45 protein-coding genes and 8 tRNA genes are annotated in these 54,598 nt (G+C 66.1%); 41 read left to right on the forward strand and 12 right to left on the reverse strand.

Going from position 1 to position 54,598, the window contains the following annotated elements; translation table 11 throughout:
- The first annotated feature begins 42 nt into the window (after positions 1–42).
- From argC to Q322_RS0103150, 8 genes are all read left to right on the forward strand, one after another.
- Entirely contained in the window at positions 43–1,098 is a 1,056-nt protein-coding gene (gene argC, locus Q322_RS0103115) for an N-acetyl-gamma-glutamyl-phosphate reductase (protein WP_029475842.1), read from the forward strand.
- A 336-nt stretch (positions 1,099–1,434) separates the two neighbouring features.
- Positions 1,435–2,622 carry a homocitrate synthase gene (gene lysS, locus Q322_RS0103120; RefSeq protein ID WP_051668072.1) on the forward strand — a complete coding sequence of 396 codons (1,188 nt, stop codon included), beginning with the start codon at positions 1,435–1,437 and terminating at the stop codon, positions 2,620–2,622.
- A 19-nt stretch (positions 2,623–2,641) separates the two neighbouring features.
- Positions 2,642–3,427, forward strand: coding sequence for a PhzF family phenazine biosynthesis protein (locus tag Q322_RS0103125; protein WP_029475846.1), 786 nt, complete (start codon positions 2,642–2,644; stop codon positions 3,425–3,427).
- Between the two features lie 49 nt (positions 3,428–3,476).
- Positions 3,477–4,532: a dual-specificity RNA methyltransferase RlmN gene (rlmN, locus tag Q322_RS0103130; protein ID WP_029475848.1), complete on the forward strand. Its 1,056-nt coding sequence runs from the start codon at positions 3,477–3,479 to the stop codon at positions 4,530–4,532.
- 251 nt (positions 4,533–4,783) lie between these two features.
- The gene (locus tag Q322_RS0103135; protein ID WP_034417424.1) at positions 4,784–6,436 is read left to right on the forward strand and encodes a tetratricopeptide repeat protein; all 1,653 of its coding nucleotides are present in this window, start codon (positions 4,784–4,786) and stop codon (positions 6,434–6,436) included.
- 347 nt (positions 6,437–6,783) lie between these two features.
- A complete protein-coding gene (locus Q322_RS0103140) occupies positions 6,784–7,989 on the forward strand; it encodes an SPOR domain-containing protein (protein ID WP_029475850.1) in 1,206 nt (401 codons plus the stop codon).
- Positions 7,989–8,717, forward strand: a complete 729-nt coding sequence (locus Q322_RS0103145; RefSeq protein WP_029475852.1) for a redox-sensing transcriptional repressor Rex — start codon at positions 7,989–7,991, stop codon at positions 8,715–8,717. Before Q322_RS0103140 ends, Q322_RS0103145 begins: the two co-directional genes overlap by 1 nt.
- On the forward strand, positions 8,714–9,355 hold the full coding sequence (locus Q322_RS0103150) for a hypothetical protein (protein WP_029475854.1): 642 nt from the start codon (positions 8,714–8,716) through the stop codon (positions 9,353–9,355). The genes Q322_RS0103145 and Q322_RS0103150 overlap by 4 nt, the downstream gene beginning before the upstream one ends.
- A gap of 72 nt (positions 9,356–9,427) precedes the next feature.
- Here the strand turns inward: Q322_RS0103150 and cpdB are convergent, their stop codons facing one another.
- The 6 genes from cpdB to Q322_RS0103180 all read right to left on the reverse strand — a co-directional run bounded on the left by cpdB (position 9,428) and on the right by Q322_RS0103180 (position 17,257).
- The gene (gene cpdB, locus Q322_RS0103155) at positions 9,428–11,323 is read right to left on the reverse strand and encodes a 2',3'-cyclic-nucleotide 2'-phosphodiesterase (protein WP_051668081.1); all 1,896 of its coding nucleotides are present in this window, start codon (positions 11,321–11,323) and stop codon (positions 9,428–9,430) included.
- A 142-nt stretch (positions 11,324–11,465) separates the two neighbouring features.
- Positions 11,466–12,728 (reverse strand): alpha-hydroxy-acid oxidizing protein, encoded by a 1,263-nt coding sequence (locus Q322_RS0103160; protein ID WP_029475858.1) that lies wholly within the window; start codon positions 12,726–12,728, stop codon positions 11,466–11,468.
- Positions 12,729–12,844: 116 nt separating this feature from the next.
- Positions 12,845–13,498, reverse strand: a complete 654-nt coding sequence (locus Q322_RS0103165; RefSeq protein ID WP_029475861.1) for a DUF5639 domain-containing protein — start codon at positions 13,496–13,498, stop codon at positions 12,845–12,847.
- Positions 13,491–14,921 carry an FAD-binding oxidoreductase gene (locus Q322_RS0103170; RefSeq protein ID WP_029475863.1) on the reverse strand — a complete coding sequence of 477 codons (1,431 nt, stop codon included), beginning with the start codon at positions 14,919–14,921 and terminating at the stop codon, positions 13,491–13,493. Before Q322_RS0103170 ends, Q322_RS0103165 begins: the two co-directional genes overlap by 8 nt.
- Before the next feature lie 206 nt (positions 14,922–15,127).
- Positions 15,128–16,405, reverse strand: coding sequence for a glycolate oxidase subunit GlcF (gene glcF, locus Q322_RS0103175; RefSeq protein ID WP_029475865.1), 1,278 nt, complete (start codon positions 16,403–16,405; stop codon positions 15,128–15,130).
- A 96-nt stretch (positions 16,406–16,501) separates the two neighbouring features.
- Positions 16,502–17,257, reverse strand: a complete 756-nt coding sequence (locus Q322_RS0103180) for an SDR family oxidoreductase (RefSeq protein WP_029475867.1) — start codon at positions 17,255–17,257, stop codon at positions 16,502–16,504.
- A gap of 322 nt (positions 17,258–17,579) precedes the next feature.
- Here Q322_RS0103180 and Q322_RS0103185 point away from each other — a divergent pair, with 322 nt between their 5' ends.
- The 13 genes from Q322_RS0103185 (at position 17,580) to Q322_RS0103230 (ending at position 23,284) form a co-directional block, all read left to right on the forward strand.
- Positions 17,580–17,918, forward strand: a complete 339-nt coding sequence (locus Q322_RS0103185) for an Asp23/Gls24 family envelope stress response protein (RefSeq protein WP_029475869.1) — start codon at positions 17,580–17,582, stop codon at positions 17,916–17,918.
- A gap of 37 nt (positions 17,919–17,955) precedes the next feature.
- Positions 17,956–19,515 (forward strand): DAK2 domain-containing protein, encoded by a 1,560-nt coding sequence (locus Q322_RS0103190; RefSeq protein WP_034417443.1) that lies wholly within the window; start codon positions 17,956–17,958, stop codon positions 19,513–19,515.
- A gap of 37 nt (positions 19,516–19,552) precedes the next feature.
- Entirely contained in the window at positions 19,553–19,777 is a 225-nt protein-coding gene (locus Q322_RS0103195; protein WP_029475873.1) for a hypothetical protein, read from the forward strand.
- 220 nt (positions 19,778–19,997) lie between these two features.
- A tRNA-Asp gene (locus Q322_RS0103200) sits at positions 19,998–20,074 on the forward strand.
- A 272-nt stretch (positions 20,075–20,346) separates the two neighbouring features.
- A tRNA-Gly gene (locus Q322_RS0103205) sits at positions 20,347–20,422 on the forward strand.
- Positions 20,423–20,449: 27 nt separating this feature from the next.
- Positions 20,450–20,527 (forward strand) — tRNA-Leu (locus Q322_RS0103210).
- 208 nt (positions 20,528–20,735) lie between these two features.
- Positions 20,736–20,870 (forward strand) — tRNA-OTHER (locus Q322_RS23020).
- Between the two features lie 20 nt (positions 20,871–20,890).
- Positions 20,891–20,966 (forward strand) — tRNA-Pro (locus Q322_RS23025).
- Between the two features lie 59 nt (positions 20,967–21,025).
- Positions 21,026–21,101, forward strand: a tRNA-His gene (locus Q322_RS0103215).
- Between the two features lie 6 nt (positions 21,102–21,107).
- Positions 21,108–21,183 (forward strand) — tRNA-Arg (locus Q322_RS0103220).
- 72 nt (positions 21,184–21,255) lie between these two features.
- A tRNA-OTHER gene (locus Q322_RS23030) sits at positions 21,256–21,403 on the forward strand.
- Positions 21,404–21,484: 81 nt separating this feature from the next.
- Positions 21,485–21,700 (forward strand): TROVE domain-containing protein, encoded by a 216-nt coding sequence (locus Q322_RS0103225; RefSeq protein WP_029475875.1) that lies wholly within the window; start codon positions 21,485–21,487, stop codon positions 21,698–21,700.
- A 261-nt stretch (positions 21,701–21,961) separates the two neighbouring features.
- Entirely contained in the window at positions 21,962–23,284 is a 1,323-nt protein-coding gene (locus tag Q322_RS0103230) for a TROVE domain-containing protein (protein WP_084147755.1), read from the forward strand.
- Here the strand turns inward: Q322_RS0103230 and Q322_RS23035 are convergent.
- Positions 23,179–24,324 (reverse strand): DUF6624 domain-containing protein, encoded by a 1,146-nt coding sequence (locus tag Q322_RS23035; RefSeq protein ID WP_162176574.1) that lies wholly within the window; start codon positions 24,322–24,324, stop codon positions 23,179–23,181. The genes Q322_RS0103230 and Q322_RS23035 overlap by 106 nt on opposite strands.
- 75 nt (positions 24,325–24,399) lie before the next feature.
- Positions 24,400–25,380: an acetamidase/formamidase family protein gene (locus Q322_RS0103240; protein WP_029475881.1), complete on the reverse strand. Its 981-nt coding sequence runs from the start codon at positions 25,378–25,380 to the stop codon at positions 24,400–24,402.
- A 31-nt stretch (positions 25,381–25,411) separates the two neighbouring features.
- On the opposite strand from Q322_RS0103240, the gene murF reads away from it, so the two are divergent.
- Positions 25,412–26,725 carry a UDP-N-acetylmuramoyl-tripeptide--D-alanyl-D-alanine ligase gene (gene murF / locus Q322_RS0103245; protein ID WP_029475883.1) on the forward strand — a complete coding sequence of 438 codons (1,314 nt, stop codon included), beginning with the start codon at positions 25,412–25,414 and terminating at the stop codon, positions 26,723–26,725.
- On the opposite strand, the gene Q322_RS21500 is transcribed toward murF, so the two are convergent.
- Complete coding sequence (locus tag Q322_RS21500) at positions 26,683–27,138, reverse strand: hypothetical protein (RefSeq protein WP_156952856.1); 456 nt, start codon at positions 27,136–27,138, stop codon at positions 26,683–26,685. The genes murF and Q322_RS21500 overlap by 43 nt on opposite strands.
- 34 nt (positions 27,139–27,172) lie before the next feature.
- On the opposite strand from Q322_RS21500, the gene Q322_RS0103255 reads away from it, so the two are divergent.
- From Q322_RS0103255 to rimO, 18 genes are all read left to right on the forward strand, one after another.
- Complete coding sequence (locus Q322_RS0103255) at positions 27,173–27,931, forward strand: hypothetical protein (RefSeq protein ID WP_034417429.1); 759 nt, start codon at positions 27,173–27,175, stop codon at positions 27,929–27,931.
- A gap of 431 nt (positions 27,932–28,362) precedes the next feature.
- Positions 28,363–29,541: a type IV pilus assembly protein PilM gene (pilM, locus tag Q322_RS0103260; RefSeq protein ID WP_029475889.1), complete on the forward strand. Its 1,179-nt coding sequence runs from the start codon at positions 28,363–28,365 to the stop codon at positions 29,539–29,541.
- Entirely contained in the window at positions 29,534–30,262 is a 729-nt protein-coding gene (locus Q322_RS0103265; protein WP_029475890.1) for a hypothetical protein, read from the forward strand. The genes pilM and Q322_RS0103265 overlap by 8 nt, the downstream gene beginning before the upstream one ends.
- Positions 30,252–30,890 carry a type 4a pilus biogenesis protein PilO gene (gene pilO, locus Q322_RS0103270; protein WP_029475892.1) on the forward strand — a complete coding sequence of 213 codons (639 nt, stop codon included), beginning with the start codon at positions 30,252–30,254 and terminating at the stop codon, positions 30,888–30,890. Before Q322_RS0103265 ends, pilO begins: the two co-directional genes overlap by 11 nt.
- Positions 30,887–32,674 carry a hypothetical protein gene (locus Q322_RS0103275; RefSeq protein WP_029475893.1) on the forward strand — a complete coding sequence of 596 codons (1,788 nt, stop codon included), beginning with the start codon at positions 30,887–30,889 and terminating at the stop codon, positions 32,672–32,674. Before pilO ends, Q322_RS0103275 begins: the two co-directional genes overlap by 4 nt.
- Positions 32,675–32,820: 146 nt before the next feature.
- Positions 32,821–35,196: a secretin N-terminal domain-containing protein gene (locus Q322_RS21505; protein ID WP_245593118.1), complete on the forward strand. Its 2,376-nt coding sequence runs from the start codon at positions 32,821–32,823 to the stop codon at positions 35,194–35,196.
- A gap of 316 nt (positions 35,197–35,512) precedes the next feature.
- On the forward strand, positions 35,513–36,661 hold the full coding sequence (aroC, locus tag Q322_RS0103290) for a chorismate synthase (RefSeq protein ID WP_029475895.1): 1,149 nt from the start codon (positions 35,513–35,515) through the stop codon (positions 36,659–36,661).
- Between the two features lie 89 nt (positions 36,662–36,750).
- On the forward strand, positions 36,751–37,410 hold the full coding sequence (locus tag Q322_RS0103295; protein WP_162176576.1) for a shikimate kinase: 660 nt from the start codon (positions 36,751–36,753) through the stop codon (positions 37,408–37,410).
- A gap of 3 nt (positions 37,411–37,413) precedes the next feature.
- The gene (gene aroB / locus Q322_RS0103300) at positions 37,414–38,460 is read left to right on the forward strand and encodes a 3-dehydroquinate synthase (protein ID WP_029475897.1); all 1,047 of its coding nucleotides are present in this window, start codon (positions 37,414–37,416) and stop codon (positions 38,458–38,460) included.
- A 43-nt stretch (positions 38,461–38,503) separates the two neighbouring features.
- Positions 38,504–38,947 (forward strand): type II 3-dehydroquinate dehydratase, encoded by a 444-nt coding sequence (aroQ, locus tag Q322_RS0103305; RefSeq protein WP_029475900.1) that lies wholly within the window; start codon positions 38,504–38,506, stop codon positions 38,945–38,947.
- The gene (locus Q322_RS0103310) at positions 38,944–39,768 is read left to right on the forward strand and encodes an alpha/beta hydrolase (protein WP_029475901.1); all 825 of its coding nucleotides are present in this window, start codon (positions 38,944–38,946) and stop codon (positions 39,766–39,768) included. The genes aroQ and Q322_RS0103310 overlap by 4 nt, the downstream gene beginning before the upstream one ends.
- A gap of 1 nt (position 39,769) precedes the next feature.
- Positions 39,770–40,318: a hypothetical protein gene (locus tag Q322_RS0103315; RefSeq protein ID WP_029475904.1), complete on the forward strand. Its 549-nt coding sequence runs from the start codon at positions 39,770–39,772 to the stop codon at positions 40,316–40,318.
- Between the two features lie 109 nt (positions 40,319–40,427).
- Positions 40,428–41,168 carry a ribonuclease HI gene (locus Q322_RS0103320; protein ID WP_029475906.1) on the forward strand — a complete coding sequence of 247 codons (741 nt, stop codon included), beginning with the start codon at positions 40,428–40,430 and terminating at the stop codon, positions 41,166–41,168.
- Positions 41,169–41,247: 79 nt separating this feature from the next.
- On the forward strand, positions 41,248–42,036 hold the full coding sequence (locus Q322_RS0103325; RefSeq protein ID WP_029475908.1) for a hypothetical protein: 789 nt from the start codon (positions 41,248–41,250) through the stop codon (positions 42,034–42,036).
- Positions 42,037–42,240: 204 nt separating this feature from the next.
- Positions 42,241–44,379, forward strand: coding sequence for a glycogen debranching protein GlgX (glgX, locus tag Q322_RS0103330; protein ID WP_029475911.1), 2,139 nt, complete (start codon positions 42,241–42,243; stop codon positions 44,377–44,379).
- A gap of 149 nt (positions 44,380–44,528) precedes the next feature.
- Positions 44,529–46,400, forward strand: a complete 1,872-nt coding sequence (treZ, locus tag Q322_RS0103335; protein ID WP_084147756.1) for a malto-oligosyltrehalose trehalohydrolase — start codon at positions 44,529–44,531, stop codon at positions 46,398–46,400.
- On the forward strand, positions 46,397–49,255 hold the full coding sequence (gene treY, locus Q322_RS0103340; RefSeq protein WP_029475914.1) for a malto-oligosyltrehalose synthase: 2,859 nt from the start codon (positions 46,397–46,399) through the stop codon (positions 49,253–49,255). The genes treZ and treY overlap by 4 nt, the downstream gene beginning before the upstream one ends.
- A 138-nt stretch (positions 49,256–49,393) precedes the next feature.
- Positions 49,394–50,890, forward strand: coding sequence for a 30S ribosomal protein S12 methylthiotransferase RimO (gene rimO, locus Q322_RS0103345; protein WP_051668085.1), 1,497 nt, complete (start codon positions 49,394–49,396; stop codon positions 50,888–50,890).
- On the opposite strand, the gene Q322_RS0103350 is transcribed toward rimO, so the two are convergent.
- Both Q322_RS0103350 and Q322_RS0103355 read right to left on the reverse strand, forming a co-directional pair.
- Positions 50,867–51,280, reverse strand: a complete 414-nt coding sequence (locus Q322_RS0103350) for a hypothetical protein (protein WP_029475918.1) — start codon at positions 51,278–51,280, stop codon at positions 50,867–50,869. The genes rimO and Q322_RS0103350 overlap by 24 nt on opposite strands.
- A 3-nt stretch (positions 51,281–51,283) precedes the next feature.
- Positions 51,284–52,747, reverse strand: coding sequence for a beta/alpha barrel domain-containing protein (locus Q322_RS0103355; protein ID WP_245593119.1), 1,464 nt, complete (start codon positions 52,745–52,747; stop codon positions 51,284–51,286).
- A gap of 339 nt (positions 52,748–53,086) precedes the next feature.
- Between Q322_RS0103355 and Q322_RS0103360 the strand changes: the two genes are divergently transcribed.
- The gene (locus Q322_RS0103360; RefSeq protein ID WP_029475922.1) at positions 53,087–54,244 is read left to right on the forward strand and encodes a prepilin peptidase; all 1,158 of its coding nucleotides are present in this window, start codon (positions 53,087–53,089) and stop codon (positions 54,242–54,244) included.
- A gap of 12 nt (positions 54,245–54,256) precedes the next feature.
- On the opposite strand, the gene Q322_RS0103365 is transcribed toward Q322_RS0103360, so the two are convergent.
- Positions 54,257–54,598, reverse strand: a 342-nt coding sequence (locus Q322_RS0103365) for a transposase (RefSeq protein WP_029475923.1), incomplete at its 5' end; no start/stop codon positions are given.

Here is a 54,598-nt window from a genome sequence, read left to right on the forward strand (position 1 = left end):
TTTCCAATTCACCTCCCCGTTTTCCGGCAGAGTGGGCGGCATATGAGCGCCCAAACTTCGGAACAACTATCAGTCGCCATCGTGGGCGGAAGCGGGTACGCGGGCGGCGAATTCCTGCGGCTGGCGCTGGGGCATTCCCATTTGAAGGTCACGCAGGTGACCAGCGAGCGCAGCGCCGGAACGCCCGTCAGCCTGGTGCATCCCAACCTGCGCGGGCGCTGTGGCCTGAAATTCCGCAAGCTGGCCGAGCTGGAGGAAGCCGACGTGATCGTGCTGGCCCTGCCGCACAACTCGGCGGCCAAACGGCTGGCCGAGTTCGAGGGCAAGGCGAAAATCCTGATCGATCTGTCCGCCGATTTCCGCCTCAAGGACCCGGAGGTGTACCAGAAGGTCTACGGCGAACCCCACCCTGCGCCTGAAAAGCTGGGGGAATGGGTGTACGGCAATCCCGAGATTCACCGCGAAGAGCTGCGCGGCGCGACCCGCATCGCCTGCGCGGGCTGCTTTGCCACCTCGGTGATTCTGGCGCTGTACCCGCTGCTCAAATTAGGCGTGTTGCTGCCCAGGGACATCATCGCCACCGGACTGGTGGGCAGCAGCGCGGCGGGGGCCAGCCCGTCGGAATCCTCACACCACCCGGAGCGGGCGGGCAGCCTGCGGGTGTACAAGCCCGTCGGCCACCGCCACACCGCCGAGGCGCAGCAGGAACTCCCCGGCCACTTTCCGCTGCACCTGACCGCCATCAGCACCCCCCGCGTGCGGGGCATCCTGACCACCGCGCAGGCGTGGATTCCCGACGGCTACAGTGACCGCGACGTGTGGAGCGCCTACCGCGAGGTCTACGCCGCAGAGCCGTTCATCCGCATCGTCAAGGTAGCCAAAGGCATTCACCGCTACCCCGATCCCATGCTGCTGGACGGCACCAACTACTGTGACATCGGCTTCGAGATGGACCAGGACACCGGGCGCGTGGTCCTCATGAGCGCCATCGACAATCTGGTCAAGGGCACGGCGGGCCACGCCATCCAGTCGCTGAACATCGCGCAGGGCTGGGAAGAGACGACGGGGCTGGAATTCGCGGGCCTGCATCCGGCCTGAGCGGATCAGGGTCCGGGGAAGGCCCGGCAACAGTGCCTGCTGCGAACACCTCTTCCGTGCTGTTCTGCACGCCTCACCTGGGAGACTTCAATCCAGGATTGATCGGCTGTGGCGGCGCAGCCCGCTGTCCCTCTGAGGTCTGCGGCAGAGGTTTCAGGCAATGAGGCAACAGTCTCAGGCTGATTTGCCTCCCAGACTCCCCGCTCTGCCCGGCACCCTCCAGCAAACAAGGCATCCGCCCCTGATCACTCCAGATGTTTACGTTTGAAAAGTATTAGACAGATATTCTTGACATTCATCAGGAGGATGAGCAGAATGGCTGCACGAGAGGCTCCCATGACCCAATCCAGCCCCACACCCGCCCAGTCTCCTGTTCCGCCCATCCCCGCCCGCTCGTGGGCGATTATCGATTCCACCCTGCGGGAGGGTGAGCAGTTTGCGCGCGGCAACTTTAAAAGTGACGACAAGATCGAGGTGGCCCGCGCGCTGGACGCCTTCGGGGCCGAGTACATCGAACTGACCACGCCGATGGTCAGCGCCCGGACGGCCAGCGACATCCGCAAGCTGGCCGATCTGAACCTGAACGCCAAACTGCTGACGCATGTGCGCTGCCACATGGAGGACGTGCAACGGGCAGTGGAGACCGGCGTGGACGGTCTGGACCTACTGTTCGGCACCTCCAGCTTTCTGCGTGAATTCAGTCACGGCAAGAACATCGGCCAGATCATCGAATCGGCGCAGAAGGTGATCGGCTGGATCAAGCACAACCACCCGGAGCTGGAGCTGCGCTTCTCCGCCGAGGACACCTTCCGCAGCGAGGAGGCGGACCTGATGGCGGTGTATAAGGCCGTCTCGGATCTGGGCGTTCACCGCGTCGGGCTGGCGGATACGGTGGGCGTGGCGACACCCCGGCAGGTTTACGCCCTGGTGCGGGAAGTGCGGAACGTTATCCACGAGGGCTGCGGCATCGAGTTCCACGGCCACAACGACACCGGATGCGCCGTGAGCAACGCCTACGAGGCCATCGAGGCGGGGGCCACCCACATCGACACCACCATCCTGGGCATCGGCGAGCGCAACGGCATCACGCCGCTGGGGGGCTTTCTGGCCAGGATGTTCACCTTCGATCCGCAGGGGCTGGTGGACAAGTACAACCTGGAACTGCTGCCCGAACTGGACAACATGATCGCCCGCATGGTGGGCCTGCCGATTCCCTGGAACAACTACCTGACCGGCGAATTCGCCTACAACCACAAGGCCGGGATGCACCTCAAGGCCATCTACCTGAACCCCGGCGCATACGAGGCCATTCCCCCTGGAGCCTTTGGCGTGGGCCGCCGCATTCAGGCCGCCAGCAAGGTGACCGGCAAGCACGCGATTGCCTACAAGGCCCGTGAACTGGGCCTGCACTACGGCGAGGACGCCCTGCGGAGGGTGACGGACCACATCAAGGCGCTGGCCGAGAACGACGATCTGGACGACGCGCACCTGGAGGATTTGCTGAGGAAGTGGGTGAGTGCTTGAGCAGCGGCAGAATGAGGCAATGACCGTTTCTATCTACCGCGTCCTCTCCGATAAAGGCGAGGGTGGCAAGCTCGTCACCGTCTTTCCCGATGTGGAGGGCAATTTGCAGGCCAGGGCAGCCGGAGCAGGCGCACCTCTGAGCGTATTCGTGGAGTTCTCCAGCCTGTCCGAAGTGGCTTTACGGGTCTTCACGCCGGTCAAGGAGAAGGGCAGTTCGGACAGCGCGGCGCTGGCGGCCCTCACACACCTGCGCCCCAACTTGCTGGACGTGGCCGAGGTCCAGATGGGCGATGAAACCCTGCCCGCCCAACTGTGCGGCGGCGAGTGGCTGCTGCGTCAGGGCGTGCCGGAGGTGAAGGAGATTGCGGCCAACCTCTCCTCCATCGGTCTGGGCGCTGAGCCGTGCTGGAGTTCCAGTCTGGGACGGCCCAATCTGGTGGTAGAGGTTTCTGATCTGAACACGTTGGACGCCTTTACACCCCACGCAGAGGCGATTTCAGCCGTCAACCGGGCGACGGGAACCACGGGGCTGATTCTCCTGACGGCGGGGGGGCCGGGCCGGGCCGATCTGAGTTTCCGGGCGTTCGGGCCTCTCAAGGGCTTTCTGGAAGACGCCGCCAGCAGCAACATGCTGGCCTGCGCGGTGGGTGTACTGGGCGCTTGGGGCCGCCTGCCCGCCGACACCAACCTGCTGCGCGCCTCCCAACGCATGCCGGGGCAACCCGCGCGGCTGAGCGTGCAGTTTGGGCAAGTGGAGGGCGGCGAAGAGGTCTGGGTGGGCGGGGCCGCCGTACCTCTGGCCTGAACAGCCCAGCGTCACGTTGCCCCGCGCATCAACCCTCTAGACTGCGGGGATGCAGCTCCTTCTCGACCTTCACCCCGACGCCTACCCCCTGGACAACTGGCGGCGCACCCAACTGCTGGAGTGGGTTTACGTGCAGGGAGTGGGAACCTTTGACGGCATGAGCAACCTGCCGTCCGAGGTGCGGGCGGAACTGGCCGGGAAGTACCACCTCAACCCCTTCCGCGAGATCGAGACGGTTCGCAGCAATGATGGCAGCGTCAAATACCTATTCACCCTGCAAGACGGGCGGCAGATGGAGGCGGTGTACATGCCGTATCTGGACCGCAAGACGGTCTGCGTCTCCACGATGGTGGGCTGCCCGGCCCGGTGTTCGTTTTGCGCGACGGGGGCGATGGGCTTCGGGCGCAACCTGACCCCCGGCGAGATCGTGGGGCAGGTGCTGGCGGTGGCCGGGGGCGAGGGCCTGGCCCCCCGCGAGCTGCGAAATCTGGTGTTCATGGGCATGGGCGAGGCGATGCTCAATTACGGCCACACCATGGCGGCGGCGCGCATCCTGCTGCACCCGCAGGCGCTGGGCATGAGCAAGCGCCGCATCACGCTGTCCACCGTGGGCATCGCCAAAGGGATTACGCGGCTGGCCGCCGAGGACGATCTGGGCCTCAAGCTGGCGATCAGCCTGCACGCGCCCGATGAGGAAACCCGCCAGCGCATCATTCCCACCGGGGCGGCTAACTCGATCAGCGAGATCATCGCGGCGGCGCGCGAATATCAGGGCGTGACCGGGCGGCGCATCACGTTTGAATACACCATGCTGCGCGGCGTCAACGACGCGGTGTGGCAGGCCGAGTTACTGGCCGAGCTGCTGCGCGGGCTGGTCAGCCATGTGAATCTGATTCCCATGAACCCCTGGGACGGCAGCAGCTTTCAGAGCACCTCTGAGGCGGGTATCCAGGCGTTTTACGACACGCTGGAGGCGCGCGGGATGGATGTCAGCGTGCGCCGTTCGCGTGGCAAGGATGCAGGGGCGGCCTGCGGGCAACTGGCCCTCAAGCGGCCCGGCGCAGTCAGTGGCCATGCGCTGGGAAGCGCGGGCGCGGCGCTGTAGCACGCTGCGGGGACCAGGGCATCCGACGGCCCCCGGCCAGCTCCACTCCAGTAAGGGTTCTGAAAATATGTGAATGCTACGCTCAAACCGATTTATAGGTTCTCATACCGATTCCGGTTGAACAGTTATGAAATAACTGCGAAACCCGACCAACGGGAGAAGGAAAAGTACGGATTCCAGAATGGTGTTGGCTTTTGGTGCTGTCCCAAAAGAGAACTGAATGACCGGAATCCGTATCAGGAGGCTTTCAGGTGAAGCAATACACACGCGCCGTGCTGATCGGTTTGCTGCTAGGACTCGCTGGCGGCAGTTCGGCCCAGACCATGGTGGAGACCGTCACATCCGTCGGCATTCAGAACACCCTGAACTCGGCAACGACCATTCCAAAACTTCCGACGCTGCCCACGGCGGCTCAGAACAACCCGCAGACCAATCTCGCCCAGAGCGCTCCGGCTCCGGCACCCACAGCGCCCGCTCCAGCCACACCTGCCGCACCCGTCACGCCCCTGACCCCGGCGCAACAGGCGGGTCTGGAGAAAGCCCAGGCCGCCTACGATGCCAGGAGCTATTCCCAGGCGCGCAAAAGCTTCGAGGCGCTGGTGGCGCAGAATTACGGCAGTCCCGAACCCCATTTCGGGCTGGCGCTGGCGCTGCTGGCGCTGGGCGACGACAAGGGCGCTGCTTTTGAACTCAGGCAGTTCGTGGCGCTGGCCCCGGACCGCTACGAGGGTCCGTACAACCTGGGCGTGATCGCGGGCCGGGGCGGCAATCACGCGGGGGCGCTGCAACTATACGGACAGGCCGCCACGCTGATGACGGGCAGGGCCACCGCCACCGCCCAGCGGCAGGTGCTCGAAGCGCTGGCCGCCGAGCAGACCCGCATGGCCGACTTCATGGCCCTGAGCGCCACCCTGACCCGGATTACGGCGCTGGTCCCCACGGATCTGGACGCCGCCTACCGATTGGCCCAGGCCCGCACGCTGTCCGGTCAGGGGGCCGAGGCACTGCCCGGCCTGTACGCCCTGCTCCAGGCCGACGGCACCCGCATGGACGCCGCGCTGCTGCTCTCGGACATCTATATGGGCCAGAGGATGCCTGACCGGGCGGTGCGGGAACTGGACGCCGCCGTGGGGCGCGTCAAAAAGGCCAGCGAACGCTCGGCGCTGCTGCTCCGCAAGGCCGATATCCTGGCGGCGGGGGGCGACACCCGCGCGGCGGTGCTGGCGGCCAGCGCAGCCGTAAAGGCCGATAAGTACAACGCCACGGCCCTTGCACGCGAGGGCGAGTTGCGGGCACTGCGCAGTGACCGGTCCGGCGCGCTGACCGCGTACCTGAGCGCCGTGCGGCTGGCTCCCGACAATGCGGTGTACCGCACCGCCCTGGCCGGGGTACGCCTGACCCTGGGCCGCTTCGACGAGGCCGCCGCAGACACCGCGCTGGCGCTGAAGCTCAAACCCGATACAGCCACCTCGGCGCGTGCGCTGTACGTGCGGGGCGTCGCCGCCTACCGTCAGAATCGCCTGCTGGACGCGGTCATCGCCCTCAAGGCAAGCCACAAGCGCCGCCCCGACGCCGATACCGCGCTGTGGCTGGGCCTGAGCTACTATGCCCAGCAGAATTACCCGGCAGCGGTCAACGCCCTGGCCGACAGCATGCGTCTGAATCCCACCCCCACCGCGCGGCTGAATCTGGCCTCGGCCCTGCTGGCGAGTGCCCGCTACCCCGAGGCCGAGGCCGTGCTGCGCAGCCTGGTCACCGAGGACCCCAAGGCCGCCGACGCGTGGTACATGCTGGGGCTGGCGCAGAAATCCCAGCGGCAGGACGATCAGGCCCGGATTTCCCTGAAAACCGCCGCCAATCTGGGCAGCAGCAAGGCGAAGGACGCGTTAAAGTCAAAGAACTGAAGTTAAAGACCAGCGGCGGCGGGCGGGATCAGGGCAACCCCTCCCACCGCTGTCTGCTGTTCTGCACCCCATCCTCTGCACACGGCCTAGATTAAAGTGCGGTCCATGGGTCCCTCGGGCCTTACCCACACGCTTTTTTTGTAAGCTGAGGCACGGCATTCGGAATTGGGCCGCCGCACTTCGGGGCAGACCGTCACGGTGACCGGGTCGCTGCTGCATTTATTGAGAGGGGTTCAAGGGGGTTGTATGCGGGCAAACACGACAGAACAAGGTCTCCCACGGGAGAATGAAGACATCACACCGCCGCGTCCTGGGCGCCGGGCGAGGCTGACGGCTGGGAGGACGCCGTGAGTAAGCCCGCCGCCACCCGCCGCTGGCCCGATATTCTGATCGGGGTGCTGGTGCTGCTGCTGCTGGGCGGGTTCGCCGCGCTGCTGCTGGGCCAGCGCAAGACCGCCACCACCACGACCACTACCACGGCACCGGCCAATTCCGGCATTCCCACCGCGCCGGGCACGGCGCAGGACACCACCGCTACGACCACGGAAACCACCACCATCACGCCTCCGGCAGCGGATACCACCCCACCCTCCGACACCGACACGGGCAGCGTGAATACGGATACCACCATGCCAGCGGACACGGACACGCCGTCCGCCGACGCCGGTACAGAGGCCCCGATCATTCCCGCCGCGCCCACCAATGCTGCGGCCACCGCGCCGGACACGGCAAACGGGACGGACACCCAGACCGGCCAGACCCCAACGGCTGAAACCCCGACTTCCGAGACCCAGACCTCCGAAGCACAGACTTCCGAAACCCTGAACCCTGAAACACAGAACTCTGAAACACAGACGCCAGACACGCCAACCCCTCAGGCCCAGATCACCGAGACGCCCACCAACACGCCTCCCGCCGAGACGCCTGCCGCCACCGTCACGCCCCGCAGCGGCGGAGCCGTCGCCACCAGCGAGAGCCGCACGCCGCTGCGCAGCGACTACCGCATCAGCCTGGGCACCTTTGGCAGCGTGGGCACGGCCCAGAGCCGCACCGCCCCGGTCAGTTCGCTGGGCTACCGGGTCTACCCGATTGACCTGGGCGCTCAGGTGGTGGCGCAGGTCGGCCCCTTCGCCGACGAGGCCAGCGCCCGTCAGGCCCTGGGCGACATTCAGCGGGCCTATCCGGGGGCGCTGCTATACCCACCGCGCGCCGGGGCAAGCAGCGCCCCCAGCACCTCTGAGAGCAGCTCTGGCAGTTCCAGCGACGCTCCCGCTCCCGCTGCCAGCCCCGCCCCGGCTCCGGCCAGCAGCGCCCAGACGGCTGCGCCCGCCGCACCCGCTGGTCCGATCTACCTTCAGGTGGGGGCTTTTGACCGCGTGGAGAGCGCGCAGAAACTGGTGGATGAACTGCGCGATCTGGGCTACGTGCCCACCGTCAATGCCCCGGAAGGCCGCAAGGTGACGGTGGCCGTCGGCCCCTACACCGGCGACGCGCTGACCCGGACCGAGAAGCGGCTGGACGACAACGATCTGGACCACTTCCGGGTGCGCTGATGGCCGAGGTTCCCACTGCCGCCATCAGCCGCCTGGTGACCTACCTGCGCATCCTGGAACAACTGGAGGGCCAGGACATCAGCCGCACCAGCAGCACCGATCTGGCCGAACGCGCCGGGGTCAGCGCTTTTCAGGTGCGCAAGGATCTGGCCTATTTCGGGCGCTTCGGCACGCGCGGCATGGGCTACACCGTCCCGATTCTGAAGCGCGAGCTGATGCGCGTGCTGGGCCTCAACCAGACCTGGAACGTGGTGATCGTGGGGGTAGGGCGGCTGGGCCAGGCCATCGCCAACTATCCAGGGGCCAGCGATTATCAGTTTCAGTACGTGGGCCTGTTCGATGTCAGCCCGGAGCTGGTGGGGCGGCAGGTCCGCGACCTGACCGTGCGCCACATCGATGAATTGCGGGACTTCGTGCGCGGCAACAAGGTGGATATGGGCTTTCTGGCCGTGCCGCCCGAGCGCGCCCAGGACGCCGCTCAGGCGCTGGTGGACGCCGGGGTGCGCGGCATTCTGAATTTTGCCCCGGTGGTGATCGGGCCGCGTCCGCCGGAGGGACGGGCCACAGACCAACGCTCCGTTGACGGAAACTTTCAGCAAGAAAATGGTGATGAATGGCGTGGTGTAATCGTCGAGAACGTCGATTTTCTGGCCGGTATGAAACGGCTGGCCTTTTACACCCTCAATCCCCACCTGAAAGATTCACCCGTCCCGGAGGACCCCGCATGAAGAACTACGCCCTTTTGCTGCTGGCTGGATTGACCTTGAGTGCCTGCGGCAGCGCACCCGGACAGGTCTCCGGCGGCAAGGTGTCCATCGGTGTCTCTGCCGCCGACGCTGAATCTACCGTGACCGTGAACCGCACCTTTACGCCGGAAACAGTGGACGACACAGGAAAGGTCACCCCCGCGAAAGAAGAGTTCACCACCACTGAGCCTGGGGCCGTCAATTTCACCTTCATGACCCGTCCCGGATCGGACGCCGTCTATATCACGGGCTGGCGGATCACGCGTTACAACTACAACGGTCAGGAACGAGCGACATCCGGCGACATCAACAAGCTCGACATCTATGTTCCTTCCGGCTATACCTGCCCCGAACGCGAGACCACCCTGCCCCGGTATCAGTCCTGTCAGCAGTACACGCCCGACTTGAAACAGCGTCCCGAAGTTCAGCCTGCCAACGGTCTTCCCATCGGTGGGCCAAGTCTCAACTTCGCTGGAGATCTGGTCTCGGAAGTCAAGAGAACCCTGGCCGGGGCATCCAGCAACCTGGATCTGGAGTTCTACGGCCAGAGCAGCAACGGTGCGCCCGTGTCGGTTACGGCGACAAACATCTCAAGTCGGGCATTTAAGACTGGCAACTGAGTCTGTCAGTAGGACGGGCATGAAAGAGGTGGAGGCTGATTGCGGCCTCCACCTCTCTTGCTGTACCCCTGCTCAGAACTTGATGGTGTACTCCGCGAAGCCGTCCTCGCGCGTCTTGAGCAATGTGGCTCCCGCCGGGGCGAACTTCTGGGCGTTGGGGCTGCTGACATACAGCAACGTTGCGCCGGGGATGGGCGTCAGTTTCCAGTTGCCATCGGCGCTGGGGTTAACCGTCTTTTGCTCGGTGAAGTAGGCGATCAATGCCTGGCGGGTCTCGTCGGGCGAGGCCAGGACGATGTTCTTGCCGTCCAGACCGGGGAACTTGCCGCCGCCGCTGGCGCGGTAGTTGTTGGTGGCGACGATAAATTTCTGAGCGGGGTCAATCGGCTTGCCGCCGTACATCAAATTTCTAATGCGGTGGGCGTCCGGGTTGGCCAGCTTGGCGTCCTTGTCGTAGCGGCTGGGCTGGGACACGTCGATCTCGTAGGTCACGCCATCGATCACGTCGAAGTTGTAGGTGGGAAAGGAATCGTCCACTAGGGCTTGCGGCTCGGTCTTGCCGGGATCAATCCGGTTGAACTGCCCGGCGCTGCGCTCCAGCCACTCCTGAAGCTGTGCGCCCGTGACCTCCACCGCCTGCACGGTGTTGGGGTACACATACAGATCGGCCACGTTCTTGATCGCCAGCGTTCCGGCGGGAATGTCGGTGTAGTAGCTGGCCCCGCCGCGTCCACCGGCCTTGAAGGGCGCGGCGGCACTCAGCACCGGCAGATCCTTGTACTGGGTCCCTGCCAGCGCGGCCTTGACATAGGCGATCTGCGCGTTGCTCACGAGCTGCACGCTGGGATCGTCCTGCACCAGCGCCCAGTAGGAATTGATGGGCGTGGCCAGTTCGGCCACCTTGCCGCGCACGTAGGCCAGCGTGCCCTCATGGGCGGCCTTGACGGCTTCAGCGATGGCGGGGTCCGGCGTGACCAGGCTCTTCTTGGCGGCAGTGTCCCAGATCGGGCGCACGGCGGCGGTGCCCCCCGTGACCTTCCAGTTGTTGCCCTGGCGTTGCAACGTCAGGTCCACGATGCCCAGATCATTCCCCCAGAATCCGGCCATCACCACGGGTTTGCCGTTGATGGTGCCGCCCACGATGTCCGCGCCGGGAATGTCCTTGTAGACCGGCCCGGGAAAGACTTGGTGGCTGTGGCCGCTGAGCACCACGTCGATGCCGGGCACCTTGGTCAGCTCGGTGGCGGCGTTCTCCTGTCCCGGCTGGTAGTCGGCGGCGATGCCGCTGTGGGCCACCGCCACGACGATGTCCGCGCCTCGCGCCTTCATCTCGGGCACGAACTTGCGGGCCGTTTCCACGATGTCGCGGGTGGTGAGCTTGCCGTCCAGATTGGCCTTGTCCCAGTCCACGATTTGCGGGGGCAGCAGGCCGATTATGCCCACGTTCAGGTAATACGGGCGGCCATAGGTGTCGTAGACCAGCTTGCGCTGGATCAGGTAGGGCGTGAAGGCATTCTTGTCGTTGTTGGGGTTGCCGTCGCCGTCTTCGACGTAGGTGTTGGCGCTAACGATGGGCATGGGCGAGGCGGCCACCACCTGCCGGATAAAGGGCAGGCCGTAATTGAACTCGTGGTTGCCCAGGTTGCCCGCGTCGTACTTCAATAGGGCCATCGCGGCGTGCATCGGGTGCATCTGCCCCGGCTCCAGAGGTTTGACCCTCGCCACGTAGTCGCCCAGCGGCGTGCCCTGGATCAGGTCGCCGTTGTCGTAGAGCAGCGTGTTGCGCTTTTCCTCGCGGGCCTGCTTGATCAGGGTGGCGGTGTACTCGAAACCGAACTCGCCGGTGGGCTTGTCCTGGTAGTAGTCGTAGCCCAGGGCGTTGGTGTGCAGGTCGGTGGTTTCCAGGATGCGGAGGTTCACCGTCTGCGCGCCCGCCGCGCCAAGACCGCCCAGCAGCAGCGCCGCCATCAAAGCCAGAGAATTGTATTTCTTCACGCTCTGTAGGATACGCCTCCGGGTCAGGGGGATGTCTTTGAGGTGGGGCAAGTGGCGGCGAGCGGGCGGCCCACAGACGTGGACAGCCTGCTGTGGGCCGGGTTCGCTCAGCGCCTCACGCCAGAAACTCCGGCCCCAGCTCCCGCGCCGAGTGTGCCCCCAGCAGACCCAGCGTCAGGTCGAACTCGGCCACCACGTTGCGGATGACCTCAGTCACGCCCGCCTCTCCGGCCAGCGCCAGCCCGTAGGCGTAGGGGCGGCCCAGCAGCACCGCCCGCGCGCCCAGCGCCAGCGCCTTGGCCACGTCCGGGCCGCTGCGAATGCCGCTGTCGAGCAGCACCGGTAACTCGCCCGCCGCCTCTACCACGCGCGGCAGCGCGGTCAGGCTGCCCACCTCGCCGTCGATCTGGCGTCCGCCGTGGTTGCTGACGACGATTCCGTCCATACCGCGCCGGGCCGCCTCGCGGGCGTCGTCCGGGTGCAGGACGCCCTTCAGGAGAATGGGCAGGTCCGTCCAGCCGCGCAGCCGTGAGAGGTCGTCCCATTGCAGGTCCGGGCGGGTGTAGCTGGCCGTAAAATGCGCCGCCGCCGCCCGCATCTGCCCCAGCGACAGGCCGAACTTGCGTCCGTGCGCCGCGAGGCTGGCCGCTGTCCTGAGCAGCGCGGGCGAGGGCCTGGGCGTGGCGGCGGGCAGTTGCACGCTGTCCAGCCGCGAGCGGAAGTGTAGGTCCGTCAGGTATTGCGCCAGCCCCTGCCCCCGCAGGAACGGCAGATTCCCCAGGTCTAGATCGCGGGGCCGCCAGCCCAGCAGCGTGGTATCCAGCGTCAGCACAATGGCCTGCGCGCCGCACGCCCCCGCCCGGCGCACAAACGAGCGCGTCACCTCCTCGTCGGTCCCCCAGTACAACTGGAACCAGCGGGGCGCGTCTCCCATAATGGACGCCACCTGCTCCATCGGCTCGGACGCCTGCGAGGAGAAGACGAAGGGCACGCTGAGAGAGGCCGCCGCCCGGCCCACCGCCAGATCGGCCTGGGCGTGCGCCAGTTCCAGCACGCCCAGCGGGGCCAGCAGCACGGGCGCGGGATAGCTGTGCCCGAACAGGTCCACGCTCAGGTCACGCGACGCCGAACCGCGCAGGCGGCGGGGCAGCAGCTTCACGTCCGCAAAGGCGTCCAGATTGGCCCGCATGGTGCGTTCCGTACCCGCGCCGCCCGCCAGATACGCATAAGCTGGGGCGTCCAGCTTGCGCCGCACGGCTTTTTCCAGCCGTCCAGGGTCCACCGGGACCAGGGGCCGCGCGCCGCCCAGACCATCCACGAAAATCTGCGTCTGACGGCTGCGGCCAGGGCCGGGGGCCGGAAGTTTCGGTTGTGACATGGGGGGAGTTTACCGCCAGCAACCAAACCGTCTGGCGGTCAAACCGCGTGAGGACCGGAAAATGGAGGTTGCTTTTGCGGGCAGACCGTTAGACTTCTTGATGGTCAGACCGCTCTCTACAGACTCGCCGCCATCCGCGTAAACAGCTCCGGCACGGGCGGCACGGTCCCGCCGTCCACCCAGCCAAAACGGCGGTCCCGAACACGCCCGCCTGCGCCCACGCCCATGCCGCCTGGAAAGTGTGAGGTCAGGTCCAGAGGTTCGCTCACTTCTGCCGCGCCGGGCAGAGCTTCCAGAGCGCGTTCCACCTGCCGTCCATGTCCGAAGTGCATCAGGTGAACCTGTCCGGCCACCTCCCAGGCGAAACGGGCGCTCAGCTCGGGCAGATCGTCCAGCGAGCCGGGGGCCGCAATATGGCGGGCGCTCAGGCCAGGGCGCAACCTCAGCGTGACCTCCAGTGCCTGGCCCAGCGCGCCGAAACTGCCCACGAAGGGACGGGTCAGGTCATAGCCCTGCACGTTCTTGACCGTCCGGCCCCCCGCGCGCACCACCCGCCCGGACGGGGCGCGGAAAGTCACGCCCAGCACCTCCGCGCCGAAGAAGAAAGTCTGTGCAAACCCGCCGCGTGCCACCAGACCGCCCACGCCGCCGGGCAGCTCCAGCGGGGGGAACGGGGGGTAGAGGCCGGGGGGCAGCGCCGCATAGACCTCCAGCAACCCAATATCGCCGGAGACGGTCAGGGTCTGATCGCCGGGGGAAAGCTCAAGCATGCGTTTCGTCCGGCAGAATCTTGCCTGGATTCAGGGCGTCTGCGGGGTCAAAAGCGCGTTTGACATTCCGCAAGGCCGTCATGGTTTCGGCGTCCACCGCGTCGCGCATGAAGTCGCGTTTCATGGTGCCGATGCCGTGTTCGCCGCTCAGGACGCCGCCGTGCCGCAGGGCCACCAGGGCAATTTTGTGGGCCAGATCGTGTACGGCTTCCTCCGATTCCTTGCGGGGATCGAAGAGGATATTGGGGTGCAGGTTGCCGTCCCCGATATGCCCGAACTGCACCAGCTTGAGGCCCGAGGCGTCGCCCAGCGCGCGAATCTGGCGCACCACCTCGGGCAACACACTGCGCGGCACCACGATGTCCTCGTTCATACGCTGCGGGCGGATGCGGCCCAGCGCGGGCGACACGCTGCGGCGGGCCTGCCACAGCGCGGCGGCCTCGGCCTCGCCCTCGGCGCGGCGCACGTGTCCTCCGGCTTCCAGACAGGCGGCCTCCACCAGCGCGCGTTCCTCCTCCACGGTGTCCAGATCGTCGCCGTCGGTGTCTACCAGCAACACGGCCCCGGCGTCACGCGGCAGACCCAGGTGCAGGTAATCCTCCACCGCGTTGGTGCACGCCCCGTCCATGAATTCCAGCTTGCCCGGCACCGCGCCCGCCGCGATGGCCGCACTGACGGCTTCGGCAGCCTGCCCGACTTCGGCGAAATGGGCCATCAGCGTGCGGGTGAACCTGGGCGGCGGCGTCAGGCGCAGGGTGGCCGAGGTGATCAGGCCCAGCGTCCCTTCCGAACCGATCAGCAGACCCGCCAGATCGTAGGCGTCGCGCTGGAGGGTATGCACTTCCCCTTCCGCATCCACGAAATCCAGCGCGGTCACGTAATCCCCGGTCACGCCGTACTTGAAGCACAGCGGGCCGCCCGCGTTCTCGCCCAGGTTGCCGCCGATGGTGCTGGTGCGGAAGCTGGCCGGGTCCGGCGGATAGATCAGGCCGTGTGGCCGCGCCGCCTCGGTCACGGCCAGGGTGATCACGCCAGGCTGGGCGACGGCCTCGCGCCGTTGTGGGAAAATCTGGAGATCGGTCATGCGGGTGAACGAGATCACCACGCTGGGCTGCATCGGGGCCGCGCCGCCGCTGAGGCCACTGGCCGCGCCGCGCCCCACGATACTCACGCCTGCCCGCCGCGCGGCCTTCACGGTGGCGATCACATCCTCGGTGCTTTCTGGCAGTACCACCGCCAGTGGCGTCACCCCGAACTGAATCGCGTCGAAGCGGTAGCTCAGTCGCTCGGCGAGGTTGGACAGCACTTTCCTCGGCCCCAGCCGGCGCGTGAGTTCGGTGGCCAGGGCATTGTCTGCCTTGCCCTCTGACTTCGGTTTGGGCGCGGGCGAGGTGGTGGTCAGAGCAAGTTTTTCTACGGTCATGCTTCGCCTCCGGTGGGTCTCATACGGATTCCGGTTGAACAGTTGTAGGCAAAGTACGGATTCCAGAATGGTGTTGGCTTTTGGTGCTGTCCCAAAAGATAACTGAATGACCGGAATCCGTATCAACGTCTGAATGTCCAGAGGACTGAACCGGGACGCCTCGCCTGTGTTCAGCGGTTTGGACCTTTCGACGTTCAGGCCGCCACTCACAACTCTCCCCGGTAGGCCAGGTCCAGCACTTCCACCGTGTGCATCACCGGAACCGCGCTGCCCTGACGGCGCACATGGCTCTGAATCTGGGTGTGGCAGCCGATGTTGCCGCTGGCGACCAGGTCCGGCGCAGTGGACAGGATGTGCCCGGCCTTGCGTGCGCCCAGTTGCCCGGCCAGTTCGGGCTGTTCCAGGTTGTACGTGCCTGCGCTGCCGCAGCACAGGTCACCTTCGGGGATTTCGGCGATGCTGACGCCGGGAATCAGCCGCAGCAGCTCGCGCGGCGCGGACCGGACTTTTTGCGCGTGGGCCAGGTGGCAGGCGTCGTGATAGGCGATCTTGAGGGGCCGCGAGGCGGGCATGAACGGTTCCACCCCCTCCTTCCGCGCCAGCGTCGCCAGGTACTCGCTGATGTCCTGCACCTTGGCCGCAAATGCCTGAGCCTTTGCCTCGTCGTGCAGGCCGTGCAGGATGACCGGATATTCCTTGAGGCCAGCGCCGCAGCCCGCCGCGTTGGAGAGGATGGCGTCGTAATCGTCGGGGTTAAAGGCGTCCAGATTGGCGCGGACCAGCCGCAGCGCCTCGTCGCGCGCTCCGGTGTGCAGCGCGGCGGCCCCGCAGCAGCCCTGACCGCCGGGGATCACCACCTCGATGCCGTTGCGGGCCAGCACGCGCAGGGTGGCGGCATTGAAATTGGGCGCGAGCGCCTGCTGGGCACAGCCGGTCAGAAAGGCCACCCGGCCCCGGCGCGGGCCGCGTGCGGGCGTGACCGCCGGGCTGGGCTGCATGGCCGGAACGTGTTCTGGTAGCAGATCGAGGGGGCCACGCAGCGCGGCAGGGAGCGCAGGTGCGAGCGGCTTGGCGTACTGTCCCGCGCGGGCGGCGACGCTGAATAGTTTGGGTGCAGGCAACGCCTTGAGAATCGCATACCGCTTGGCCTTGTCAAATGCCGAACGCTGGCGCTGCGGTTCGCTCCAGCCGCGGAAACTGGTGATCAGTTCACCGTACGGCACGCCGCTGGGGCAGGCGGTCACGCACGCCTGGCAACCCAGGCAGCGGTCCAGGTGCGGCGCGGCGTCCAGCAGGTCCAGGCCGCCTTCCAGCACCTCCTTCATCAGCACGATGCGCCCGCGTGGGCTGTCCATCTCGTCGCCCAGCAGCGCGTAGGTGGGACAGGCGGGCAGGCAGAAGCCGCAATGCACGCAGGCGTCCACGGCGTGCGCCATCACCTCGCCCTGCGGCCCCAGTTCACGCACGGGAATGTCATTGTTCACGGGGAAAGCCTCACCCGGACAGCATAGAGGCACAGGGCAGGCGCTAACGTCATGAAGAGCGCCAATGGGCTAGAGCTGCGGCCAGACCACTCCCCCTCAGTTGCTCAAAAATCCCCCGTCCACCGGCAACATCACCCCATTGACCATGCCCGCCGCGCCGCTAAGCAGATAGGCCACGGCCTGCGCCACGTCGCGCGGCTGGGCAAAGCGGCCCAGCGGAATGCGGGCGAGCATTGGGGCGCTTTTCTGCGGATCGCCCCAGGCCATCGCCCCCATCGGGGTGAGGGTCACCGTGGGATTGACCGCGTTGACGCGGATGCCGTGCGGCCCCAGCTCTATGGCCATCACGCGCGTCAGTTGGTCCAGCGCGCCCTTCGAGGCGCAGTAGGCCGCGTGGTTGGGCAGCCCGACAGCAGAGGACTGGCTGGACACGTTGACGATTGCGCCCGCCGCGCCGCGTGCGATCAATCCGCGCGCCACCACCTGTCCCACGGTCATCGCCGCGCGCACGTTGACCGCCTGGGTCTGGTCAAAGGCTTCGGGGGTGGTGTCCAGAAACGATTGCAGGATGGCAATTCCGGCGTTGTTCACCAGCAGGTCAATCGGCCCGGCAGCCTCGGCGGCGCGGCGCGCGGCGGCGGCATCGGCCAGATCGGCGGGGATGATCTCGCAGCCGGTTTCCTCACTCAGGCTCTCCAGATCGCCCGCGTCACGGCTGATCGCCACCACCTGCGCGCCGCAGCCCGCCAGCAGTGCCACCATCTCGCGGCCAATGCCCTTGCCCGCGCCCGTGACCAGCGCGCGGCGTCCGGCGAAATCGAAGTGGGCGGAAGGCGGCTCAGAGAAGGGCATGCCGTCATTGTGCGGCCTTCAACCTTCAAGCCCGCTTAAAAGGGCTTCGTGGACCAGTTCAAGACGCAAAGCGTCGTGGAAACGCACACTCGGCAGATGGCCTCCCCGCCCCTGCCACTCTCTGTATCACTCAGGAGTTGCACCTGTACACCAACGGCGAAGCGCTCCCAGCCACGAGAATCTGGGACTGTCGAGTCACAGATACCGGGGGAGCGCATTCGCCTGCCAGCTCGCCGCCTATTCGGCCCCGCGCCCCACTTCGCAGCAGCCCTGCACAGGCCCCTGACCCCGTCTCCACCGCTCCCCTATACTCACCTTTACTGTGACTGGCACTATAAATATTTCAGAGGCGGCGCTGGCCTCCTTGATCGGGCTGACCGCCCACGAGATTCCGGGCGTGGTGGGCATGGCCCCCGCCAACCTGAAGGAAGGGATTTCCCGCGTGCTGGGCCGCGCCAATGTCAGCGACGGCGTGGTGATCGGCAGGGAAAAAGGCGGCGACACCTATACCGCAGACCTGTATATCGTGGCGGCCTACGGCGTCAGCATCCCCACGGTGGCCCGCAACATCGTCGAGCGTGTGGAACACACTGTTAAAAGTCTGGCCGGAATCGAGCTGAGCGCCACCCGCGTGCATGCGGTGGGGGTCCAGCGTGCCTGACCACAAAACCACCTTAAAGCCCGACGATCTGGCCCGGATGCTGCGCTACGCTACCGACTGGCTGGGCGTGTACCGCGAGGAAGTCAACGCCCTGAACGTCTACCCGGTCCCCGACGGCGACACCGGCACCAACATGCACCTGACCATGCAGTCGGTGCGCCGCGAGCTGGACACCGCCGACGTGAGCAGCATGGCCGGGGTGGCCCGCGCCATCAGCTACGGCGCGCTACTGGGCGCACGCGGCAACAGTGGCGTGATCCTGTCGCAACTGCTCAAAGGCTTTGCCGAAGTGATCAAGGACAGGGCGGAGGTAGACGCGCCCACGTTGATCCGCGCCTTCGACGCCGCGCAAAAGAGCGGCTACGGCGCGGTGATGAAGCCGGTGGAAGGCACCATTCTGACCGTGGCGCGCGGCATCGCGGAGGGAGCCAGCGGCGACACCGTGGATATGGTGCTGGAAAACGCCCTGTTCAAGGGTCAGGAATTGCTGGATCAGACGCCCGAGATGCTGCCCGCGCTCAAGCAGGCTGGGGTGATCGACAGCGGCGGCCAGGGCTACCTGTACATCGTGCAGGGCATGCTGGCCGAGCTGCGCGGCGACGAGTTGCCCGAAGCGCCCGAGATCACCCAGTACGCCGCGCAGAGCTTCGAGAACGAGGAATTCGGCTTCTGTACCGAGTTTTTAATGTCCGAGTCCACCAGGTCCATCGAGGACATCCGCGAGCTGGTCAGCCCCTTCGGCGACAGCCTGCTGGTGGTGGGCGCGGAAGGCTATGTCAAGGGCCACATCCACACCAACGAGCCGGATGAGCTGCTGGCAACGGTGGGCCGTTACGGCAAGATGCTGAAGACCAAAGTCGAGGATATGTCCGAGCAGCACACCGAGATTCTGGGCATGGCCGGAGCCACCGCCCGCGCCGAGGAGGAACTGCCGCCGTCGGGCCTGGTGGCGGTGGCGAACGGCTACGGGCTGGTCAAGCTGTTCCGCAGCCTGGGCGCGCGCATCGTCTCCGGCGGGCAGACTGCCAATCCCAGCGTGCAGGACATCGTGGACGCCGTTCGCAGTGTCAGCGCCGAGCGGGTGATCGTGCTGCCCAACAACAAGAACGTGCTGATGGCCGCCGAGAAGGCGATGGAGCTGATGGAAGGCCGCGCCGTGGTGATTCCCACGCGCACGCTGGGGCAGGGCATGGGCGCGGCCCTCGCTTTCCAGCCCGACATTCCCGCCGACGAGCTGAAGGAGGCCATGACCGAGGCTTCGCAGGCCGTCACCACCTTTGAAGTGACCCGCGCCAGCCGCACCACCAACATCACCACCAAGAAGGGCGAGACGCTCGACATTGCCGAGGGGGATGTGATTGGGTTGCAGGACGACGAACTGGTGCAGGCCGGAGGCAGCCCAGAAGACAGCGTACTGAAGATGCTGGGCGACGCTTACAGCGGGCAGGAGATCATCACCGTGTTCGGCGGGCCACAGAAATCGCAGGCCGATCTGGACGCTTTGGCCGGGCGCATCGGCGAGCAGTTCGGCTCAGCAGAAGTTGAGGCGCACGCGGGCGGGCCGGATCTGTATGACTATCTGGTGACTCTGGAGTAGCTGTAAATCTCAACCGACTGGGTATCAAGGAGACACCATGAAGGCGCAAACACTCGACTGGGCAATCCATAAGCTCCTGATTCTTTCCCTGATTTTGCTGAGCTTCCTGGCGCTGTCTGAAAGCGGCATGATCCTCTTCATTCTCACGGCAGGTCTGTTTTCGGGGCTGATCTACTTTCATCACAAGACGTATGGACCGCTAATTGCGGCTGGTGCGCCATTCAAGCCTCTTCGCATAGACGTGAAAAGCAGCCGGGAATAAATCAGGGCGATTCCAGACGGCGCATCGGGGGAGAAAAACCCTTGCTGCGCCGTTTCGCCTAGCCCATGCCTACGCCACACGGCGAATGTGCCGCCGCCTACGCTACCCGTACACTTCTATGCAGGTGAAGGCGACTAGCCCAAACCGAGCCGGGCCGCAGGCGCTGGGTTCTCCTCAAACGAAACCCCACCGTCAATCACTCGCCCGGTCGAACTCCACTGGCTCCATCGTCTAACGGTTTCAAGATGCCCGGTTGTCTGCCGGATGATACGGGTTCGATTCCCGTTGGGGCCGCCAAAGCACGAGACTACAGGGCCGACAGGTCACGGTTATTTTGCCCACCACTCCGGACAACCCCTGAGCGCATCTGCAAAGACTGCACCCTGGACCAGAGGCCAGCGCAAGCCCCTCTTTCTCGTGGCCGCCACTTGCCCTGAGTCTCTCCACGCACACTCCCTTGCTGGGCCGAAGAAGCCTCGGTTGTCTCTGGTGATGGCCCTATAAAGGCCTGGGTTCAACTCTCGCATCCGACTTCACCCCTTGCCCAGCCCACTTTTTTCAATCCTCAAGCAGGTTTCGTCCAGCAGTTAGGATTTCCCGTTGCCAACGGGAGGACGGCGGTGCAATTCCATCCAGCCTGCTCCACCCACCCCACCCTCAGAGGTCTTTTATGCTCCGGTATCCCAATCTGGTAGAGGAACGCGTCTCAGAAGCGCGTCAGTGTCAGTTCAAGTCTGACTCGGAGTACCAGCCTGGCGACAGGCGAAATCCAAAGATGGTGGGGGCGGCCCTTTACACCTCTTGCCCAGATCGGCGTTTCTTACGCCTGGGCCGGCGCACCGGGGGTATGGGTTCCCCCAGCTCGATTCTGACCACCCATCCCAGAGCCAGCCTGTAGCACCGACAACTGCGGATTTCACGGCCACACCTCAAGTCCCGCACATCAAGCACCACCCGTGGAACGGTAGCTCAGTGGATAGAGCATCTTGCCTTTGCTTCCAACTTGCCCATCTGCACGCCAGCCGGGCCGACTGTGAAGGCTGATCGACTGCAACTCAGAAGGTCGCGGGTTCAAATCCCGCCCGTTCCCCCACGTCTCTGGACTCAGCGCAATTGAACGGAGGGCAGCAGAAGCCCGCCTGATTTGGATTCAAAGAGGTCGCGGGTTCGGTCCCTGCCGTTCAGACCAATCAGACCGGAACACGCCATGGGGCATGTCCTCCTCCGGGAAAGCAAGGCAGTTCCGTGGAGGGCGTGGTGTAAAGGCCGCACGCTGCCCTGTGAAGGCAGAGGTTTTTGGGTTCGATTCCCACCGCCCTCCCCAAACCATGAACCGGTAGTTCAGATGGAAGAGCGCCTCGCTACGAACGAGAGGGGCGCAGGTTCGAGTCCTGCCCGGTTCACCACTCGGACAGTCAATCCGCCGTCCTGCACGCAGGAACTGGGAAGAAGGGGCGGCACCCGAAGAGTAAACATCTGGGCTTGTGGCGCAACTGGCGGCGCAACCCCCAACGTGGCAACAGGCTCAGGGGCGGCCCCTCGCCTTACTTGCTGGTCATTACGAAGGCTGACCCGCTCAAAGTTGCACGGGGAAGGTTGGGAGTTCGAGTCTCCCCATGTCCACCAACCGACACGCTTATGTGTCCCGTCGCCGCTGGCCGAAGTCCAGTCCGTCCGTCTCGCCCTGACACAAGGAGGGCATCAACCATGAAGAACCTGCTGAGCGTGATTAGCCCCAGGAAGCGCCGTCAGACCGAGCGGCTCAGCGTCCGTCAGGTCCGCAACAACGCGGGCGGATTCGTGTACACCGTCAGCGATGAGGGCCGCCTGACCCGCTTTCTGGTGCTGGGAACCGATGGCGGCACCTTCTACGCCGCCGAGCGCAAGCACACCGTCCAGCTCAGGAGTTGCACCTATGAATAGCGCGGGAGCAGCGTCCCAGACGATAAATCTTGACCTGCTCGCGTGGGGCGGTTTCTGCCATTCTCTCGCCTTCCTCCGCTCCCCCGCATCTCAAAAGCCCAGTGTCTCAATGCTGTCGTCACGCCTTTCATCATTTTCCCGAACCGATCACGCCTATCCAATTTCGCCAGACCAGTCTGGCGACTACTCTGGGATTCTCCCGCCAGGAGAGGTTTTTTCTGATTATGCAGGTGCAACTCCTGAGTCCAGGCCACCGATTTCGTGCGCGAGCTGGTGGCACGCGACGCCGCCCTGGCCCTGCGTGTGACCCTGGACGTCGTGCGCGGCAACCGTGCCCCCAGGCCCGATCCGGCGCTGCTGGTGCTGGCGCTGATCGCCAAGACCGCGCCCGACGCCGCAGACCGCAAGGCCGCCTGGGATGCGCTGCCAGAAGTGGCTCGCACCGGCACCATGCTGCTGCACTTCCTGGCCTTTGCCGACGCGCTGGGAGGCTGGGGCCGCCTGACCCGTCAGGGCATGGCCCGCGTGTACGAGGACGCCCCGCTGGAAAAGCTGGCGCTGTGGGCCGTGAAGTACAAGGCCAGAGGCGGCTGGAGCCAGGCCGACGCGCTGCGCAAGGCCCACCCCAAGACGGAGGACGCGGGCCGCAACGCCGTGCTGAAGTTCCTGGTGGACGGCGTGCTGCCGGAGGGTGTAGACGACACCGCCCTGCGTGTGATCGAGGGTCACCTGCTGGCACTGGAAGCGACTTCGGACGCTGCCGCTGCCGGGCTGATGAACGAATACGGCCTGCCCATCGAAGCCGTGCCGACGCACCTGCGCGGAGCCGGGGTCTACCGCGCCGCGATGGGGACCAACGGCCTGACCTGGCTGCTGCGGAACCTGGGCAACCTGGGCCGTGTGGGCGTGCTGAACGTGAATGACCGCGACATCGTGCAGGAAATCGTGGACCGCGTGACCAACGCGCAGGCGCTAAAGCGTGGGCGCATTCACCCGCTGGATGCCCTCAAGGCGCACCTGATCTACGGACTGGGGCGCGGCGTGAAGGGCAAGGGCAAGTGGGTGCCGGTGCCACAGGTGGTGGACGCGCTTCAGGATGCGTTTTACCTGGCCTTCGGGGCCGTGCAGCCTGCGGGCAAGCGCGTTCTGCTGGGGCTGGACGTGTCGGGCAGTATGGGCATGGGCCAGGTGGGCGGCGTGCCGGGCCTGACCCCGCTATTGGGAACGGCGGCGATGGCACTGGTCACCGTCCGCACCGAACCCACCTACCTGGCGCTGGCCTTCAGCTCGGCAGGCGGTGGCTACGGCGGACGCTGGGGCGGCGGCACCCCCGGCCTGACCCCGTTGACCCTCAGCCCCCGTCAGCGCCTGGACGACGTGGTGGCGGCCATGCAGAAGATTCCGTTGGGCGGCACCGACTGCGCCCTGCCGATGCTCTGGGCGGCCAGGCAGGGGGTGGAAGTGGACACCTTCGTGGTCTATACCGACAACGAGACGCGGAGTTCGTTGACGTGCGCGGGGTCTTCGAGCATTCGGGGAGAGGCTTTACGCCAGACGCTGTCGTATTGCACCTGGGTGCCGTAAAGCTGGGGCAGATTCTGGGCCAGCCGCACACGGTCCGTCAGGTAGGCGAAGTTCCGGTCCTCGCTCTGGGTAGACTTCTGCTGCACGATCAGATCGAGGATGCAGGCTTGCAGCGCCGTCTTGGCGTCGGCGTGTTGGGCCAGAAGCCAGGCATTAAAAGCCAGTTCGGCGTCCGCGCGGTTGGTGCTGGGCCAGCCGAACTGGCGCAACGTGGTTTGCAGCCAGGCGGTGGACTCGGCGTCCACCACCCTCAGATCCCGCGCCCCGGACTGACCCAGGCGGCTGGCCTGATCCTGCTCCACCAGATGGCCCGCCTCATCATCCAGCCGGTCAAGCTGCGCCCCGGTCAATGGCATGTTGAGGACGGCTTTCGTGGTGAACGGCTGGCAAACCAGGTTTACGGTCACCGGGCGCTTCAGGCCGGGCGGCGGAGTCCGGGCAGGCAGATTGGCCTGAGCCTGGGCCAGCGTTTTGGCCAGCGGGGGCAGCTCCAGTTCGGCGCGGCGGGCTTCCACGTTCGTCTCATCTTCGATGGGCAGGGGAACGGCCCTGCCGCCCCGGAAGGTGTAGAGCGTGCCGTAGCGCTGGCGCAGGTCCAGCCGGTTCAGGCCCCGGTCGATCAGCGACGCGGCAACGGTGCGCCCGTCTGGCGAGGTAGCCGCCGCCAGCGCTGCCTGCCCCGCGCAGTACTGAAGTCGGCCATCCCCCAGCAGTCCCACAAAAGAGCCGCGCAGCGCAGGATCGGCGGGCCAGCCGTAGGCGGCCAGCAGGCGACCCAGGTAAGCGCTCGTTTCCTGGCTCAGGCGCTCTATCTCGCCCAGTTCCTCAGCCGTCGGCGGGCGCTTGGTCAACGGCCTGAACAGGCGTTCGTTTTGCAGATTGTAGGCCACCGTCGTGGCCTGGACCGCCTTTACCAGTGCCGGAGGAAGAGGCCGTGAGACGGGCGCGACCAGCGCGGCACATTCGGCGGCATCAGGGATACCGTTCAGGCCAGCCTGCGCCAGCGCCGATCCCAGACCGCAGAGGAGGGTGAGGGTCAACCATTTCCGTAAGACACCTGTTTGCATGGGGACGCTCCTATCATGTACGCGTTGCCAGCCTGAGCCTGTTCTCGATCATTCCACGAAAATATCCAGCGGCAAAAAGGCGCTGACCGTGTAGTTCGGCGCGTCTACCACCTGACTGATCTTGAGGTCCACGCACGCGCTGGACAGCACATACGCCTGTTCCAGACTCAGGCCGCGTGCCGTCAGCCGCCGCAGCAGAGCGCGCAGGGCGATGCGGGCCGCCGCCATCAGGTCAGGATCGTGGCCGGTGGCAGCGTGCCAGCGCGAGCTTGTGCCGCCGTGTGTGGGCGTGATGAACTCGGGCGTGGTCAGGCCCGCGCCCCGCTCCAGACCGACGCGCAGCGTGATCTGCCCGGCCATCTCGATCCCCGTTCCCGACAGTTCGCCGTCGCCCTGCGCCGCGTGCAGGTCACCCACTGAGAGCAGCGCGCCAGGAACTTCGATGGGCAAAAACAGCGTGCTGCCCGCCACCAGTTGCCGGATGTCCATGTTGCCGCCCACCTGCCGGGGCGGCGCGGTGGGCTGCGGGCCGTCCGCACCGGGCGCGACGCCGATCACGCCGGGAAAGGGAGCGAGGGGCAGGCGAATGCCGGGCAGAAAATCCGCGTGCGTCCCCGCCCGCAAATCCCAGAGGTGGGTGTGAGGCTGCAAGCCTTCCCCAGCCAGCACGGCGTCCAGCAGGCCGATTCCGTCCGGGCGGCAGGCGGTCCAGCCCCAGGCGGCGGGCCGGACTTCCAGAATGTCGATCTTCAGGGCGTCGCCAGGCTCCGCACCCTCCACGAAGACCGGACCAGTCAGCGGGTGGCCGCGCGGGCCGTCCCTGGCCGGCACAGCGTCGGCACGAATCAGGACCTCAAGTTCGGCGGGAGCCGCCAATTCACCGCCGAGCACCCGCCGCGCTATCCCACCGTCCGAGGCGTCCAGCGTGTCGCAGGTGAGGGTGTCGCCGGGCTGCACGCTCAGCGCAGGCGGCAGCGCCCGGTCCCAGACGGTGTGGATGTGATCGGCACTCAGATGATGGTCAGCCATGCGGACCAGGCTACCGATATTCTGGGCGGCGATGCCTGATCCACACGCCGCCCTCCCCTTTTCCGCCGCCGTTCACCCGGAGGCCCGAGCCGCCGCGCGCCTGACCTGGGATTCGCGCGAGGCCGGACCCGACGTGGCCTTTGTCGCCCTGCCCGGCGAGACGATGCACGGCAACCGCTTCGTGGAGGCGGCGCTGGCGGCGGGCGCACCCTTCGTTCTTACCGATCTGGACGCGGCGCGCGCCGTGCGGGTGGACGACGCCTGGGCCGCCCTGCGAACCTGGGCGCAGGCCGAGCGGGCGAGGAATGGGCGGGTCATCGGCATCACCGGCAGCGCGGGCAAGACCACCGCCAAGGCGTATGCGGCAGCGGCGCTGGACGCCCACTTCATGCCGGTGTTCAACACCCAGCCCGCCATCGCCTGCTTTCTGATCGAGTTCGGGGCCTCCGCGCGCCCGCTGGTGGTGGAGATGGGGATTGACCGCCTGGGCGAGATGGCCGAACTGGTGGAACTGGTGCGCCCGGACGTGGGCGTGATCACGGCGATTGGCCCGGCGCATCTGGAGGGGCTGGGCAGCATCGAGAACATCGTGCGCGAGAAGGGCAAGATTTTAGGGCGGGCACGTGGGCTGGTGGGCGCGCAGGCTGCGCCGTTCTATCCAGAAACACAGTATCCGGGCGTGGAGGGGTACGGCTTCGGGGACGTGACGCACGCCGGGCAAAGTCTGGAGGTCACTCCGCAGGGCGCACACTTCACCTTCGAGGGTGTGGAGGTCCATCTGCCCCTCGCTGCCCGCGTGCAAGCCGAGGCCGCCGTGCTGGGGCTGCTGCTGGCGCGGGAAGCGGGTCTGGATTTGACGCAAGCGGCGGCGAGACTTTCCGCCGTCAGCGTGCCGGGGGGCCGCTACCGGGTCCATACGGGGCGTTTCACGGTCATCGACGACGCCTACAACGCCTCGCCGGTGGCTGTTTCTGCCGCGCTGGACGCCCTGCACGGTCTGCCAGGCCGCCGCATCAGCGTGCTGGGGCGCATGCTGGAACTGGGCGAAACCGAGCGCCGATTGCACGCGCAGGTGGGCCAGGAGGCACGGGCCAAGGCGGACCTGACCTACGGCGTGGGCGCGTTCGCCGCCGAACTGGGCGAGCGGGCGTTTGCCACCGTGCCGGAACTGACTGCCGCTCTGCTCGAGGAAGTCAGGGACGGCGACGTGGTGCTGGTCAAGGCCAGCCGGGGCATCTCGTGGACACCTGAGCAGCGGGCGCAGGCGGGCGTGGGGCTGGACGTGGTGGTGGACGCCCTGCTTCAGTTGCGGGACGGGACCAGGGACGATGGCGCTGGAAACTGATCTAGGTACGTCAGCGCCCGCTCCCACGCGCCCGGTGGGAAATAACCGGGGGCGGCGTGATCGTTCTCCGCGCAGAACTCGGCCATTGGCACGGTGATGTCGGCCACCCCGCCCTGCCAGTACGGGGCGTAGGCGGCGTGGTGGCGGCGCAGCAACCCGGCCTCGGACACGTAACCCTGGGCGTCAAAGGCAGTGGTGCCGTCGGTCACGTAGACATGGCTGCCGTCGAAGCCGGGGGTGGGGTAGATAAAGCGGGGCCGGTAGCCCGCCTGCGGATAGGTGTCCAGAAACGCGAAGGCCAGGATCTGACACGCGCCCGCCGAGAAAAAGGCGATGTCCGGGCGCTGGTAGCTCAGGCGCGCGCTGTCGAACTGATCGCGGGTCCGGGCAAAGACGGTGATGGGCTGCCTCATGTGCCTGAGCCTAACGCCGGGAACAATGGTTTCCATGCGCCGCTTCCTCACCCTGTCTTTGGGACTGCTGCCGCTGGTGGCCTGCGCCCCGGCCCCGACGCAGCCTCAGCCCACTCGGCCGCCTCCTGTCGCCACGCCCGCTGACCCCGGTTTCCGGGCAGCCTTTTCCCGCGAGGGCGTGGCCTGGGTGGCGAGCGGGCGGGCCTGCGTGGCGCGTGCGCCGTCATACCGCGTGAGCTGCCCCAAGCTGCCCCCAGCGGTGGACGTGGGCTGGAACGGCGGCGACGCCTGGGCCGCCATTCCGGGCCTGGGCGCGGTGATCACGCTGGACCGTGCCGCGCAGACGGTGGCGGTGGGCCGGGTGGTGGCCCTGAGTGGCACCCGCGCCTACCGCGAGGACGGCACCGCCGTGAACTATGCAGGCGTGGCGGTCCGGGGCGTGATCGGTGCTCCGTCGGCTGCCATCACGGGCGGGGGCGGCCAGGATTACGTGCTGCTGGGCGGCAAACTGATCCGGGTGACGGACGGCGCGGTGCTGGAAAGCGGCGCGGGGGTGTATCTGCGGGCCACCCCCAGCGGCGCGAGATCAGCGGACGTTCCCGGCGTCATGGCCGACTTCGGCAGCTACCGCCTGGCGAACGGCACCCTGGAGCGGCTGGACGCGGCGGGCGGCGTGGTGGGCCGCGCGGCGCACGGGCCGGGAGGCGTCGGACTGGTGGGAAGCGATGTGGTGACGGTCAGCCCGCTGGGTCAGATCCGAGTGTTCGGGATGGACCTGCGGGAACGGTCATGAGAGGCGTTCAAACTGGATTGAAAATGTCCAGCCGTGACCGTTCACACCTGTCTGTCAGGTGGGCAACATGAATGGCGGCAGACGATTTCTGGGCCACTTCGTCCCGCAGGCCAGTTCGCCTGGGGGCGTGCACTTTTCGCTCAGGACATCCTCACACACTTCTTAGAAGAGATGTTTTCCGGTGACCCCCCCTGTTCCTGCCCAGAGGGTGGCAAGGCGGCTGCCGGATGCCCTGGCTGGAGCGGCAGCCGCCCGACGTACCCGCGTTTTGCCGTGTCAGAGTTCGGTAAGCGCCGGAATGGTTGCATGGGGGGCCGATGGTGGCCACAGCCCCTGGTCGTCCGGTCCACCGCTTTTCGCCTCTTTTTCCCGTCTGGAACAGCTCCCGCCAGATAAGTGCCTGGTAAAACCCACCCTGATCTGGAGGGAGAATGTCTAGTTTCGTACAACGTCTGCTCAGTCCACGGCCTGCCGCGCTCGGCGTGGAAATCGGGACCAGCGCCATCAAGGTGGTGTCGCTGCGGGCCGGTTCGCCGCCCTCGCTGCTGCACGCCGTGATGACGCCCACGCCCATCGGCAGCATGCAGAACGGTCTGGTCGTCGAACCCCAGGCGGTGGCCACCGAGCTGCGTCACCTGCTGGCCGAACACCGCATCACCACGCGCTATGCCGTGACCGCCGTGCCCAACCAGTCAGCGGTCACGCGCAACATCATGGTGCCCAAGATGGACCGCAAGGACCTTCAGGAAGCCATCAAGTGGGAGGCCGAGCGCTACATCCCGTACCCGATTGACGACGTGAGCCTGGATTTCGACGTTCTGGACGATCCGGCCACCATCCCCGAGAACGGGCAACTGGAAGTGGTGATCGCCGCCGCACCTACCGAGGCGGTGGTCCGGCAGATCGAGGTGCTGCGGCTGGCGGGGCTGGAACCCACCGTGATCGACCTCAAGAGCTTCGCGGCCCTGCGCGCCCTGCGCGGCAACCTGCTGGGCGAACACCTGACCAAAAGGACGCTGACCGGCACCAACTTCACCGAATCCGGCGAGGTCGCGCTCGTGCTGGAGATCGGCGCGAGCAGTTCGGTGATCAGTCTGGTGCGCGGCGACCGCGTGCTGATGGCGCGCAACGTCAACGTGTCCGCCGACGACTTCACCACCGCACTGCAAAAAGCCTTTGGTCTGGACTTCAGCACCGCCGAGGACGTCAAGCTGGGCTACGCCACGGCGACCACCCCCACCGAGGACGAGGAGGACCTGCTGAACTTCGACATGGCCCGCGAACAGTACAGCCCGGCGCACGTGTTCGAGGTGGTGCGCCCGGTGCTGGGCGACCTGGTCACCGAGATCCGCCGCTCGCTGGAGTTCTACCGCGTCCAGAGCGGCGACGTGGTCATCGACCGGACCTTTCTGGCCGGGGGCGGCGCGAAACTGCGCGGCCTGGCGGCGGCCATCAGCGACGCGCTGGGCTTCCGGGTGGAAATCGCCAGCCCGTGGCTGACCGTGCAGATCGATCAGGCGGGGATGGACCCCGGCTACCTCCAGACCAACGCGCCCGAGTTCACGGTGCCGCTGGGGCTGGCGCTGCGGGGGGTGGCTGGCCGTGGTTGAAATCAACCTGCTGCCCGCGCAGTACCGCATGCAAGCGGCCCCCAGCGCGTGGCGCTACGCCACCTTCGCCCTGATTCCGCTGACGGCGGCGGCTATTTTAATTCCCGAGGTGATCACCGCCACCCGCGTGGGCGACCTGAACCGCGCCCTGGACGCCCTGAACGGCGAGATTGCGGCGCTGACCCCGGCCAAGCGGGAGTTTGACACCCTGACGGCAGAGGCCCGTGCGCTGGAACAGGTCACGGCCATTGCCGGGCAGCTCCGGGCAGGCAAGAGCTACTGGACCAACGATCTGGCCGCCTTCACCTCACAACTTCCGGGCGACGGCAGCGTGGCGATCAACACGCTGACCATCCGCACGCTGGGCGCGGGCAACCTGAGCACCTTGCAGGGAGGCGGCATCTATATGGGCAAGGCGGTCACGCGCGAGATCGACCTGAGCGGCACCGCGCGCAGCCAGCAGGCCGTGGTGAACTTCCTGAACCTGTACGAGGACAACCCCAATTTCGGCGTGAACTTCAAGTCCCTGCAAAACGGCGCGCAGGACGAGGGGTCAGGCGGCGCAGCCGGTGCCAGCAAGTCGTACACCTTCACGGCCAGCGTCGGGATCGTGGGCGCGCTGCCAGCGGACACTGGAACGCCAGCGGACAACGAAACGCCAGCGGCGGCGCAACCTGCACCGGCAGCCGCGCCGGCACAAGGAGCGGGCCGTGTCAACTAAACTCTCTCCCAGAAATCTGTTCCTGATCGTGCTGGCCGTGTGCCTGCTGGTGCTGGCGCTGTGGTTCGTGCTGCGCTTCCAGCCACGGCAGCAGCAGATCACGGAGCTGCAAAGTCAGGCCGAGCCGCTGCAAACCCGCGTGGACACCATGCGCGCTGCGGCTCAGCGCCTGCCCGCGCTGCGCGAGAGCGTCGCTAGGCTGCGGACCGATCAGCAGGAATTCGTGACCGCCCTGCCCCAGGCCGCCAACTTCGGCGCGGTTCTCGATGGGCTGCGCCGCACCACGGCGGCCACCGGGGCCACCCTGAACACCTTTGCGGTACAGGGGGGCGGGGCGGACAGTGGGCTGCCCGGCGGCGTACGGCCCATCGGCCTGAGCCTGGGCGTGTCCGGCAAGTTTGCCCAGATATTTGAGACCCTGCGCGCCGTGGAGACCGCCGGACGCTTTACCACCGTCAACAACGTGGCGCTGCAACTGCCTGCTGCGACCAGCTTCGATCCCGAATTACAGGGCACCCTGGGCCTGACCGTCTACACCTTCGACCCGGCCCAGGCCAGCGCGCAGGCAGAGGGCGGCACCCCACAAGCGCCGGAAGCGGCCCCCAGCGCCCCAGGAGGAACCCAGTGACCCGCGCGCCCCTCAAACTCTCCCGCGAAATGAAACTGCTGCTGCTGTTGCTGCTGCTGGTGGCGCTGCTCGGCGCGTGGTACGTCTGGACCAACAACCGGAGCGTGGCGGCCCTGGCCACGTCAGGCGCAGCGCCTTCCAGCGCAGGGACCGGCGAGACCGGCAGGGAGGCGGGCGCATTCCCCAGCACCGGCGACACCGCTCCTGATCCTGACCCTGGGGCAGGCACGGTCCCCAGCGGCACAGTCCCCAGCGGCACAGTCCCCAGCAGCACAGTCCCCAGCGGCAGCACGTCGGCCAGCAGTGACGGCGCAGCCAGCGGCACGCCCACTACAGGCGACAGCAGGACTGAGCCAGGCAGCGCGGCAGCCGACGGCGCGGGAACAGGAACGGCGGCAACTGCCACTGCGGAAACTGGCCCATCTGCGACGGGCACCGCCGGAGCGGGTCTGGCCGCAGGCGCAGGAACGGGGCAGGATACGGTTCCCCTCACGCCGGACGCGCCGCTGTCCGGCGTGAGCGGTCCAAACGGCACGGCTACGGGCAATGCAGGCAATGCGGGCGCGCTGGCCGTGCAGCCCAATCGGCCCGTGGACATTGAAGTCATTCCGCCCTTCCCCACCCCTGAGGTGCCCAGCAGACAGGGCAGCGCGGCCACCCCCGCCGGCATCAACCCCCAGGCCAGCGTTGCCAGCGTGCCGCGCAACAATCCCTTCCGGCCCCTATCGCTGGACCGCAGCAGCGTCCAGGACAGGTCTGCTGCGGCTTCCACGTCGGGCCTGACAGGCAGCGGCTCACCATCCAACACCCAGTCCAACACCCAGTTTGGTTTCCAGGCCAGCACCCCCGGCGGCAGCGTACAGACCACGCCGATCACCCCCAGCAATGCCGCACCGCTGGCGATCAGCCCGGTTCCCGGCGCGGGCAGCAGCACCGGCGTCTCATCGGGCAGCCTGAGCGGCCTGCCCACCCTTCCCGGCGCGGACAGCACCGGCCTGGGCAATCCCAGCGGGGGCCGCTCCGGCGCTGGCCTGGACAGCCCAGGTAGCGGCGTCACGTCCGGCAACGCCATCCCCGGCGGCAGTGGCAACACGGTGGATGACAGCACTGGAGTTGGCAACACGGTGTCTGGTAACACGGTGTCTGGCAGCGCGCCGGGCCGCACCATCTCCGGAACCAGCGGCGATTCTGGCGTGACCGTGCTCGGTGGCAGCGGGACCACGGGTTCCAGCACAGCCGCCTCCAGGAACCCCAGCGGCATAGGCAACCCGGCCCAGACCAATACACAGCCCACTGCACTGGCCAGCCCACAGGGCGGCGTGGTCATCACCGCGCCCGAGCCGCCCAAGCCTATCGTGCCGCCCATCGCCGGAATGAACGTGCCCAGCGTGACCCGCGTTTCCGTCACGCCATCCGGGGCAGCGCCCGGCACCGCGAACGGCGCTGGCAGCCGCATCGGCTCAGACACAATGGCGACCGCCACCCCCGTTCCCGGCACCCCGCAGGTCATCGCCTCGCTGGGCCAGGGCGCGGGCGCAGGGGACGGGGCGCAGGCCGCCGCCAGTCAGCTCGATCAGTTCGTGCAGAAACGGCAACTGGTATTCAATGCCGCCGTGCTCGGTCCCATCAACACCGCCATCTTCCGGGGCCAGGACGGCTACGCGGTCGTCGCCGTGGGCCAGACCCTGCCCGATTCTCAGGTCAGGGTCAGGGAAGTGAACGCCACCACCGCCGTGCTGAGCCTGGGCAATGACCTCAAAATTCTCGAACTGGACCAAAGGTGAGCCAAACCATGATGAACCGTTACGCCCTCCTGCTGACCGCCACACTTGGCATGGCCGCCGCGCAAAATATCCCCGCCGCCCCTCTCAGGGCTGGCACTCCCAGCACGACTCCGTTTCAGGAAAGCTCGTCAACGGAGATCAGTACCGTGAGAAGCGCCGCACGAGATCCCAATCTCACCAATGCCCGCATCACGGTCAACATGGGGACGTACGTTGGCCCTCTCTCGACGCTGCTGGCAGGTATTGCCACCAGCGCAGGCTATGAAGTGGTCTTCAACTTCAATGTTGACGCGCTCGCACTGATCAACGGTGAAATCGTTACCTCGGCAACCGCCAGCGCTGGTGCGGCACCCGTGGCCAATGTTCCTCAAGGTGCTCCGAACGCTCTGATTGCCTATGCCTCGCCCATCGGCAAACCGCAGGAGCTGGCGGCCAAACCCGTGGTCCATAATTTCGTCGGTAAACCGTTCAATGAAGTCTGGCCCCTGTTGATGGACGTCTACGAACTGAATTACGAGGTCATCAAGCTGGGTGGTGGCAACATCTTAAGAATCAGCCAGCGCCCTCGTCAGCTCTCCGTCGTCCTGAGGTACACCACTGCTGCTGCGGCCCGTGAGAAGGCTACGGAGTTCTTCGGTGAAGCAGCCTACAATGATGAAGATTACATTGATAACGATGGAAACAAGCGCACGCGCAAACTTTTTGCTGGATACAGATTACCCGACACCTTGAAAATTCTTGCCGACACCGAGAACAACCGCCTGATCGTGGGCGGCACCAGCGAACAGACCGACAAGGTCCGCAGCTTCATCTCCACCATCGACATTCCCAAGTCGGCTGCTTCCACCACCGCTCAGGGACAGACGATTTACACCACCAAGAGTAGTCCGGTTGATGTAGGAGCAATTCTCCAAAGTCAGTTTCCTGCCCTCAAGGCAACTCCCATCGGCCAGACTGCCCGTGTGGTCATCACCGGACCTCAGCCTGATCTGGACGCGGCCCTCAAGCTGCTGGCCGAGGTAGATCAGCCCGCCCCAGCCGCAGCCAAGCCTGCCGCCATCCCCGTCGCCCAGCGCGTGTACAGCGTCAATGGCCGCCAGGAGGACGTGGTGGACCTGCTGGGCAGGCAGTATCCGGGGCTGAACGTCTCGCCGGTGGGCAGCACCGGGCAGGTGGTCGTCAGCGGTCCAGAGGACCAGCTCAGCGAGGCCCTTAAACTGCTGGCGCAGGTAGACCGCCCCGTGAGCGCCGCACCGGACCCCAAGTCGGGGGTCCAGGTCTACGCTGCCAGGGGCAAGTCCGACGACGTGACCAGGTTCCTGGCCGCGCAGTATCCGGGCCTGAAAGTCACGCCCGTGGGCACCACCGAGCGGCTGGTGATCAGCGGCCCGCAGGACCAAGTGAACGCCGCGCTGGCCCTGCTGGATCAGGTGGATGTGGCCGCGCCGGTGGCCGCCAGCACCGTGCAGCAGGTCTTCACGCTGGTCAACGCCAGCGCCGAGGAGGTCAAGGCCACCCTGGAAGGCACCCTGTCGCGGGACGTGACCTCCACCAATCTGGTCTCCAACGCCACGCTGATCAGCCCGGTCACCGGGCAGCCCTACACCAGCGGTCCACTCGCCAACGTGCCGCTGCAACCCCAGACCACGGGCGCTGCTCCGGCGGACAGCGCGGCCACCGCAGCGGCCCAGCCCCCCACCATCATCGCCGACAAGCGCACCAACACCCTCATCGTGCGCGGTACGCTGGATCAAGTGGCACAGATCGCCGAGCTGATCCCGCAACTGGACCAGAAGGTGCCGCAGATCAACGTGCAGGTCCGTATTCAAGAAATCACCGAGACGGCGGCCCGCAGCCTGGGCATGGACTGGAAGATCGGTTTCGGCGGCTTCCAGGTCTCGGCGGGCAGCGGTGGCCTGGGCGCGGCCTTCAACCCCACCCAGAGCCTGATGGGCTTCAACCTGGGCGCGACGCTGAACACCCTGCAAAACCAGGGCCTGTCCAAGAGCGTCTACGACGGCGCGATCACCATGCAGAGCGGTCAGCGTTCCCTGAGCAGCGAGGGCCAGACCCAGAACGCCTCGGCCACGGCGGCGGCCAGCGTCAAGTCCGGCGGACGGCTGGAACTCAACATTCCCTCGGCGGCGGCCAACGTGCCCGGTATCCAGAAACAGATCGACTACGGCGTCAACCTGGATTTCTACAGCCCGCAGGTGGCCCCGGACGGCTCTATTACCATGCGCGTGCGCGGCCAGGTCAACGATCTGACCACCCCCATCACCGCCTCCACGTTGCCGAACCTGCTCCAGTTCGCCAACAGCGAGGCCCAGACCACGCTGACCTTCAAGAGCGGCGAAACGTTGCTCCTGAGTGGCCTGCTGAAGACCAAGGAAACCCGCAACAACGACGGCGTGCCGTTTCTGTCCAGCCTTCCCGTGATCGGCGGCCTGTTCGGCAAGGAGACCACCAAGAAAGAGCAGACCCAACTGCTGGTGGTGATCACCGGGAACATCGTCAAGTAATACGGACCCCGTTTGTTTCGTGGATGAGTCGGGCATGAATCTGGACAGCGCCGATTCATCCACGTCACGTCCGAGACCCGTTTTTCTCCTGCTCGCTGTCTTGTCCAGAGCAGCGCCCATGAGGACGCTTGGACGCCCCCTCGGATTTCCAGGTGTTTCCAACACCTTCCAATCGGATTCCGTATAACGTCAAACCACCAATCCGCTGCCCCCCTCCCACGACTGGAGGGGGGCTTTTCTATTGACCACTTCCCTGCCCTCCCCTGTTTGGGCATGGCCGACGGATGCGCGCCTGGGGGGCGCTACAGTCACCGATATGAGGTATCTGACCGCTGGAGAATCGCACGGGCCGCAACTGACGGCCATCATCGAGGGGGTGCCGTCGGGGCTGCCGCTGGGCAAGGGCGACATCGACCCGTGGCTGCGGCGGCGGCAAGGCGGCTACGGACGCGGGCGGCGTATGGTGATTGAAACCGACGAGGCCGCGATCCTGTCCGGCGTGCGGGCGGGGCGGACCACCGGAGCGCCGATTGCGCTGGTCATTGAGAACAGGGATCACCGCAACTGGACCGAGATCATGTCGCCGGAGCCGGGCGGCGAGCCGCGCAAGAAGGCCTTGACCGACGCCCGCCCCGGCCACGCGGACCTGACCGGCGGCATCAAGTACCGCCACAAGGACCTGCGCGACGTGCTGGAACGCGCCAGCGCCCGCGAGACGGCGGCCCGCGTGGCGGTGGGCAGTGTGGCTCTCAAGCTGCTGGAAGAACTGGGCATTCAGGGCGCGAATTACGTGTCCAGTCTGGCCGGAATCGAGACCAAACAGGACTTTAGCTGGGACGCTCTGGAGGCCATCGAGGACAGCGATCTGCGGACGCCGGACGCCGACGCCGCCGAAATGATGCGGGGGCGCATCGACGCGGCCAAGAAGGACGGCGACACGCTGGGAGGCATTCTGGAAGTGCGCTTCCGGGGCTTGCCGGTGGGTCTGGGCAGCTTCGTCCACTGGGACCGCAAGCTGGACGGGCGCATTGCCCAGGCGTGCCTGAGCGTGCAGGCCATGAAGGGCGTGGAAATTGGGCGGGCCTTCGACAATGCCGTGAAAGCCGGGAGCGGCGTGCATGACGCCATCCATTACCGGGACGGCAGCTACGCCCGCGACACCAACGGCGCGGGCGGCCTGGAAGCGGGCATGACCAACGGCGAGGAGCTGGTGGTGCGGGTGGCGATGAAGCCGATTGCCACGCTGATGAAGCCGCTGCCCACGGTGAACGTCGTGTCGCACGAGGCGTCCGACGCGGCCCGCGAGCGCAGCGACACCACCGCCGTCCCGGCTGCCGGGGTGATCTTGCAATGCGTGATCGGCCTGGTGATCGCCGACGCCATTCAGGAAAAATTTGGCGGCGACACCCTGACCGAGTTGCAGGAACGGGTGGCGGCGGCGCGGGCCTACACGCAGGCATACTAGCCGGTATGGGTCAGGCTGCGCCGCCGTCATCTCCCTCCGGACCAGTCCTCGCGGGCGTGGCCGAATGCGTGGACCACGAGCTTCGGACCATGCTGGCCGCTCCGCCTGAGTCGCCAGACCGTGCCTTTGTTACCCCGCTCACAGGCGAGTCCTCTAGACTGTCCCCCATGTTGGGAACGGGCCTGATCGAACGCCCAGTCGACTGGGTGGCGCTGGCAGGCTTCATGGGAACGGGAAAAAGCCGTGTGGGCTGGGAGCTGTCGCGCGCCCTGGCGCTGCACTTCGTGGACACCGACAAGCTGATCACCCGCGTGGTGGGCAAGAGCATCCCCGAGGTCTTTGAGCAGGAGGGCGAGGGCTATTTCCGCTCCTGCGAGGCCGAGGTGGTGCGCCGCGTGTCCCGGCTGGAACACGCCGTGATCAGCCTGGGCGGCGGCACATTCATTCACGAGGACAACCGCCACGCGCTGCTGGAACGCGGCCCGGTGGTGGTGTTGTGGGCCACGCCCGAAACGGTGTATCAACGCACCAAGCGCAGTGACCGCCCGCTGCTGCGCGCCGAAGACCCCCTGGGCCGCATCCGTAGCCTGATGGACGAGCGCGAGGGCGTGTACCGCGAGGGCACCATCCATGTCCACAGCGACGGACGCCCCTCCGAGGAAATCGTGGAGGAGATCATTGAACGCCTGTGGGCCTGGTCCGACGCCTATCACGCCTGGGCCGAGGCCCCCCAAACTGTGGCGGACTGAGGGGTGCGCCGAATCGAAGTCGGTGGGGCGCAGCCGTACGGAGTGGAGGTGGGCGAGGGTTTACTGTCCCGCCTGCAAGTCCCGCAGGGACAGACCGCGCTGATTCATCCGGCAGACCTCCCCCCTCAGTTCGCGGAGACGGTTCAGGCCAGCCTGTGCCCCACGGTGACCATCGAGGTTCCGGCCCGCGACGACTGCAAGACGCTGGAGGTCTTGAGCGGCGTGCTGTCCAAACTGGCCGCCGCCAACATTCCCCGCGACGGCGCAGTGGTGGGCCTGGGCGGCGGCGCGGCCACCGATCTGGCCGGGTTTGCCGCCGCCAGCTACCTGCGCGGCGTGGCCTTTTACACGCTGCCCACCACCCTGCTGGGCATGGTGGACGCGGCGGTGGGCGGCAAAACCGGCGTCAACCTGCCCGAGGGTAAAAATCTGGTGGGTGCTTTTCATCCCCCGCAGGCCGTGTGGTGCGACACCGACACGCTGGCAACGCTGCCGGATGCCGTGTTCCGCGAGGGCGCTGCCGAGGCCTACAAGCACGGATTGATCTCTGATCCCAGTTTGCTGGAACGGGTGCTTTCGCCCCAGTTCAGGCCCGGCGGCGCGAATCTGGAAGACACCCTGGCCGACGCGATTGCCGTCAAGGCCGGAGTGGTGACCCGTGACCTGACCGAGCAGGGCGAGCGGGCGTATCTGAACTTCGGCCACACGCTGGCGCACGCGCTGGAGGCGGTCACGGGTCACGCGGTCACGCACGGCGACGCGGTGGGCTACGGGATGCACTACGCCGCCCTGCTGTCCCGCGCAATGGGCGGCGCGGACCTGACGCCGCACACGCTGGCTTTTCTCAAGTGGCAACAGCCCAGACCCCTGCCCCCGCTGACTTTTGACGCGGTGATGCCCTACATGGCCCGCGACAAGAAAGCCGATTCGCAGGGCGTGCGCTTCGTGCTGCTGTGTGATCTGGCTCAGCCGTACCTGACGCGGGTGCCAGAAGACGTTTTGCGGGGGGCATTTGGGGAATGGCAGACGGCGGTGGGTGACGCAGACTGAGCCAGCAGCCCTGCGGTCACATCCCCTGCGCTACCCTCCTGCCATGCTGCTGATCCTCAACGGCCCCAACCTCAACCGCCTGGGCCTGCGTGAACCGGGCGTCTATGGCCCGCAGACCATCGAGGACCTAGAGCGCCAGTGCGAGGCGTGGGGCGCAGAGCTGGGCGAGACCGTCACCTGCCGCCAGAGCAACTACGAGGGCCAGCTTCTGGAGTGGATTCAGGAGGCGCAGGAGCAGGGCTTCATGGGTATCGTGATCAATCCCGGCGCGCTCACCCATTACAGCTACGCCCTGCGTGACGCCATCTCCGGCCAGCCTCTGCCGGTGGTGGAAGTGCATATCAGTAACGTGGACGCCCGCGAGGAGTTCCGGCACAAATCCGTGACGGCGGCGGTGTGCAGGGGCAAGATCAGCGGCCTGGGCTTTGTCGGTTACCGTTTAGGGATGGAATATCTGATCGAGATGGGCACCGGGGCAGACGCGTGAGCTGGCAGCCTTACGCCGCGCAGCCGGACAGCACCGTAACTGGAACGCTGCTCCAGTGGGAGGGCGTGGGCGACGCCAACCACGCCGCGCGCACGGTGCTGGCGTGGCTGCCCCCATCGTATGAATCACAGCCGGAAAAGCGCTATCCGGTGGTCTACTTCCACGACGGACAGAACGTCTTCGACGCGGCCATCAGTTACAACATCAGCGAGTGGGGGGCCGACGAGACGCTGACCATGCTGGCGGCGGAGGGGCTGGAGGCCATCGCCATCGGCATTCCCAACGCCAATGAGCGGCGCTACCACGAATACAGTCCGGTGCGGCATCCCGGATTTCCGCCGGAAGTGGAGGGAGGCGGGGGCGGCGACGATTACCTGGACTTCCTGATCCATACCATTAAGCCGCTGGTGGACGACAACCTGCGGACCCTGCCGGACGCCGCGCACACATCGCTGATCGGCTCCAGCATGGGCGGCCTGATCAGCCTGCACGCCCTGCTCACGCGCCCGGAGGTCTTTAGCGGCGCGGGCGTGATGAGTCCGGCGTTCTGGGCCTGCGCGGGCGAGGCGTTTGGGCGGGTGCGGAACAGCCCGCCCATTGCGGGCAGGGTCTGGCTGGACATTGGCGGCCAGGAGGGCACCGATCACCCCGAGCAGCGGCAGGCGTACTGGGACGACGCCCACGCCATGCGCGACCTGCTGCTGGAAAAGGGTATGGGCCAGCGCCTGCGCTTTCAGGCGGACCCGCAGGGGATTCACCGCGAAACGGCGTGGAAGGTGCGGCTGCCGGAGGCACTGCGGTTATTGCTGGGCGGCGGATGAAATGGCAAGTGGACTGAGCAACAAGCTGACTGGTCAGATCGGGGAATTTCTGGTGTGCGCGGAGCTGGGACGGCAGCTGGATTTGGTGGCCACGCCATTCGCGGGCAACGTTCCCGCTTTTGATCTGCTGGTGGCCGATGCACAGTGCCGCAGCGTACCGATACAGGTGAAAACAGCGCGGGGAACACAGTGGCCCTCCCGCGCAGATACCTGGATCAAGCTAACCGTTGTTGATGGCAAACAAGATGATGGCGGTGATCAGGAAATAGACTTGCCCAATTTGATTTATGTCTTTGTTGCTCTTGCTCCACAAGCCAGCGCCCCAACAGAAGCCAGGCAGAAGGACCGTTTCTTCATCCTGACCAAGCGCGACTTGCAGGGCATCCTGGCCCCCGGCTACCGAGCTTGGATAAAAGATCTAAAAATACCGTGGCAGCGTCCACGCAATCCAGCCTCATTCGATACCCGCCTGAACGCCGACCAGATGGCAGATTTCGAGGACAACTGGGAGCTGGTCAGGCAGCGCCTGGAGACACAACAGTCCGCCTGACTCTCGCCTTCAGACTACTGAACCTCCTGTCGCCGGTTGCTAAACTTCTCCTCACGGTGAACAGGGCAGAGGGATGGAACGCCGCAGAGCGCCAGGAAGGAGGCGGACCGTGAATCACGCTTACGTGGACGCAAGCTGGCACGAACTGCCGGACGGCTCCGGCGTGGGCGGCTGGGGACTGGTCTTGCGGACGCCCGGCAGCCTGGCGCAGCGTTTTCAGGGCCAGTTGAAAGCCCCCGACAACAACGCGGCGGAGTTGCGCGCCGTGCTGGAGGCGGTGCGCCTGGCCCCGGCGGGCGAACCCCTGAGCGTCTTTACCGACAACCAGGCCGTGATCGCCGCCGTGGCACGCGGGCGCGGCGGCCAGCACCTGGGCGAACTGGCGCGCGAGGTGATGGACGAGGCCGGGACAAGGGGCCTGGCGCTGCGGATGGGCTATGTCCCGCGCACGCGGCGGCACATGCTGTCGGCGCACAACCTGGCAAACGACGCGCGGCGCGGAAGCGGTACGCCGGGTCTGAACTCGGCGCAGGCCGATGTGCTGATCGAGCAGCGCCCCGCCCTGACCGAGGCCCGCGTCAGCCTGCGCCGCAGCAATGAACGGGTCACGGCGCACGTCACGCTGGACCCCTTCTCGGACGTGCCGCCCAGCGCCCAGGCCCTGCTGGCGGCGGTGGAACTGGCCCAGCCCGGCGAGGTGCTGCTGGTCCGCCGCGCCAGCAAGGTGGCCCAGGCCCTGTGGCAGCGTCCCGAACGCGCGCTGCGCCCGGCGGCCCAGGCCAGGCTCTTCAGCGCCCGGCAGGCGGCGGAGGCGTCGGGGGTGCAGGTGGAATTTCTGGGGGTGGGGTAAGGGTCTATCGTCCAGCCCCCAGCCTCAAACCGGCTGCCAGTGGGCTGTCATCTTTCGCCCCAGCCGTTAGACTGCCCGCATGACGGGGCCAAAGAAAGGATCACGGGGACACGCCCCCAGGCGCAACACGGCGCAGGGACGCGGCGGCGTGACGCGGGACACAGTCACGCCTGCCAGGGAACGCACCACTTCGCGCGGCAGCGAGGTGGAACGGGCAGGGAGCGGCAAGTCAGCCAGTGGCAAGGCAAGCAGTGGCTCCAGACCGTCCAAGCCAGCCGGAGGCCGGGCAACCCAGACCCAGGGGCGCTCCGGTGGGGCCAAGGCGACCACCAATCCGGCGCGGCGCGGACCAGGCGAACGGGCAGCGGGCGAACGTGGCGCGGACAGCAGAGGCGAGAAGAAGGAGGGCGCAGCCGGACGCACCTTCAAACCCGCCCCCGGACGCAAACCGCCCCCCAAACTGGGGCGCAAGCCCATGCCGGAACTCAAGCGCGTACAACTGGACGCCCCCGCGCCCGACACGGTGTTCAGGGACCGCGACGGCGAGCGGCTGACCTTTCCCGACAGCAACCTCAAGCGGGTGGCCGCCGCCCTGCTGAGCGAGAAGAACAAGGCGTGGCGCTATCGCCCCTTCGCCTTTCCGCTGTTCAGCGACAGCGGCAACGAATCGGCCTTCCACTTCGACTTCTACGTCTACGACTACGAGGACAGCGTGATCAAGCTGATCATGGTGATTCCCTTCGAGTCGCGCGAGGTCTGGGACAAGGTGGGGCGCTTCAAACGCCAGTACCCGATGTACGCCTACGAGTTGTGGACCCCTGAGAAACTGGCAAAACTGAGCGGGCCGCGCGGACGGCTGGAGTTCTGAACCGACGGCTTCAGGAGGGGTACAGCCTGGCCTACAGAAGACAAGGGTGGTATCTGGTAGCGTTTCCAGCGAGGGGTCAGACGGCAGAGGAAACAACCTGTCATCTCCCCTATTCTCTTGTTCTTTTCGGGCCTGACCCCGTGGCCACCGGACAACAACCGGCACACACGCATTTCAGCGCCCTGCCAAGGAGTTTCACGCGATATGCCAACCACTGAGAGACCTCCAATCCCCACCGTTCGCATACGCCCCGGCACGCCGTATCCGCTGGGAGCCACCTGGGACGGCACGGGCACCAATTTTGCGCTGTACAGCGAGAACGCCGGTGGCGTGGAACTGTGCCTGTTCGACGAGGTGGGTACCGAGACCCGCTTTCCCCTGACCGAGCAGACCGCCTTCGTGTGGCACGGGTACCTGCCCAACATCGCGCCGGGCCAGCGCTACGGCTACCGCGTCCACGGCGAGTACGCGCCCAAGCGGGGGCTGCGTTTTAACCCCAACGTGATTCTGCTCGATCCCTACGCCAAGGCCCTGAGCGGCACCGAGGAATTTGCCGGGGGCGTCTTCGGCTACGTGCCCGGCGGCGACGACCTGACCATGCAGACCGGGGAACAGCGCGGCGCACCGCTGGGCGTGGTCATCGATCCGGTGTTCAACTGGGTGGGCGACACCAAACCCAACGTCCCTTTTCACCAGTCGGTGATCTACGAGGCCCACGTCAAGGGCCTGACCATGACCCACCCGGACATTCCCGAGGCCCTGCGCGGCACCTACGCGGGCGTGGCGACGGGGCCGATGCTGGATTACCTCAAGGAACTGGGCATCACCGCCATCGAGTTCCTGCCGGTGCATCAGCATCTGGACGATCCCTTTTTGCTGGATAAGGGCCTGACCAACTACTGGGGCTATAGCACGCTGTCCTTTTTCGCTCCAGACGTGCGCTATTCCGCCGAGGCCCGTAAGGGCAACCCGGCGGGCGCGGTGGCCGAATTCAAGAACATGATGCGCGCCCTGCACGACGCCGGAATCGAGGTGATTCTGGACGTGGTGTACAACCACACCGCCGAGGGCAACCACATGGGGCCAACATTGAGCTTCAAGGGCATCGACAACCCCACCTATTACCGGCTGGTGGCCGAGAACCCGCGCTTTTACTTCGACTACACCGGCACCGGCAACAGCCTGAACGTGCGCCACCCGCAGACGCTGCAACTGATCATGGACTCGCTGCGCTACTGGGTCACCGAGATGCGCGTGGACGGCTTCCGCTTCGATTTGGCCTCCACGCTGGCGCGCGGGCTGCATGAGGTTGATCAACTGTCGGGCTTCTTCACCATCATCCACCAGGACCCGATTATTTCTCAGGTCAAGCTGATCGCCGAGCCGTGGGACGTGGGCGAGGGCGGCTATCAGGTGGGCAACTTCCCGGTCAACTGGGCCGAGTGGAACGGCATCTACCGCGACGACATGCGCGCTTTCTGGAAGGGCGAGGGCGGCCTGGCCTCCGAGATCGGTTACCGCCTGACGGGCAGCAGCGATCTGTACCAGAACGACGGACGCGCGCCCTACGCCAGTATCAACTTCGTGACCGCCCACGACGGCTTTACCCTGCGCGACAGCGTGACCTACGAACATAGGCACAACGACTCCAACGGCGAGGGCAACAACGACGGCCACAACCACAACATCAGTTGGAACTGCGGCGTGGAGGGCGAGACCGACGACGCGGCCATCAATGCCCTGCGTTCTCAGCAGCAGCGCAACTTTCTGGCCACGTTGCTGCTGGGCCAGGGCACCCCAATGATCCTGGGCGGCGACGAGATCGGGCGCACCCAGGACGGCAACAACAACGCCTACTGCCAGGACAACGAGATTAGCTGGTACGACTGGGCCAACGTGGACGAGGAGCTGCTGGCCTTTACTAAAAAGGTGATCGCCCTCCGCAAGGCGCACCCGTCCCTACACCGCCGCAAGTTCTTTTCCGGGCGGACCATCCGGGGCGAGGACATTCAGGATCTGGTGTGGCTGCGTTTCGACGGGCAGACCATGACTGACGCCGACTGGAGCAACGACCAGACCCAGAGTTTGGGCCTGTTTCTGGACGGCGATGGCCTGGACGACGTGGACGCCGAGGGCAACCCGCTGCACGACGACGACCTGCTGCTGCTGCTGAGCAGTTCCTACGTCGATCTGCCCTTCCGCCTGCCCGATCTGGACAGTTGCGAGGCCTGGGAACTGCTGCTGGACACTGCCGACGACGCGGCTGAGGAGCAGGTCAGGACCGGCGACGAGACCACCCTCAAGGCGCGGAGTGTGAAGCTGTACCGCTGCGTGCGCGGCTAGATTTCTATCCTCCCAGACAGTTGTGGGGACGCCTGACCCAGTTTTTGCGGCGGCGTTCCTTCGCGCTGCTCTCATGGCAGAAAAATCTCCAGCCTCTAGCCTGAAATGTTAATTGCCCCGAGTTCAGGGCAATCTGGAAGGAGCAAGTTATGACCCACCCCTCATCCGAGCCACTGGCCTCCGGGCAGATCAGCGCGACGACGCCCCACGCCTCGGCCCCCATCACCGCCCTGCCCCACGACGCCCCAGAAACCCGGCTGGGCGCGCATCTGCTGCCTGGCGGCGACGGGACCCGCTTCCGCGTCTGGACCACCACTGCCGAGAAAGTAGAGGTCAGGATGGACGGCACTCTTTATCCCATGAGCGATCTGGGCGAATGTTTCTTTGAGGCGGTCCTGCCCGTCGGCGCAGGCGCGCGCTACCTGTTTGTGCTGGACGGCCAGGAGCTGCCCGATCCCTACGCCCGCTTCCTGCCAGGCGGCGTCCACGGCGAGGCGGAGGTGGACCATCCGGGCACCTACGAATGGCAGAACACCGACTGGAACGGGATCGCGCTGTCCGAGTGCATCTTTTACGAGCTGCATGTCGGCACCTTTACCCCGCAAGGTACCTACCGCGCCGCGCAGGACAAGCTGCCGTACCTGAAGGAGCTGGGTATCACCGCCGTTCAGATGATGCCGCTGGCCGCCTACGACGGTGAACGCGGCTGGGGCTACGACGGCGTGGCGATGTATGCGCCGCACGCACCCTACGGACGGCCCGAGGAACTGATGGCCTTTATCGACGCCGCGCACGGGCTGGGGCTGGGCGTGTTTCTGGACGTGGTGTACAACCATTTTGGCCCGGCAGGCAATTACCTGCCCAGCTACAGCCCCAGCTATTTCACCGAACGCTTTTCCAGCGCCTGGGGCATGGGCCTGGACTACGCCGAACCGCATATGCGCCGCTACGTGACCGGCAACGCGCTGATGTGGCTCGACGAGTACCGCTTCGACGGCCTGCGTCTGGACGCCACCGCCGCCATGCAGGACGACAGCCCGCTGCATATTTTGCGCGAACTGGCGATGGAGGTGCACGGCCTGGGCGGCACCCACCTGCTGCTGGCCGAGGACCACCGCAACCACCCCGAACTGGTGCTGGAAGACGGCCTGGACGGCATCTGGGTGGACGACTTCCACCATGAAGTGCGCGTGACCCTGACCGACGAACACGAGGGTTATTACGGCGGGTTTCAGGGCAGCGCTGCCGAGCTGGCGCACGTGATCAACCGGGGCTGGAAGTACGAGGGCCAGCAGTGGGACGTGAAGGGCGAGGAACATGAGCGCGGCAAGTCCTCGGACGGGCTGGAAGCGCCCAGCTTCGTGTACTGCATCCAGAACCACGACCAGATCGGCAACCGGGCCGTGGGGGACCGCCTCCAGCAGCACGAGCGGGTCTCTCTTCAGCACTTCCGGGGCGCGTCCACGCTGCTGCTGACGCTGCCCATGACGCCGCTGCTGTTCCAGGGCCAGGAATGGGCTGCCGAGACGCCGTTTCCCTTCTTCAGCGATCATGCCGGGGAACTGGGCGATCTGGTCACCGAGGGGCGCAAGAAGGAATTCGCATATTTCAGCGACTTCACGCACCTGGAAGTGCCGGACCCGCAGGCCCAGAGCACCCTGGAGAGCGCCAAGCTGGACTGGACGCAGGCGCAGGAACGAAGCGGGCCGCACGCCCAGACACTGGCCCTTTACAGGACTTTGCTCAAACTGCGCCGCGAAGACCCCGCCCTGCAAGAGCGTTCGCGCCAGTATCTGAGCGCGGGCAGTGAGGGCGAACTGCTGTGGGTGCGCCAGAAAAACCTGGCGGGTGAACGGCTGCTGCTGTGGAATGTGGGTGAGTCGGAGGTGGAGCTGAGCGGGCTGAAACTGTCGACACCGCTGCCCAGCACCGTCATTCTGCACTCAGAGCAGACGGACGCGCCGCCGCAGGCCCTGACCTCCCTGCCGGTGGGCGAGGCCGTCCTGCTGGGCGGCGCATGACCGCCGCCGCTCCAGCATCCGCAGTCCACGAGCCACAGCCCACAGCCCACGTTCCCTCCTCCACCTACCGCCTGCAACTGAACGCGGACTTCGACTTCGCCGACGCGCGCAGGGTTTTGCCGTATCTGGCGCGGCTGGGCGTCTCGGATGTGTACCTGTCACCGATCTGGGCCAGCACCCCCGGCAGCGGCCACGGTTACGACGTGACCGATCACTCGGCGGTGAACCCGGAGCTGGGTGGACTGGCGGGCCTGCGCAGATTCTCGGCGCGGGCGAGGGAGCTGGGACTGGGCGTAGTGGTGGATTTCGTGCCCAACCACATGGGCATTCAGGGCGGCCACAACCCGTACTGGGAAGACGTGCTGATGCACGGGCAGGCCAGCCGCTACGCCCACTTCTTCGACATTTCGTGGCAGCCGCTCAAGCGGGCGCTGGAGGGTAAGGTGCTGCTGCCGGTGCTGGGCGATCAGTACGGGCGCGTGCTGGAAAACGGCGAGCTGGAACTGGAACACGCCGGGGGCCGCTTCTTCCTGCGTTACTGGGAACGCCAACTGCCGCTGTCGCCGCGCAGCATCGGTCTGGTCCTGGAAGCGGTCAAGGATCAGCTCCCACGGGAAACCGCCGAGGGCATCCGGGCCGAACTCGCCAGCCTGGCACGCAGCATGGAGAGCCTGCCGCGCAGCTATTCCGACGAATTGACCGACGTGGACCGCCTGAGCCGCGCGCAGGAGCTGGAGGTCATGACCCGCCGCCTGCGGGCGCTGCTGGACACTTCCAGTGAGGTACGGGCCGCGCTAGACGCCGCGCTGGTGACCATCAACGTCGACACTACCCGGTTGGACGCGCTGGTGGGCGAGCAGAATTACCGCCTGGCCTTCTGGAAGGTGGCCGCTGAGGAAATCAATTACCGCCGTTTCTTCGACATCAACGATCTGGCGGCCCTGCGGATGGAAGACCCGCGCGTCTTCGCCTGGGCGCACACCACGCTGTTCGAGCTGATCCGCGAGGGCCTGATCCACGGCGTGCGGCTGGACCACACCGACGGCCTGTACGATCCCGCCGGGTACTTCCGGGCGCTGCAAGCCGGGGCCGCCGAGGCGCTGGGCGTGGCCTGGAACCCGCAGCAGGGCGGCCCGCTGCCGCTGTACGTGGTGGCCGAGAAGATTCTGGAGCCGGGGGAGAAGTTGCCGGGCGACTGGGCGGTGTCCGGCACCACCGGCTACGACTTCCTGACCGAGCTGAACGGCGTCTTCGTGGACTCCACCCACGAAGACGAAATCAGTGCGGTCTACCGCCGCTTCACCGGGGACCGCCTCAGTTACGGCGAACACCTGTACCGGGGCAAGCAACTGATCCAGCGCGTCAGCCTGCCCGGCGAGGTCAACGTGCTGACCGAGTCGCTGGAGCGGCTGGGCGAATCGGATCTCAGATCGCGCGACTTCACGTTGAGTGCGCTGCGCAGCGCCGTGCGCGAGGTGATCGCCACCTTCCCGGTCTACCGCACCTACATCCGCGCCGACGGCTCGCGCGAACCCGGCGACAATGCCAAGATTGCCAGGGCGGTGCGCGACGCCAAGATCCAGAACCGCCGCGAGGGCGGGCCGCTGGACCCCAGCGTCTTCGACTATCTGGAGTCGGTGCTGACTGTCAACGCCCCCGACGAGGCCACGCGCGAGGCGTACACCGACTTTGCCCTGAAATTCCAGCAGCTTACCGGCCCGGTGACGGCCAAGGGCGCGGAGGACACCGCCTTCTACCGCTACGCCCGCCTGCTGTCGCTGAACGAGGTAGGCGGCGATCCGGCGCACTTCGGTACGCGACTGAAGGACTTCCACACGGCGGCGCAGGAACGCTCACAGCGCTGGCCGCACGCCATGCTGTCGGGCAGCACCCACGACACCAAACGCGGCGAGGACACCCGCGCCCGCATCAGCGTAATCAGCGAGCTGCCGCAGGCGTGGGGGGCCTTTGTGCGCCGCTGGGCCGCCCCCATTCTGGAATACAGCCAGGAGCAGGAGCTGGGTGTGGCCCCCAGTCCGCTGGACGCCTACACGCTGCTGCAAACTGCGCTGGGCGCGTACCCGCTGGACGGCAGGATGGAGGATTTCCCGGACCGCCTGAGCGCCTACCTGCTCAAGGCCAGCCGCGAGGCCAAGCTGCGGACCAGTTGGGCCACCCCCGACGAGGAATACGAGGCGGCACTGGAGACCTTCGTGCGGGGGCTACTGGCCGACAGCGGCTTTGCCTCTGCCCTGCGTGACCTGCACACCCTGATCAGCCCCTACGGCGCGCAGAACGGCCTGAGCGCCACCCTGGCCCGCCTGACGGCCCCTGGCGTTCCCGACACCTACCAGGGGTCCGAGGGCTGGAACCAGAGTCTGGTAGATCCCGACAACCGCCGCCCGGTGGATTACCCGGCACTGACCCGCCGCCTGACCCGGCTGGAGAAGGGCGCGGGCCTGCCACTGGCCCGCAAACTGCTGGGGGGCTATGAGCACGGCGGCATTAAGACGCTGGTGACCTGGGCCGCCCTGCAAACGCGCAATGCCCACCCAGAGTTGTTTGAGGCCGGGAGTTACCGCCCCATCGACGCCGGGCGGCACCTGCTGGCCTTTGCCCGCGAGCATGGCGACGGGCTGGCGGTGACGGTTGCGCCCCGCCTGACTCTAACCCTGACCCGTCAGGCCGTCCCCTGGGCGCTGGGCGAGGTCTGGGGGACGCGCCAGCTCACGCTGCCCAGCTCTGGCACGTTTGAAAACGTCCTGACCGGCGAACGCTTGCGGGTGCGCGGCGGCAAGATTCCGGTGGCGAAGGTGCTGGAGGACTTTCCGCTGGCGTTGCTGATGAAACGCTAAACCGCTCCAGCGTGTGATGTCCGCCCTACCTCCGGCCCGCCGCCGCCCTGTACACTGACGGGCTGACCCTGCCTCCGCCCCAGATTGATCACGGGTCCAGAGAGGCGAGAGGACGGAGGAGAGCGCATGACGCAAACGATGGATTCGCCCGCGACTGTAGATAAACAAACAGTGGGCAAGCAAAACATGGGGAGCAGAAAGGTTGGTTTTATCAGCCTGGGCTGTCCCAAGGCGCTGGTGGACAGCGAACGGATTCTGACCCAGCTCCGCGTGGAGGGCTACGAGGTGGCCGCCAGCTACGAGGGCGCGGACGCCGTGATCGTCAACACCTGCGGCTTTATCACCCCCGCCGTGGAGGAATCCCTGAGCGCCATCGGCGAGGCGCTGGAGGCCACGGGCCGTGTGATCGTCACCGGTTGCCTGGGCGAACGCCCCGAGAAGATTCTGGAACGCCACCCCAAAGTCGCGGCCATCACCGGCAGCGAGGCGGTGGACGACGTGATGATGCACGTGCGCGAGCTGCTGCCGATTGAAACGGACGAGTTCACGGGCGTACTGCCCGTCACTGCGTCGGGAATGCGCCCCGAGCGCGAGGCCACCAAGCACGGCGACGTGTTCGCCCCCACCATCAAGCTGACGCCCCGGCACTACGCCTACGTCAAGATCGCCGAGGGCTGCAACCACACCTGCGCCTTCTGCATCATTCCCAAGCTGCGCGGCAAGCAGGTTTCGCGTGACGCGGGCGCGGTGCTGTACGAGGCGTTCCGTCTGATCGCGGGCGGCACCAAGGAACTGATGGTGATCTCGCAGGACACCTCTGCATATGGCGTGGACGTGCGGTACCGCGAGTCCGAATTTCAGGGCGGCCCTGTCCGCGCCCACCTGACCGATCTGGCCGTCAAGCTGGGCGAGATGGGCGCGTGGGTGCGGATGCACTACGTCTACCCGTACCCGCATGTGGACAAGATTGTGGAACTGATGGCGCAGGGCAAGATCCTCCCTTATTTGGACGTGCCGCTGCAACACGCCTCGCCGCGCATATTGAGGCTGATGCGGCGGCCCGGCGCGGGCAAGCAACTGGACACCATCCGGCGCTGGCGCGGCATCTGCCCCGAACTGACCATCCGCAGCACCTTTATCGTGGGCTTCCCCGGCGAAACCGAGGAAGAGTTTCAGGAGTTGCTGACTTTCCTGGAGGACGCGAGGCTGGACCGCGTGGGCGCTTTTGCTTACTCGGATGTGGAGGAAGCCGACGCCAACGCCCTGCCGGACCCCGTGCCGGACGACGTGAAGGGGGACCGCCTCGCCCGCTTCATGGAAGTGGCCCAGCGCATCAGCACCGAGCGCCTGGCCGAGAAGGTGGGCCGCACGGTGGACGTGATCGTGGACGAATTCAACGACGACGGGGACGACGCGCCGGGAACACGATTGATAGGGCGGACGAAGGGCGACGCGCCCGGCATTGACGGTCAGGTCTATCTGTTCGCGGGCGAGTTCGCGGGGCAGGTCAAGATCGGCGACATCGTGAAGGCCCGTATTGAGGACAGCGACGAATATGACTTATTCGGGGAAGTGGTGGAACGGCCTAAATGGAAGCCGAACGTGCCGCAGTTAGGGCATTTCGGGGGGCATTAAGCCAAGGCTAGGAGCCTCTTGCATCTCCACTATTCTCTGACGGCTGTATTTATGAATCCAGCCGTCGCTCGGTCTTAGCTCAGGCTCCAACAGCTCGTAAACCTGGTGAACCGATATTTCAGAGTCACCCAGGTTCAATTTGATCTCATAAGCGTTGACCATCTCGTCAAATACTTGAAGCATGATTCCGATGGTTTCATCCACTATGCAGGGAAGCAGAGAGTCCACGGCAGCCCGTGGATTTTCGTCAATCTGCGAGTAGATGCCGTGGATGAAGCGTGCGTACTCAGTTCCAGACTCGCCTGCAAAGTAGCCATCAAAATTACTGATGGTGGCATCTCTTGCTCTGACAATTGAGCGTTCAAAGTATTCCGCTGCCGTGTCCTGCATGCTTTACTCCGTGCCCGGCTTATACCGCCCCAGCAAGAACTCCACCACATCCTCAGCCCTGTATCCCAGCGGCCACGCGGCGATATCGTTCAGGCTGTCGCCGCTGGTCATCAGCGAGTCCTCGGTGTAACCGCCCTTCTGCACCTGCGCGTATCCGGCGTCGGTCATCAGGGCGTTGCACAGGCATTTGCGGCCCACGGTGTCCTCGATCTTGCCGCCCTTGGACACGTAGGCGTCCACGGGTTCGGCGGCGCAGCGCAGGCCCGTCTTGCCGTCCTCGCCCGCGTAAGCCTCGCGCAGATAGCCGATGTCGCACACGCGCGGGCGGGCCAGGTACTGCTCCAGGCGGGCCAGCGTGTCGTCCACCTGCACCACCTTGAACGGGAATCCGGTGGGCGAGGCCAGCGGATCGGTGTACACGTCCACGCCGCCGTTTTTGGTCAACTCATGGACATTGACACGCAAGTCGTCGCGCAGGCCGCTGTCGGCGCAGTAGGCGAACAGCGTGCCCACCTGAATACCCGCCGCGCCGCGTTCCAGCGCCTGCTGCAAGGCCTCGGGGGTGGCCCGGCTCCCTGCCAGCCAGAACGGCAGGCCCAGCTTCTTCATCTCGTCCAGATCGGCGATGTCGCGCTCGCCGTAGATCGGCTGGCCGGATTCGTCGAAGGTGGGCGTTCCGCGCGGCGGCGCGTTGTGGCCCCCGGCGGTGGGTCCCTCAATCACGAAACCCTCCACCGAACCGCTGGCCTTCTTCATCAGCACCCCTGCCAGAATGTGCGAGGTCACAATCGGGTAGAACTTGGGGCGCGGCAGCTCGCGCCTGTCCAGGCCATATTCGGCGGGGTCAAAGGTCAGGGTGGCGGCCTCTCCGCCCTTCACGTCCAGCTTGATGGAAGCCTGACCGCCCGCCGCAAAGGCGTCCAGCACGCCGGGAATCTCGCGCGGAATGCCCGCGCCCATGATCACGGTGTCGGCCCCGGCCAGCATCGCGCCGTACAGCGCCGGAACGGTGTGCAGTTGCAGCTTGGTCAGCAGGTTGACGCCCACCGGGTTGTCATGGCCCTCGCGGGCCAGGAACACTTCCACGAAACTGCCCATCACCCCCAGTTCCCAGGCCGCGCCGTGTTTGGTGACGGTGGGCAGCGGCACGCGGCGGTACGACTGCCCCGGCTCACGGCCTTCGGGCAAAAAGTACATCCTGATGACCTTCTCGGCCCGTTCTTGGCTGGGATACGCGGCCAGCGCGCGGCGCACATGCCCGCCCTCGTCGCCGTCCTGAAGTCGGCGCACCAGCACGTTGTCGATACCCGTGCAGGACACGATGCCCAGTTGCCCCACGGCAGAGACGGCCTGCGCCAGCCCCCAGTGCGAGATGCCCACGCCCATGCCGCCCTGGATGATCTGCGGCAGGGCAGAAGTCCGGGGGGCAACGGGGGTGGAGGCGGTTATGGCGGGAGTTTGCGTCATAGTCAGATCAAACCTTTTTGGGAAGTGCCGGACTTAGAACAGCCGGAAGGGTTAGAACATCGGGGCAGCCGGGGCACGGAGGCAGACACCGGCCAGATTCAAAAGTTACTCAGTATCGCGCAATCCGCCTGAACGCTGTGCAAGTTGGAACGCGGTCAAAAGGCGATTCGACCACGAACAGCAAGCACACCGTCTGCGGCGTAGAGAGAGGCGAGGGACGGCAGAGTAGGCCTCTGGCAGCGCGACGACCCGTGGGCCGTGCGGGGGGGGATTTGGTGTGGAATGACCCTGTTTTGATGTGGAATGACACTGTAAGGCCGGGGCACCTACACTTCTGCCGTGAGTCTCGACGTCTTGCTGGTGGTTTTCGCTGGTCTGTTGGGCCTGCTGGTGGGATCGTTTTCCAACGTGCTGATCTGGCGGTTGCCGCGCGGCGAGAACATCGCCTTTCCGCCCAGTCATTGTCCCAACTGTGACCACGCCCTGGGGCCGCGCGATCTGGTGCCGCTGTTTTCCTGGCTGTCCCTGGGGGGCAGATGCCGTTACTGCCGCGCGCCGATCAAGTCGCGCTACCCCATCGTGGAGGCGCTGACCGGCCTGGGCTATGCCACCATCGCCGTGCTGTTTCCCATCGCCCTCTACGGCGCAGGCAGCCTGGGCCTGATGCTGCTGTTCACCCTGCTGCTGGTGGGCAGCGCGATTGATCTGGCCACCTACACGATTCCCGACGAGCTGACGCTGCCGGGCGTGGCGCTGGGCCTGCTGTTCGGCCTCTTCAACGGCAGGAACGCGGTAGAGGGCTTGCCCGATCTGGCGAGGGCGGTGAACGGGGCAATCCTCGGCGCGGGCCTGCTCGTCGCCATCAACCAGTTCGGCTCGTGGGTGCTGCGGCGCTTCCGCGAGCGGAAATACCCGGAGTTCCCCATCGGTTTCCAGCAGATCAGCGCCGGGCTGCTGGCGGGCGCGTGGCTGGGGCCGTGGTGGGGCGCAGGGGTGGGCCTGCTCTCGGCGGCGGTCAATGCGGTGGGCCGCCGCGTCGTCCGCGTGCCGGAGCTGCTGACCCTGGGCGGCCTGCTCCTGAGCGTGGTGGTCGGCAGCGCGGGCTACGGCCCCGGATTGATTTTAATGGTGCAGGGTTCACTGGCGGCAGCGGGCGCGGTGTCCCTGGTGGCGGGCGTCTACTGGTGGATCAAACACCGCCCTGGCGCTGCGGATGATGCAGAGGACGACGGCGCAGACGAGCCGTACGACGCCAGCGCAATGGGCTTTGGGGACGTGAAACTGGCCGCCGTGATCGGCGCATTCCTGGGCTGGGAACGGCTGCTGGTGGCACTGATCGTCGCCGTGTTTGCTGGCGCGCTGATCGGCGTGGTGCAACTGGCCCGCAAGCAGGAGAACCGGGTCAAGTTCGGCCCCTTCCTGGCCTTTGGCGCGCTGGTGGCATTGATCTGGGGCGCAGGCATCGTGGCGGGCTACCGGGGGATGCTGGGGCTGTAATACTGACTCCGATTAATTCCTTGACAAGGGCCACCAGTGGAAGAGGGTCTGCTGGGAGATGAGATCTGGCTGGGTTTCCAACCAGGCGCATTGCTGGCTCAGCGTCTGAGTGAAGTCATCCATCGTGTCGAACCAGCGATTGGCCACTGTGTCGTCCGTCAGGTCCCACATGCGCTCCACGGGTTGCAACTCGGGTGAGTAAGGGGGCAGGGTGATGATCTGGACACCTGGTGGCTGTCCCTCCTCTGGAGGGACATGGAAACCCGCTCCGTCCTCTACCACCAGAACATGGTGATCTTCACTCGCGCCCACACTGTGGGCAAAAGCCGCCATCACCAGTGTATACGCTCGCTT

The sequence above is a fragment of the Deinococcus frigens DSM 12807 genome (assembly GCF_000701425.1).
In the GTDB taxonomy this organism is placed as follows: Bacteria; Deinococcota; Deinococci; order Deinococcales; family Deinococcaceae; genus Deinococcus; species Deinococcus frigens.

What these genes read in the sequence shown, in the direction of transcription:
- argC (WP_029475842.1), top strand. Translation starts at nt 43, where the DNA reads ATGAGCGCCCAAACTTCGGAACAACTATCAGTCGCCATCGTGGGCGGA.
- lysS (WP_051668072.1), top strand. Translation starts at nt 1,435, where the DNA reads ATGACCCAATCCAGCCCCACACCCGCCCAGTCTCCTGTTCCGCCCATC.
- Q322_RS0103125 (WP_029475846.1), top strand. Translation starts at nt 2,642, where the DNA reads ATGACCGTTTCTATCTACCGCGTCCTCTCCGATAAAGGCGAGGGTGGC.
- rlmN (WP_029475848.1), top strand. Translation starts at nt 3,477, where the DNA reads ATGCAGCTCCTTCTCGACCTTCACCCCGACGCCTACCCCCTGGACAAC.
- Q322_RS0103145 (WP_029475852.1), top strand. Translation starts at nt 7,989, where the DNA reads ATGGCCGAGGTTCCCACTGCCGCCATCAGCCGCCTGGTGACCTACCTG.
- Q322_RS0103150 (WP_029475854.1), top strand. Translation starts at nt 8,714, where the DNA reads ATGAAGAACTACGCCCTTTTGCTGCTGGCTGGATTGACCTTGAGTGCC.
- cpdB (WP_051668081.1), bottom strand. Translation starts at nt 11,323, where the DNA reads ATGGCGGCGCTGCTGCTGGGCGGTCTTGGCGCGGCGGGCGCGCAGACG.
- Q322_RS0103160 (WP_029475858.1), bottom strand. Translation starts at nt 12,728, where the DNA reads ATGTCACAACCGAAACTTCCGGCCCCCGGCCCTGGCCGCAGCCGTCAG.
- Q322_RS0103165 (WP_029475861.1), bottom strand. Translation starts at nt 13,498, where the DNA reads ATGCTTGAGCTTTCCCCCGGCGATCAGACCCTGACCGTCTCCGGCGAT.
- Q322_RS0103170 (WP_029475863.1), bottom strand. Translation starts at nt 14,921, where the DNA reads ATGACCGTAGAAAAACTTGCTCTGACCACCACCTCGCCCGCGCCCAAA.
- Q322_RS0103180 (WP_029475867.1), bottom strand. Translation starts at nt 17,257, where the DNA reads ATGCCCTTCTCTGAGCCGCCTTCCGCCCACTTCGATTTCGCCGGACGC.
- Q322_RS0103190 (WP_034417443.1), top strand. Translation starts at nt 17,956, where the DNA reads ATGCTGCGCTACGCTACCGACTGGCTGGGCGTGTACCGCGAGGAAGTC.
- Q322_RS0103195 (WP_029475873.1), top strand. Translation starts at nt 19,553, where the DNA reads ATGAAGGCGCAAACACTCGACTGGGCAATCCATAAGCTCCTGATTCTT.
- Q322_RS0103225 (WP_029475875.1), top strand. Translation starts at nt 21,485, where the DNA reads ATGAAGAACCTGCTGAGCGTGATTAGCCCCAGGAAGCGCCGTCAGACC.
- Q322_RS0103240 (WP_029475881.1), bottom strand. Translation starts at nt 25,380, where the DNA reads ATGGCTGACCATCATCTGAGTGCCGATCACATCCACACCGTCTGGGAC.
- murF (WP_029475883.1), top strand. Translation starts at nt 25,412, where the DNA reads ATGCCTGATCCACACGCCGCCCTCCCCTTTTCCGCCGCCGTTCACCCG.
- Q322_RS21500 (WP_156952856.1), bottom strand. Translation starts at nt 27,138, where the DNA reads ATGAGGCAGCCCATCACCGTCTTTGCCCGGACCCGCGATCAGTTCGAC.
- Q322_RS0103255 (WP_034417429.1), top strand. Translation starts at nt 27,173, where the DNA reads ATGCGCCGCTTCCTCACCCTGTCTTTGGGACTGCTGCCGCTGGTGGCC.
- pilM (WP_029475889.1), top strand. Translation starts at nt 28,363, where the DNA reads ATGTCTAGTTTCGTACAACGTCTGCTCAGTCCACGGCCTGCCGCGCTC.
- aroC (WP_029475895.1), top strand. Translation starts at nt 35,513, where the DNA reads ATGAGGTATCTGACCGCTGGAGAATCGCACGGGCCGCAACTGACGGCC.
- Q322_RS0103295 (WP_162176576.1), top strand. Translation starts at nt 36,751, where the DNA reads ATGCTGGCCGCTCCGCCTGAGTCGCCAGACCGTGCCTTTGTTACCCCG.
- aroQ (WP_029475900.1), top strand. Translation starts at nt 38,504, where the DNA reads ATGCTGCTGATCCTCAACGGCCCCAACCTCAACCGCCTGGGCCTGCGT.
- Q322_RS0103315 (WP_029475904.1), top strand. Translation starts at nt 39,770, where the DNA reads ATGGCAAGTGGACTGAGCAACAAGCTGACTGGTCAGATCGGGGAATTT.
- Q322_RS0103325 (WP_029475908.1), top strand. Translation starts at nt 41,248, where the DNA reads ATGACGGGGCCAAAGAAAGGATCACGGGGACACGCCCCCAGGCGCAAC.
- glgX (WP_029475911.1), top strand. Translation starts at nt 42,241, where the DNA reads ATGCCAACCACTGAGAGACCTCCAATCCCCACCGTTCGCATACGCCCC.
- treZ (WP_084147756.1), top strand. Translation starts at nt 44,529, where the DNA reads ATGACCCACCCCTCATCCGAGCCACTGGCCTCCGGGCAGATCAGCGCG.
- treY (WP_029475914.1), top strand. Translation starts at nt 46,397, where the DNA reads ATGACCGCCGCCGCTCCAGCATCCGCAGTCCACGAGCCACAGCCCACA.
- rimO (WP_051668085.1), top strand. Translation starts at nt 49,394, where the DNA reads ATGGATTCGCCCGCGACTGTAGATAAACAAACAGTGGGCAAGCAAAAC.
- Q322_RS0103350 (WP_029475918.1), bottom strand. Translation starts at nt 51,280, where the DNA reads ATGCAGGACACGGCAGCGGAATACTTTGAACGCTCAATTGTCAGAGCA.
- Q322_RS0103355 (WP_245593119.1), bottom strand. Translation starts at nt 52,747, where the DNA reads ATGACGCAAACTCCCGCCATAACCGCCTCCACCCCCGTTGCCCCCCGG.